This is a genomic window from Diaphorobacter limosus (assembly GCF_033100095.1).
Taxonomy (GTDB): Bacteria; Pseudomonadota; Gammaproteobacteria; order Burkholderiales; family Burkholderiaceae_C; genus Alicycliphilus; species Alicycliphilus limosus.
The window spans coordinates 3627747-3682567 of the sequence record NZ_CP136921.1 but is presented as its reverse complement, the minus strand read 5'-3'; the positions used below and the strand labels follow the sequence as shown (position 1 = coordinate 3682567).

58 protein-coding genes and 4 tRNA genes (2 of these 62 cut by a window edge) are annotated in these 54821 nt (G+C 64.4%); 28 read left to right on the top strand and 34 right to left on the bottom strand.

The window, feature by feature from the left end:
• On the top strand, positions 1 to 830 hold the 3' portion of the coding sequence (gdhA, locus tag P4826_RS17690) for an NADP-specific glutamate dehydrogenase (RefSeq protein WP_317701662.1). The gene continues 514 nt to the left of window position 1, outside the view; the window shows 830 of its 1344 coding nt (coding positions 515–1344); its start codon lies off the left edge, out of view; the stop codon is at positions 828 to 830.
• 1 nt (position 831) lies between these two features.
• Here the strand turns inward: gdhA and P4826_RS17685 are convergent, their stop codons facing one another.
• Entirely contained in the window at positions 832 to 1476 is a 645-nt protein-coding gene (locus P4826_RS17685) for an ABC transporter ATP-binding protein (protein WP_317701661.1), read from the bottom strand.
• Between the two features lie 50 nt (positions 1477 to 1526).
• Here P4826_RS17685 and P4826_RS17680 point away from each other — a divergent pair, with 50 nt between their 5' ends.
• A complete protein-coding gene (locus tag P4826_RS17680) occupies positions 1527 to 1895 on the top strand; it encodes a hypothetical protein (RefSeq protein ID WP_317701660.1) in 369 nt (122 codons plus the stop codon).
• Positions 1896 to 1919: 24 nt separating this feature from the next.
• Here P4826_RS17680 and P4826_RS17675 read toward each other — a convergent pair whose 3' ends face one another.
• The 22 genes from P4826_RS17675 to rpsO form a co-directional block, all read right to left on the bottom strand.
• On the bottom strand, positions 1920 to 2387 hold the full coding sequence (locus tag P4826_RS17675) for a DUF1178 family protein (RefSeq protein ID WP_317701659.1): 468 nt from the start codon (positions 2385 to 2387) through the stop codon (positions 1920 to 1922).
• Positions 2388 to 2398: 11 nt separating this feature from the next.
• Positions 2399 to 2716, bottom strand: a complete 318-nt coding sequence (locus tag P4826_RS17670) for a DUF2818 family protein (protein WP_317701658.1) — start codon at positions 2714 to 2716, stop codon at positions 2399 to 2401.
• Positions 2717 to 2735: 19 nt separating this feature from the next.
• Positions 2736 to 4229, bottom strand: coding sequence for an NADH-quinone oxidoreductase subunit NuoN (gene nuoN / locus P4826_RS17665; RefSeq protein WP_317701657.1), 1494 nt, complete (start codon positions 4227 to 4229; stop codon positions 2736 to 2738).
• Between the two features lie 27 nt (positions 4230 to 4256).
• Positions 4257 to 5732, bottom strand: coding sequence for an NADH-quinone oxidoreductase subunit M (locus P4826_RS17660; RefSeq protein ID WP_317701656.1), 1476 nt, complete (start codon positions 5730 to 5732; stop codon positions 4257 to 4259).
• 13 nt (positions 5733 to 5745) lie between these two features.
• On the bottom strand, positions 5746 to 7776 hold the full coding sequence (gene nuoL, locus P4826_RS17655) for an NADH-quinone oxidoreductase subunit L (RefSeq protein WP_317701655.1): 2031 nt from the start codon (positions 7774 to 7776) through the stop codon (positions 5746 to 5748).
• A 32-nt stretch (positions 7777 to 7808) separates the two neighbouring features.
• Entirely contained in the window at positions 7809 to 8117 is a 309-nt protein-coding gene (gene nuoK / locus P4826_RS17650; RefSeq protein WP_317701654.1) for an NADH-quinone oxidoreductase subunit NuoK, read from the bottom strand.
• Positions 8114 to 8782 carry an NADH-quinone oxidoreductase subunit J gene (locus P4826_RS17645; protein WP_317701653.1) on the bottom strand — a complete coding sequence of 223 codons (669 nt, stop codon included), beginning with the start codon at positions 8780 to 8782 and terminating at the stop codon, positions 8114 to 8116. The genes nuoK and P4826_RS17645 overlap by 4 nt, the downstream gene beginning before the upstream one ends.
• A gap of 43 nt (positions 8783 to 8825) precedes the next feature.
• Positions 8826 to 9338, bottom strand: coding sequence for an NADH-quinone oxidoreductase subunit NuoI (gene nuoI, locus P4826_RS17640; protein ID WP_317701652.1), 513 nt, complete (start codon positions 9336 to 9338; stop codon positions 8826 to 8828).
• A gap of 15 nt (positions 9339 to 9353) precedes the next feature.
• The gene (gene nuoH, locus P4826_RS17635; protein WP_317701651.1) at positions 9354 to 10430 is read right to left on the bottom strand and encodes an NADH-quinone oxidoreductase subunit NuoH; all 1077 of its coding nucleotides are present in this window, start codon (positions 10428 to 10430) and stop codon (positions 9354 to 9356) included.
• Entirely contained in the window at positions 10427 to 12547 is a 2121-nt protein-coding gene (nuoG, locus tag P4826_RS17630) for an NADH-quinone oxidoreductase subunit NuoG (RefSeq protein WP_317701650.1), read from the bottom strand. The genes nuoH and nuoG overlap by 4 nt, the downstream gene beginning before the upstream one ends.
• A gap of 9 nt (positions 12548 to 12556) precedes the next feature.
• Positions 12557 to 13918, bottom strand: a complete 1362-nt coding sequence (gene nuoF, locus P4826_RS17625) for an NADH-quinone oxidoreductase subunit NuoF (protein WP_317701649.1) — start codon at positions 13916 to 13918, stop codon at positions 12557 to 12559.
• Positions 13915 to 14406 (bottom strand): NADH-quinone oxidoreductase subunit NuoE, encoded by a 492-nt coding sequence (gene nuoE / locus P4826_RS17620; protein WP_317701648.1) that lies wholly within the window; start codon positions 14404 to 14406, stop codon positions 13915 to 13917. The genes nuoF and nuoE overlap by 4 nt, the downstream gene beginning before the upstream one ends.
• Entirely contained in the window at positions 14403 to 15656 is a 1254-nt protein-coding gene (locus P4826_RS17615) for an NADH-quinone oxidoreductase subunit D (protein WP_317701647.1), read from the bottom strand. Before P4826_RS17615 ends, nuoE begins: the two co-directional genes overlap by 4 nt.
• Positions 15657 to 15683: 27 nt before the next feature.
• Complete coding sequence (locus tag P4826_RS17610; protein WP_317701646.1) at positions 15684 to 16292, bottom strand: NADH-quinone oxidoreductase subunit C; 609 nt, start codon at positions 16290 to 16292, stop codon at positions 15684 to 15686.
• A gap of 9 nt (positions 16293 to 16301) precedes the next feature.
• A complete protein-coding gene (locus P4826_RS17605; protein ID WP_317701645.1) occupies positions 16302 to 16781 on the bottom strand; it encodes a NuoB/complex I 20 kDa subunit family protein in 480 nt (159 codons plus the stop codon).
• Positions 16782 to 16806: 25 nt separating this feature from the next.
• Positions 16807 to 17166, bottom strand: coding sequence for an NADH-quinone oxidoreductase subunit A (locus P4826_RS17600; RefSeq protein ID WP_317701644.1), 360 nt, complete (start codon positions 17164 to 17166; stop codon positions 16807 to 16809).
• A 71-nt stretch (positions 17167 to 17237) separates the two neighbouring features.
• Positions 17238 to 17322: transfer RNA gene (locus tag P4826_RS17595), tRNA-Leu, on the bottom strand.
• Positions 17323 to 17451: 129 nt separating this feature from the next.
• Positions 17452 to 17826: a preprotein translocase subunit SecG gene (secG, locus tag P4826_RS17590; RefSeq protein ID WP_317701643.1), complete on the bottom strand. Its 375-nt coding sequence runs from the start codon at positions 17824 to 17826 to the stop codon at positions 17452 to 17454.
• Between the two features lie 29 nt (positions 17827 to 17855).
• Positions 17856 to 18617 carry a triose-phosphate isomerase gene (gene tpiA, locus P4826_RS17585; RefSeq protein ID WP_317701642.1) on the bottom strand — a complete coding sequence of 254 codons (762 nt, stop codon included), beginning with the start codon at positions 18615 to 18617 and terminating at the stop codon, positions 17856 to 17858.
• The gene (locus tag P4826_RS17580) at positions 18614 to 19606 is read right to left on the bottom strand and encodes an NAD(P)H-quinone oxidoreductase (RefSeq protein ID WP_317701641.1); all 993 of its coding nucleotides are present in this window, start codon (positions 19604 to 19606) and stop codon (positions 18614 to 18616) included. The genes tpiA and P4826_RS17580 overlap by 4 nt, the downstream gene beginning before the upstream one ends.
• A 100-nt stretch (positions 19607 to 19706) precedes the next feature.
• A complete protein-coding gene (gene pnp / locus P4826_RS17575) occupies positions 19707 to 21935 on the bottom strand; it encodes a polyribonucleotide nucleotidyltransferase (protein ID WP_317701640.1) in 2229 nt (742 codons plus the stop codon).
• A gap of 217 nt (positions 21936 to 22152) precedes the next feature.
• A complete protein-coding gene (gene rpsO / locus P4826_RS17570) occupies positions 22153 to 22419 on the bottom strand; it encodes a 30S ribosomal protein S15 (protein WP_317701639.1) in 267 nt (88 codons plus the stop codon).
• Positions 22420 to 22645: 226 nt separating this feature from the next.
• Here rpsO and P4826_RS17565 point away from each other — a divergent pair, with 226 nt between their 5' ends.
• From P4826_RS17565 to greB, 3 genes are all read left to right on the top strand, one after another.
• On the top strand, positions 22646 to 22921 hold the full coding sequence (locus P4826_RS17565; protein WP_317701638.1) for a hypothetical protein: 276 nt from the start codon (positions 22646 to 22648) through the stop codon (positions 22919 to 22921).
• Between the two features lie 142 nt (positions 22922 to 23063).
• Positions 23064 to 23140 (top strand) — tRNA-Arg (locus P4826_RS17560).
• A 59-nt stretch (positions 23141 to 23199) separates the two neighbouring features.
• Positions 23200 to 23751 (top strand): transcription elongation factor GreB, encoded by a 552-nt coding sequence (greB, locus tag P4826_RS17555; protein WP_317701637.1) that lies wholly within the window; start codon positions 23200 to 23202, stop codon positions 23749 to 23751.
• A gap of 6 nt (positions 23752 to 23757) precedes the next feature.
• Here greB and P4826_RS17550 read toward each other — a convergent pair whose 3' ends face one another.
• From P4826_RS17550 to P4826_RS17535, 4 genes are all read right to left on the bottom strand, one after another.
• Positions 23758 to 26022 carry a RelA/SpoT family protein gene (locus P4826_RS17550; RefSeq protein WP_425605184.1) on the bottom strand — a complete coding sequence of 755 codons (2265 nt, stop codon included), beginning with the start codon at positions 26020 to 26022 and terminating at the stop codon, positions 23758 to 23760.
• Between the two features lie 101 nt (positions 26023 to 26123).
• Positions 26124 to 26327: a DNA-directed RNA polymerase subunit omega gene (rpoZ, locus tag P4826_RS17545; protein ID WP_011804389.1), complete on the bottom strand. Its 204-nt coding sequence runs from the start codon at positions 26325 to 26327 to the stop codon at positions 26124 to 26126.
• Between the two features lie 19 nt (positions 26328 to 26346).
• Positions 26347 to 26967, bottom strand: coding sequence for a guanylate kinase (gene gmk / locus P4826_RS17540; RefSeq protein ID WP_317701635.1), 621 nt, complete (start codon positions 26965 to 26967; stop codon positions 26347 to 26349).
• Positions 26968 to 26999: 32 nt separating this feature from the next.
• Positions 27000 to 27893: a YicC/YloC family endoribonuclease gene (locus P4826_RS17535; RefSeq protein WP_317703790.1), complete on the bottom strand. Its 894-nt coding sequence runs from the start codon at positions 27891 to 27893 to the stop codon at positions 27000 to 27002.
• An 83-nt stretch (positions 27894 to 27976) separates the two neighbouring features.
• Here P4826_RS17535 and P4826_RS17530 point away from each other — a divergent pair, with 83 nt between their 5' ends.
• The 10 genes from P4826_RS17530 (at position 27977) to P4826_RS17485 (ending at position 35788) form a co-directional block, all read left to right on the top strand.
• Complete coding sequence (locus tag P4826_RS17530) at positions 27977 to 28993, top strand: serine/threonine protein kinase (RefSeq protein ID WP_317701634.1); 1017 nt, start codon at positions 27977 to 27979, stop codon at positions 28991 to 28993.
• On the top strand, positions 28990 to 29904 hold the full coding sequence (locus tag P4826_RS17525; RefSeq protein ID WP_317701633.1) for a PP2C family protein-serine/threonine phosphatase: 915 nt from the start codon (positions 28990 to 28992) through the stop codon (positions 29902 to 29904). Before P4826_RS17530 ends, P4826_RS17525 begins: the two co-directional genes overlap by 4 nt.
• A gap of 72 nt (positions 29905 to 29976) precedes the next feature.
• On the top strand, positions 29977 to 30711 hold the full coding sequence (gene rph, locus P4826_RS17520; RefSeq protein ID WP_317701632.1) for a ribonuclease PH: 735 nt from the start codon (positions 29977 to 29979) through the stop codon (positions 30709 to 30711).
• A gap of 45 nt (positions 30712 to 30756) precedes the next feature.
• Entirely contained in the window at positions 30757 to 31374 is a 618-nt protein-coding gene (gene rdgB / locus P4826_RS17515) for an RdgB/HAM1 family non-canonical purine NTP pyrophosphatase (RefSeq protein ID WP_317701631.1), read from the top strand.
• Positions 31371 to 32597: a radical SAM family heme chaperone HemW gene (hemW, locus tag P4826_RS17510; protein WP_317701630.1), complete on the top strand. Its 1227-nt coding sequence runs from the start codon at positions 31371 to 31373 to the stop codon at positions 32595 to 32597. Before rdgB ends, hemW begins: the two co-directional genes overlap by 4 nt.
• A gap of 582 nt (positions 32598 to 33179) precedes the next feature.
• A complete protein-coding gene (locus P4826_RS17505; protein ID WP_317701629.1) occupies positions 33180 to 34001 on the top strand; it encodes a hypothetical protein in 822 nt (273 codons plus the stop codon).
• A 19-nt stretch (positions 34002 to 34020) separates the two neighbouring features.
• Entirely contained in the window at positions 34021 to 34557 is a 537-nt protein-coding gene (locus tag P4826_RS17500; RefSeq protein ID WP_317701628.1) for a GTP-binding protein, read from the top strand.
• A 19-nt stretch (positions 34558 to 34576) separates the two neighbouring features.
• The gene (locus tag P4826_RS17495; RefSeq protein WP_317701627.1) at positions 34577 to 34957 is read left to right on the top strand and encodes a roadblock/LC7 domain-containing protein; all 381 of its coding nucleotides are present in this window, start codon (positions 34577 to 34579) and stop codon (positions 34955 to 34957) included.
• Positions 34954 to 35319, top strand: coding sequence for a roadblock/LC7 domain-containing protein (locus P4826_RS17490; RefSeq protein WP_317701626.1), 366 nt, complete (start codon positions 34954 to 34956; stop codon positions 35317 to 35319). The genes P4826_RS17495 and P4826_RS17490 overlap by 4 nt, the downstream gene beginning before the upstream one ends.
• Before the next feature lie 109 nt (positions 35320 to 35428).
• On the top strand, positions 35429 to 35788 hold the full coding sequence (locus P4826_RS17485; RefSeq protein ID WP_317701625.1) for a hypothetical protein: 360 nt from the start codon (positions 35429 to 35431) through the stop codon (positions 35786 to 35788).
• Between the two features lie 213 nt (positions 35789 to 36001).
• On the opposite strand, the gene P4826_RS17480 is transcribed toward P4826_RS17485, so the two are convergent.
• The 4 genes from P4826_RS17480 to hrcA all read right to left on the bottom strand — a co-directional run bounded on the left by P4826_RS17480 (position 36002) and on the right by hrcA (position 38757).
• Positions 36002 to 36328, bottom strand: a complete 327-nt coding sequence (locus tag P4826_RS17480) for an I78 family peptidase inhibitor (protein ID WP_317701624.1) — start codon at positions 36326 to 36328, stop codon at positions 36002 to 36004.
• Positions 36329 to 36428: 100 nt separating this feature from the next.
• Positions 36429 to 37550, bottom strand: a complete 1122-nt coding sequence (locus tag P4826_RS17475; RefSeq protein ID WP_317701623.1) for an SPOR domain-containing protein — start codon at positions 37548 to 37550, stop codon at positions 36429 to 36431.
• Between the two features lie 91 nt (positions 37551 to 37641).
• Positions 37642 to 37718, bottom strand: a tRNA-Ile gene (locus P4826_RS17470).
• A gap of 34 nt (positions 37719 to 37752) precedes the next feature.
• Positions 37753 to 38757 (bottom strand): heat-inducible transcriptional repressor HrcA, encoded by a 1005-nt coding sequence (gene hrcA, locus P4826_RS17465; RefSeq protein WP_317701622.1) that lies wholly within the window; start codon positions 38755 to 38757, stop codon positions 37753 to 37755.
• Positions 38758 to 38785: 28 nt separating this feature from the next.
• On the opposite strand from hrcA, the gene P4826_RS17460 reads away from it, so the two are divergent.
• The 3 genes from P4826_RS17460 to rapZ are packed head-to-tail and all read left to right on the top strand — an operon-like array spanning position 38786 to position 42237.
• Positions 38786 to 39682 carry an NAD kinase gene (locus P4826_RS17460; protein WP_317701621.1) on the top strand — a complete coding sequence of 299 codons (897 nt, stop codon included), beginning with the start codon at positions 38786 to 38788 and terminating at the stop codon, positions 39680 to 39682.
• 2 nt (positions 39683 to 39684) lie between these two features.
• The gene (recN, locus tag P4826_RS17455) at positions 39685 to 41355 is read left to right on the top strand and encodes a DNA repair protein RecN (RefSeq protein ID WP_317701620.1); all 1671 of its coding nucleotides are present in this window, start codon (positions 39685 to 39687) and stop codon (positions 41353 to 41355) included.
• A gap of 3 nt (positions 41356 to 41358) precedes the next feature.
• Positions 41359 to 42237: an RNase adapter RapZ gene (gene rapZ, locus P4826_RS17450; RefSeq protein WP_317701619.1), complete on the top strand. Its 879-nt coding sequence runs from the start codon at positions 41359 to 41361 to the stop codon at positions 42235 to 42237.
• A gap of 103 nt (positions 42238 to 42340) precedes the next feature.
• On the opposite strand, the gene mutY is transcribed toward rapZ, so the two are convergent.
• From mutY to mutM, 3 genes are all read right to left on the bottom strand, one after another.
• A complete protein-coding gene (mutY, locus tag P4826_RS17445) occupies positions 42341 to 43399 on the bottom strand; it encodes an A/G-specific adenine glycosylase (protein WP_317701618.1) in 1059 nt (352 codons plus the stop codon).
• Positions 43396 to 45396: a dynamin family protein gene (locus P4826_RS17440; protein WP_317701617.1), complete on the bottom strand. Its 2001-nt coding sequence runs from the start codon at positions 45394 to 45396 to the stop codon at positions 43396 to 43398. Before P4826_RS17440 ends, mutY begins: the two co-directional genes overlap by 4 nt.
• A 100-nt stretch (positions 45397 to 45496) precedes the next feature.
• On the bottom strand, positions 45497 to 46312 hold the full coding sequence (gene mutM, locus P4826_RS17435; protein WP_317701616.1) for a bifunctional DNA-formamidopyrimidine glycosylase/DNA-(apurinic or apyrimidinic site) lyase: 816 nt from the start codon (positions 46310 to 46312) through the stop codon (positions 45497 to 45499).
• Positions 46313 to 46343: 31 nt separating this feature from the next.
• Between mutM and P4826_RS17430 the strand changes: the two genes are divergently transcribed.
• The 10 genes from P4826_RS17430 to P4826_RS17385 all read left to right on the top strand — a co-directional run.
• A complete protein-coding gene (locus tag P4826_RS17430; RefSeq protein WP_317701615.1) occupies positions 46344 to 48122 on the top strand; it encodes a tetratricopeptide repeat protein in 1779 nt (592 codons plus the stop codon).
• A gap of 2 nt (positions 48123 to 48124) precedes the next feature.
• Positions 48125 to 48631 (top strand): outer membrane lipoprotein LolB, encoded by a 507-nt coding sequence (locus P4826_RS17425; RefSeq protein ID WP_317703789.1) that lies wholly within the window; start codon positions 48125 to 48127, stop codon positions 48629 to 48631.
• Between the two features lie 15 nt (positions 48632 to 48646).
• Positions 48647 to 49513, top strand: a complete 867-nt coding sequence (ispE, locus tag P4826_RS17420) for a 4-(cytidine 5'-diphospho)-2-C-methyl-D-erythritol kinase (protein WP_317701614.1) — start codon at positions 48647 to 48649, stop codon at positions 49511 to 49513.
• Positions 49514 to 49538: 25 nt separating this feature from the next.
• Positions 49539 to 49615: transfer RNA gene (locus P4826_RS17415), tRNA-Gln, on the top strand.
• 47 nt (positions 49616 to 49662) lie between these two features.
• Positions 49663 to 50622, top strand: coding sequence for a ribose-phosphate pyrophosphokinase (locus tag P4826_RS17410; RefSeq protein WP_317701613.1), 960 nt, complete (start codon positions 49663 to 49665; stop codon positions 50620 to 50622).
• A 97-nt stretch (positions 50623 to 50719) separates the two neighbouring features.
• Positions 50720 to 51343 (top strand): 50S ribosomal protein L25/general stress protein Ctc, encoded by a 624-nt coding sequence (locus P4826_RS17405; RefSeq protein ID WP_317701612.1) that lies wholly within the window; start codon positions 50720 to 50722, stop codon positions 51341 to 51343.
• 99 nt (positions 51344 to 51442) lie between these two features.
• The gene (gene pth / locus P4826_RS17400; protein WP_317701611.1) at positions 51443 to 52066 is read left to right on the top strand and encodes an aminoacyl-tRNA hydrolase; all 624 of its coding nucleotides are present in this window, start codon (positions 51443 to 51445) and stop codon (positions 52064 to 52066) included.
• Positions 52067 to 52126: 60 nt separating this feature from the next.
• The gene (locus P4826_RS17395; RefSeq protein WP_317701610.1) at positions 52127 to 53089 is read left to right on the top strand and encodes an ABC transporter permease; all 963 of its coding nucleotides are present in this window, start codon (positions 52127 to 52129) and stop codon (positions 53087 to 53089) included.
• Positions 53086 to 53937, top strand: coding sequence for an ABC transporter permease (locus P4826_RS17390; RefSeq protein ID WP_317701609.1), 852 nt, complete (start codon positions 53086 to 53088; stop codon positions 53935 to 53937). The genes P4826_RS17395 and P4826_RS17390 overlap by 4 nt, the downstream gene beginning before the upstream one ends.
• Positions 53934 to 54821 carry the 5' portion of an ABC transporter ATP-binding protein gene (locus P4826_RS17385; protein ID WP_317701608.1) on the top strand. 99 nt of this gene lie beyond the right edge of the window, so only the first 888 of its 987 coding nucleotides appear in the window; the start codon lies at positions 53934 to 53936; its stop codon lies off the right edge, out of view. The genes P4826_RS17390 and P4826_RS17385 overlap by 4 nt, the downstream gene beginning before the upstream one ends.

The window sequence follows — 54821 nt, the reverse complement described above, 5'->3', positions numbered from 1 at the left end:
GCCGTGAGGTCGGCTTCATGGCCGGCATGTACAAGAAGCTGGCCAACAACGCCGCCAGCGTGTTCACCGGCAAGGGCCTGTCGTTTGGCGGCTCGCTGATACGCCCCGAGGCGACGGGCTATGGCTGCGTGTACTTTGCCCAGGAAATGCTGGCCACGCGTGGACAAAGCCTGGAAGGCAAGACGGTGTCCGTCTCCGGCTCCGGCAACGTGGCCCAGTACTCGGTCGAGAAGGCCATGCAACTGGGCGCCAAGGTGGTCACGGTGTCCGACTCTTCGGGCACGATTTACGACCCTGAAGGCTTCACCGCCGAGAAGCTGGCCATCCTCATGGATGTGAAGAACCACCACTACGGCCGCGTGAATGACTACGCCAAGCGCACCGGCGTGGAATTCCTGCCCGGCAAGACGCCCTGGCATATCCCAGCTGACGTGGCCCTGCCCAGCGCCACGCAGAACGAACTCGACGAGCAGGACGCCCGCACGCTGATCAAAAACGGCGTGCTGTGCGTGGCGGAGGGCGCCAACATGCCTTCGACCAACGAGGCTGCCAAGGTGTTCGAAACGGCCGGTGTGCTCTACGCGCCCGGCAAGGCCAGCAATGCCGGCGGCGTGGCCACCTCGGGCCTGGAGATGAGCCAGAACGCGCAGCGTCTGTCCTGGACACGCGACGAAGTCGATGCCCGCCTGCTGCAGATCATGAAGAGCATCCATGGCGCCTGCCTGCAGCATGGCAAGCGTGCCGACGGCAGCGTCAGCTATATCGACGGCGCCAACATCGCCGGCTTCGTGAAGGTGGCCGACGCCATGCTGGCCCAGGGCGTGGTCTGATCTACAGCGCTATCCTGGCGCACCAGGGCAGGTCTCCCAGTGCGTCGTAGTGCGCGACGAGTACCGCACGCCCTGGCCAGCGCGACGCGCGGGCCTCAGCCTCCAGTGCCTGCAGCAGATAGCTGATCGATGGTTTATCCAACGCTGCCAACGGCTCGTCCAGCAAGGTCAGCACGGCGCCGCTGGCCAGGGCTGCAGCCAGCAGCACCTTGCGCTGGCTGCCGCTGGAGAGCTGATACATGGGCTTGTGCAGGTGCATTGCCAGGCCAAAACCGGCGACATGTGCGCGCCAGGCTTCGCCTGACCAGCGCGGATGGTGCGCAGGCAGCTGCTCCACCCATGTCAGCGGTGTCAATGTGTCCGGCCAGGGCGCACGCGGATCGCGCCAGAACACCTGGGCGCGATATTCCGCCGGTTGCCGCACGGCATCCATCCCGAGCAATGTCACACTCCCCGCCTGCGGCGCAGTTTCGCCGGCAAACAGGCGCAACAGGCTGGTTTTGCCCGTTCCATCGCCCCCTTGTATCAGGGATAGCCCGGCTGGAAAATCTGCACTCCAATCCTGGAACAGGCTGTGTCCAGGGAACCCGAACCCCAGGCCCTGCACATGCAGCACGGGTGCGTTGCTGGTGGGTTGCGACGACATGGTCAGCACCTTTCGTTTTATCGTCTACGGGACGGCATCTGCCGCACGTCATGAAGCTGCATTTTCTCGATTTTGACTACAGCGAAGACGCAGAAGGCACGGCCACCTGGGACGCCATCGCTGCCATACCCGCAGCGCGCATGAGTGAGCTGGAGCACGAGATCATCAGCGTGCTGGCCTGGGCGCATGCGGAATATGGTGAGCTGCGCGGCCCCCTGGAATCCGGTGGTCTTTGGGATTACGACCTGCAGTGCGAGCGTGATGGCCACCCTCTGCTGGCGATGAGCTATAACACCGAAACCCGGCGACTGGAGCCATTGCCGCAGTTGCCGCCTGATGCACGCGTGGCCCTGACTCTGTCACTATGCGGCGGCCAGGCGTTTGACGAGGCCTTTGCGGCGCGTTTCGGCGCCGCATAGTCCAAACCAGCGCCCCTTGCCTGCTTATTGCAGAGATTCTGTAGCCGCGTCTGGCAGCAGCAATGGCAGCACGGCAATCCCCTCATCCAGCAACTCTGCCGTTTCTCCTGGAGAGGCCTGGCCCCGAATGGGGCGCTCCTCGATCTCACCGTAATGCATGCGCCGGGCCTCGACAGCAAAGCGTTGCCCGACATCCTCGGTGCGCGCCACAATCTGCCGGGCCATATGCAGCCAGGCCGCGTGCATCGCCTGGGGTGTCACGGCCCCGTTGGTGGCTTGCACTGGCTGAGTTGGCTGGGACGCCTGAGATCCGGCATCAGAAGACGAGCGCAGATTCAGGCGTGGCGCGCTTAACCCCTTGCGAATATGGGCATTGCCACACAGGGGGCATTGCACCAGACCACGCGCCAACTGACTCTGAAAGTCGTCCTCGCTACCAAACCAGCCCTCGAAGGCATGGTCATCGGCGCAAAACAAATCCAGAACCTTCATGACACACCCGTTCAGTGTGCAGGGCGCCTGCCACGATGCATCAGATAGCGGTAGACGAATCCGGGAAATGCCAAGGTGATGAACAAGGCACCGGTCACGGCATAGAACTCCCAGCCTTGAGGCGCAATCTGTCCGGCGCGCTTTTCGATCAGCAGCGCCAGCGCACCCACCAGAAAGTACAGCAGCAGCAGTTCGAGCGCACGCGCAAAGAATGGTTTGCCCTGGTGTGCCCGCGCTCCGACCACCAACCAACGGTCATTGATAAAAGGTAGATTGGCCGCCACAAGGGCGGCCAAGATCACCAGCCAAATGGCTGCAGTCTGGGTCATGGGTTGAACAATACGCCCATCAGGTCGCCAATGCGCGCACGATGGCGTCAGCACACAAGGCCATCAAGCCACCTGGAAGAACGCCCAGAATCAGCACCAAGGCGCCATTGATGGAAAGAACCACGCGCGCATCGAAGGGCGCCGACACCTTGCCAGCCGTGAGCGGCGCATCGAAATACATGACCTTGACTACGCGCAGGTAGTAGAAGGCGCCAATCAACGACATGACGACGGCAAACACCGCCAGGGCCACATGCAGGCCATGGCCAGACGCTACCAGCGCCTGCAGCACCGACAGCTTGGCGTAAAAACCCACCAGTGGTGGAATGCCTGCCAGCGAGAACATGCAGACCGCCATCACGGCTGCGTACAGCGGGCTGCGCTGGTTCAGGCCAGCCAGGTCGGCGATTTCCTCACTCTCGAAACCTTCGCGTGCGAGCATGGCAATCAGGCCAAAGGCAGGCAGCACGGTCAGCACATAGGTGACGATGTAGAACATGGCCGAGCTGTAGGCGGTTTCGGCAGCATTGGCATCCACCATGCCGTTGACCACTCCCGACAACAGGCCCAGAAACAGGAAACCCATGTGCGAAATGGTCGAATAGGCCAGCATGCGCTTCAGATTAGTCTGCAACACACCGGCCACGTTGCCCACGAGCAATGAGGCGATGGCCAGCACTGCCAGCATCTGTTGCCAGTCAATCGCCAGCGGCAGCAGGCCATCGACCAGGAGGCGAATCGCCATGGCAAAGGCCGCAAACTTGGGTGCGCTACCGATGATCAGCGTGACCACCGTGGGTGCACCCTGATAGACGTCAGGAATCCACATGTGGAACGGCACAGCACCGAATTTGAAGGCCAGGCCGGCGACGATGAAGACCACGCCAAACACCAGTACCTGGTGACGAATCTGGCCCGCATTGATGGCCTTGAACACCTGGCCGATGTCCAGGGAACCGGTGGCGCCATAGACCATGGACAGGCCATAGAGCAGAAAGCCACTGGCCATGGCACCGAGCACGAAGTACTTCATCGCGGCCTCGGTGGCCGTGGTGTGATCACGGCGCAGCGCAACCAGCGCATAGCTGGACAGCGTGAGCAATTCCAGGCCCAGATAGATCACGATGAAGTTATTGGCCGAAATCAGCACGCAAATGCCCAGCAGCGCAAGCATGGTCAGCGTGAAAAGCTCGCCTCCACGCAACATGCCGCGGTCAAGCGCATAGGAACGGCCATAAACCAGCGTCACCATCAGTGACACTGTGGCAAAGCACTTGAGCCAGTTACCCATGGCATCGCTGACCACCATGTTGCCCCAGCCATAGAAGGTGTTGCCACTGCTGGCATACATGGCCTGCATAACGGCAACCACGGCCAGAGAAAGCATGGTCAGCACATAGGTCGCCGTGCGTCGCGTACTTCCCACGCCCAGATCTACCAGCGCAATCACGCAGGCCATGACCAGCAGCACGATCTCAGGGTAAATCGCCAACCAGCTGATGTTGTCAATCATCTTGTATCTCTCGCTTCGCTAGTCCGGTCAGTTCAGCTTGGTTTGCGCCACATGCTTGAGCAGCTCCGCCACCGACACATCCATCACATCGGTAAAGGGCTTGGGATAAATGCCCATGTAGAGCACGGCGATCGCCAGCACGCCCAACACCAGGAATTCACGCCCATTCAGGTCGGTCATGGCACGGACGTTGTCATTGGTCACGGGGCCCAGATAGACCCGTTTGTACATCCACAGCGAGTAGCTGGCACCCAGGATCACGGCAATCGCAGCACCCAGGCCAATCCAGAAATTGAAACGCACCGAGGCAATGATCACCATCCACTCGCCAACGAAACCAGCCGTTGCAGGCAGACCGCAATTGGCCATGGAGAACAGCAGCGCAAACGCCGCAAACTTGGGCATGGTGTTGACCACGCCGCCGTAGTCTGCAATCTGGCGGGAATGCACGCGGTCATACAACACGCCAATGCACAGGAACATGGCGCCCGACACGAAGCCGTGGGCAATCATCTGCGCCAGCCCTCCAGACACGCCAAGGTCGTTGAAAATGAAGAAGCCCAGCGTGACAAAGCCCATGTGTGCCACGGACGAATAGGCCACGAGTTTTTTCATGTCCTTTTGCACGATGGCCACGAGGCCGACGTAGATCACCGCTATCAGCGACAGGGTGATCATCAGCCAGGCCCATTCATGCGCGGCGTCGGGAGCGATCGGCAGTGAGAAGCGCAGGAAGCCATAAGCACCCAGCTTCAGCATGATGGCCGCCAGCACTGCGGAACCACCGGTGGGCGCTTCGACGTGCACGTCGGGCAACCAGGTATGCACCGGCCACATCGGCACCTTGACGGCAAAGGCCGCGAACAACGCAAAGAACAACAATGTCTGCGCGGTGCCGCCCAGCGGCAGCTTGTGCCAGGCAGCGATATCAAAGCTGCCACCTGCCTGGTTGTACAGGTAGATGAAGGCAACCAGCGTCAGCAGCGAGCCCAGCAAGGTATACAGGAAGAACTTGAACGCCGCGTAGATCTTGTTCGGCCCACCCCACATGCCGATGATCAGGTACATCGGTATCAGCGTGGCTTCAAAGAACACATAGAACAGCATGCCGTCGAGTGCGGAGAACACACCGATCATCAGTCCCGACAGAATCAGGAAGGCCGCCATGTACTGGTAGACACGCTCGGTGATGGACTCCCACGAAGCGATGACCACGATCACGGTAATGAAGGCCGTCAATGGTACGAACCACATCGAGATGCCATCCACGCCCAGGTGGTAGTGCATGTTGAAGCGCGCGACCCAGGGGGCCTTTTCAACGAACTGCATGGCTGCAGTACCGGCATCAAACCCGCTGATCAGCGGAATCGTTACCGCCAGGCCCAACAGGGAGCCGATCAGCGCCAGCCAGCGCACGGTACGCGCATGCTTGTCGCAACCGAACGCCAGAAGCAGGACGCCAAAAACGATGGGCGTCCAAATGGCAAGACTCAACAAACCCATTTGTTATTTGCTCCTATTTGTTGAGCCAGACGAAATACGTCATGAGGGCGAAGACACCCAGGATCATGAACAGTGCGTAGTGGTACAGGAAACCGGACTGCACACGCCGGACTGCGGCAGAAATACGCGCCACCAGCTTCCACGAACCGTTCACGATGGCGCCGTCGATCAACCCCTGGTCACCACCCTTCCACAGAACCACACCCAGCAGGCGCGTGCCGGCTGCAATGATGTTCTCGTTGATCCAGTCCATGTAGTACTTGTTCTCGAGCAAGGTGTAGATGGGCTGAAACACACGCTTGATCGCCGCCGGCAGCGCCGGATTGACGATGTACATGTAGTAAGACAGCGCAACACCCGCCAGAGCCAGCCAGAACGGCGCCGTCTGCAATGCATGCACGGCCATGGCCACAGGGCCGTGGAACATCTGCGCCAGTTGCGCCATCGCCGCATGCTTGGAGCCGTCGACAAAGATCACGTCCTTGAAGAAGTCGCCAAACAGCATGGGCTGGATGTACATGAAACCGATCACCACCGAAGGGATGGCCAGCAACACCAGCGGCACCGTCACCACCCATGGCGACTCATGTGGCTTGGAATGGTCGTCATGGTGATGGTGCGGATCGGGTTCTTCCTGCGCCTCATGGGCATCAGGGTTCTGGTCGTAGCGCTCCTTGCCATGGAAGACCAGGAAGTACATCCGGAACGAATAGAACGCGGTGACAAACACCCCCGCCATGACCGCAAAATGTGCAAAGCCGGCAGCCGGCAGCTGGCTGAAGTGCACGGCCTCGATGATGTTTTCCTTGGAATAAAAGCCGGAGAACAGAGGTGTGCCAATCAGTGCCAACGAGCCGAGCAGCGAGGTGATCCAGGTGATAGGCATGTACTTGCGTACGCCGCCCATCCAGCGGATATCCTGGTTGTGGTGCATGCCCATGATGACCGAGCCGGCACCCAGAAACAGCAAGGCCTTGAAGAAAGCGTGCGTCATCAGGTGGAACACCGCGACCGAATAGGCGGATGCCCCCAGCGCCACGGTCATGTAACCGAGTTGCGACAGCGTGGAGTAGGCCACCACGCGCTTGATGTCGTTCTGAATGATGCCCAGGAAGCCCATGAACAGGGCCGTGATGGAGCCGATGACCAGGATGAAGTTCAGGGCAGCATCGGACAGCTCGAACAGTGGCGACATGCGCGAGACCATGAAGATGCCCGCCGTCACCATGGTGGCGGCGTGGATCAGCGCAGAAATCGGCGTCGGACCTTCCATGGAGTCAGGCAGCCAGACATGCAGCGGGAACTGGGCCGACTTGCCCATGGCGCCAATGAACAGACAAATGCAGATGACGGTGATCAGCATCCAGTCGGTGCCAGGAAACACCAAGGCACCCAACTCCTGCTTCTTGGCAAACACCTCGGCGTAGTCAAAGCTGCCGGCATAGGCCGCAATCAGGCCGATGCCCAGGATGAACCCGAAGTCACCGACACGGTTGACCAGGAAGGCCTTCATGTTCGCGAAGATGGCCGTTGGCTTGTTGAACCAGAAACCGATCAGCAGGTAGGACACGAGGCCCACGGCTTCCCAACCAAAGAACAGCTGCAGCATGTTGTTGCTCATCACGAGCATCAGCATGGAGAAGGTAAACAGCGAGATGTAGGAGAAGAAACGGTTGTAGCCCTCGTCTTCCTCCATGTAGCCAATGGTGTAGATGTGCACCATCAGCGACACAAAGGTCACCACGCACATCATCATCGCCGTCAGGCCGTCGATCAGAAAGCCGACCTCCATCTTCAGGCCGCCAACCACCATCCACGTATAGAGGGTTTCGTTAAGGCGTGCGCCATCCACGGCCACGCTGTACAGCGTGGACGCGGAGATCAGGAAGGACACCAGCACGCCCAGAATGGTCAGCGTGTGCGAGATGCGGCGGCCGAACCAGTTGCCACCAAAGGCCGTGCCAAAAAGGCCTGCCAGCAGGGAGCCGGCCAACGGTGCCAAGGGCACAGCCAGCAGCGTCGAAGCAGAAAGGGTTTGACTCATTCTTGAGAACCTTGCAAGTACCGGTTAGCCCATCAACCCTTGAGGGTGTTGAGATCTTCCGCATTGATGCTGTTCTTGTTACGGAACAACAGCACCAAAATGGCCAAGCCAATGGCCGCTTCGGCGGCCGCCACGGTAAGGATGAAGAACACGAATACCTGACCGTGCATGTCGCCCAGGTAGTGCGAAAACGCGACAAAGTTCATGTTCACCGCCAGCAGCATCAACTCGATCGCCATCAGCAGCACGATCAGGTTCTTGCGGTTCAGGAAAATACCGACCACCGCCAGGGCAAACAGCATTGCCCCCAGCGTCAGAAAATGGCCCAGGGTCAATGTCATGCCTTGTTCTCCTCTGCACTGATATCGCCGTCTGCCAAGGGTTGTGCTGCCTGCGTGACCGGCATCTTCACCACGACCAGACGATCACTAGCGCGGGCACGCACCTGGGCCGTGACATCGCTGGCCTTGACGTCCTTGCGTTGGCGCAGCGTAAGGGCAATAGCGGAAATCATGGCCACCAGCAGAATCACGGCAGCGATCTCCACCGGATACAGATATTCGGTGTACATCAGTTTGCCCAATGCCTGGGTATTGGAATACGGCACCACCTGTCCGGCCGCATTGACCAGAGTCGCGACGGCCTTGGGTTCTTCCACTCCACGGAAGCCGGTCATCAGCACCGCACCCATTTCAAACGCCACCAGGGCACCTATCAGGGCAGCCAAGGGGAAATGCTTCCAAAATCCACGACGCACTGCGTCGATACGAATGTCCAGCATCATCACCACGAACAGGAACAGCACCATCACTGCCCCCAGGTACACCAGCACCAAGGCAATGGCAAGGAACTCGGCCTTCAATAGCAGCCACAAACCGGCAGCTTGGGAAAAGGCCAGAATCAAATGCAACACGGCATGCACGGGATTGCGCGCCGTGATCACCCGGAAGGCCGCGTACAGCAGCACTACCGAGAACAGGTAGAAGAATCCGGTTTTAACGTCCATGGATCGGGTCTTTTCAAAAGTTCAGGTGTGATGCGTCACCCGATCAACGGTATTTCGCGTCCGCCGCCTTGGCCGCCGCGATCTCGGGTTCATAGCGATCGCCCACAGCCAGCAGCATTTCCTTGGTGAAATACAGGTCACCCCGTTTTTCGCCGTGGTATTCGAGGATCTGCGTCTCCACGATCGAATCCACCGGGCAGCTTTCTTCGCAAAAACCACAAAAAATGCACTTGGTCAGGTCGATGTCATAGCGCGTGGTACGGCGCGTGCCATCGGCACGCACATCGGACTCGATAGTGATGGCCATCGCCGGGCACACGGCCTCGCACAGCTTGCAGGCGATGCAACGCTCTTCGCCGTTGTCGTAACGGCGCAGCGCGTGCAAGCCACGAAAGCGCGGCGACAAAGGCGTCTTTTCTTCGGGAAACTGAACCGTGACCTTGCCACGGAAGGCATAGCGCCCGGTCAGCACCATGCCCTTGGCCAATTCCCAGAGCATGAAGCTCTTGAAGAAATCCTTGAGAGAAAAAGATGCAGGAGCAACAACAGCAGACATGAATGGTGTCCCCGCTTATTTCCAAATATTCCAGGGCGACAGCAACCAGGCGCCCACGACCAGCACCCACACCAGGGTCACCGGGATGAAGATCTTCCAGCCCAGACGCATGATCTGGTCATAGCGATAGCGCGGGAAGGTGGCGCGGATCCAGATGAACATGGATACCACCACAAAGGTCTTGATGCCAAGCCAGATCCAGCCCGGAATGAAGCCGAGGGCGTCGACTGGCGGCAACCAGCCCCCCAGGAACATGATCACTGCCAGGATGGACACCAGCCACATGGCTGCATATTCAGCCAGGAAGAAGATGGCAAAGCCCATACCCGAATATTCGACCATGTGACCAGCCACGATCTCCGCCTCGCCTTCCACCACGTCAAACGGATGGCGGTTGGTTTCGGCAACCCCCGAAATCAGATACACGAGGAAGATGGGCAGCAAAGGCAGCCAATTCCAGGACAGGAAGCCCAACCCGATGCCAGCCATGGTGCCGCGAGCCTGCCCCAACACAATCTCGGTCAGGTTCATGCTGCCCGTCACCATGATCACCACCACAAAGCAAAAGCCCATGGCGATTTCATAGCTGACCATCTGTGCGGAAGCGCGCAATGCGCCAAGCAAGGCGTACTTGGAGTTGGATGCCCAGCCTGCAATGATCACGCCATAAACCTCTATCGAGGCAATGGCCATGACCAGCAGCAATCCGGCGTTGATATTGGCCAAGGCCGTATCCGGCGCGAAAGGCACCACCACCCAGGCTGCCAGGGCCGGCATGATGGCCATGACCGGGCCCAGGAAGAACAGACCCTTGCTCGCAGCCGTGGGTTGGATCACTTCCTTGGTAAGCAGCTTCAGACCGTCGGCCAGGGGCTGCAGCAGGCCCAGGGGACCAACCCGATTGGGCCCAAGGCGCGCCTGCATGAAACCCAGCAGCTTGCGTTCCCACAAGGTGAGGTAAGCGACTGCCCCCATCAGCGGCGCCAGCACGCAAACGATCTTGATCAGATTCCAGATCACCGGCCAGCCCATGCTGGTCCACCAGCTTGCGGCGACCAGGTTCAAGCCCCCGTTGTAAATCGCGTCAATCATGCAACGACTCCTTCACGTGCCGCACGTGCGTCGGCGGTCAGTTGCAGCGCTGGCGCACGACGCACCAGGCCATCGAGCTGGTAAATGCTGGCCACCACAGGCGCAGCCGCCGGCCCGTGTGCCACGTCGATGGCCGCCTTGGTGGCATTGCTCAGTTGCTGAGAAGTCAACTGCTCCAAGCCGGCCGTGGCCTGGTTCAGTACATCCTGCGAGGACTCAAACTCCACACCCGGCAGAGCCATGATGTTGGCGAGCACGCGCAACACCTTCCAGGCGGGACGCGTCTCACCCAGCGGGCGCACGACGGCATGGAAACTCTGCACCCGGCCTTCGGCGTTGACAAAACTGCCGGAGGTTTCAGTGAACGGAGCTATGGGCAGCAGTACGTCGCTGATGTCCATATTCGTTTTGAACGGACTCAATGTCACCACCATGTCCACGTCCGCCAGCCCCCGGGCCGCATTGGCACCCGCTGCGGAGTCGAACTCGGGCTCGGTATTCAGCAGGAACAAGGCCTTCACCTGCCCCGCCAGCATTTGTGCGGCATTGAGGCCGCCCTGGCGTGGTTGTGCGCCGACGAACTGGGCACCAACGGTGTTCGCCGCCTCGCTCAGATAGCCGAAGGTGGCACCGGTTGCCTGTGCAATCCACTGCGCGAGTGCCAGCAGACTGGATGCCTGAGCGTGGTGGGCGGCGGCATTGCCAAGCAAGATGGCCTTGCGTTCACCGCTGAGCAGTGCGCGGGCAATGGCCAGCGCCTCATCGTTTGCCTTGCCGGACACGACCGGCGCCACAGTACCCTTTTCTTGCGCCACGGCGGCCGCAACATCGGCCAAAGCTTGCGTCCAATCAGCGGATGCCACTACGGATTGTGTCGCAGGCAAAGCCCAGTCATATGCCATGGCATTGATGGCAAATACCTTGCAACCCTTGCGCGCTGCCTGGCGGATGCGCTGGGCGAACAGCGGGTGATCCTTGCGCAGGTTGGAGCCCAGTACCAGTACCGACTGCAGGTCGGTCAGTGCCGCGATGGGCATGCCGAGCCAGCGAACCCCCTCGGGTGTGGCGAACTCGGCGTGGCGCAGGCGGTGGTCGATGTTGTCGCTGCCCAGCCCACGCACCAGTGTCGCTGCCAGGTGCAACTCTTCCAGCGTGCTGTGCGGGCTGACCAACGCGCCAATGGCCGAAGCGCCATGTTTGTCGCGTACGCATTTCAAACCATTCGCCACATACTCCAGCGCCGTCTGCCAATCGACCTCCTGCCACTGACCACCCTGCTTGAGCATGGGGCGCTGCAGACGATCGTCACCATTCAGTGCTTCATAGGAGAAGCGGTCGCGGTCGGCAATCCAGCACTCGTTGACGGCCTCGTTCTCCAGGGGCACGACGCGCATCACCTTGTGGTTCTTGATCTGCACCACGAGGTTGGCACCCGTGGAGTCATGCGGTGAAATCGACTTGCGGCGAGACAACTCCCAGGTGCGGGCGCTGTAGCGGAAGGGCTTGCTGGTGAGCGCACCCACCGGGCAGATGTCGATCATGTTGCCCGAGAGTTCCGAATCGACCGTGTCACCCTTGACAGTCGTGATCTCCGAATGCTCCCCGCGGTTGATCATTCCCAGCTCCATGTCGCCGCCAATCTCCTGGCCAAAGCGCACGCAACGGGTGCAGTGGATGCAACGGGTCATCTCCTCGGTGGAGATGAGCGGCCCTATGTCCTTCTTGAGAACCACGCGTTTTTCTTCACCGTAACGCGAGGCCGAAGCGCCATAGCCCACGGCCAAGTCTTGCAGCTGGCATTCGCCGCCCTGGTCGCAGATCGGGCAATCAAGCGGGTGATTGATGAGCAGGAACTCCATCACCGATTGCTGCGCCTTGATGGCCTTGTCACTCTTGGTGCGCACGATCATGCCCTGGGTCACCGGCGTGGCGCAGGCCGGCATGGGCTTGGGCGCCTTCTCGATGTCCACCAGACACATGCGACAGTTGGCCGCGATGGAGAGCTTCTTGTGGTAGCAGAAATGGGGAATATAAGTGCCCGACTTTTCAGCAGCATGCATGACCATGCTGCCCTCGGCAACCTCCACCTTCTGACCGTCCAGTTCAATTTCAACCATATGCTTTTCTCACACGCGGGCGGCGGAGGTGCCCTGCTTGACCGCGGCCTCGATCTTGGCCACGAACTCGTGGCGGAAATGCTTGATCATGGCGCGCACAGGCATGGCAGCCGCGTCGCCCAGCGCACAGATGGTGCGCCCCATGATGTTGAACGCCACGTTGTCGAGCAGCTCGATGTCTTCCTCGCGGCCCTGGCCGTGCTGGATGCGGTGCACCACGCGCCACAGCCAGCCCGTGCCCTCGCGGCAGGGTGTGCACTGACCGCATGATTCGTGCATGTAGAAATAGGATAGACGCACCAGCGACTCGACCATGTCACGCGAATCGTCCATGACGATCACTGCGCCCGAACCCAGCATGGAGCCGGCCTTGGCGATGGAGTCGTAGTCCATGGTGCAGTCCATCATGATGGAAGCAGGCAACACGGGCGAGGAAGAGCCGCCGGGAATCACCGCCTTGAGCTGGCGCCCCTTGCGCACGCCGCCTGCGAGTTCGAGCAGCTTGGCAAACGGCGTGCCCAGCGGAATCTCGTAGTTGCCGGGGCGCTCGACGTCACCCGAGACCGAGAAGATCTTGGTGCCTCCGTTGTTCGGCTTGCCGCATTCCAGATAGGCCTGACCACCATTCCTGATGATCCAGGGCACGGCCGCAAAGGTCTCGGTGTTGTTGATGGTGGTCGGCTTGCCGTATAGACCAAAGCTGGCCGGGAACGGCGGCTTGAAGCGCGGCTGTCCCTTCTTGCCTTCGAGCGACTCGAGCAGCGCGGTTTCCTCGCCGCAGATGTAGGCGCCAAAGCCGTGGTGCGCGTGCAGCTGGAAGCTGAAGGCGCTGCCCATGATGTTGTTACCCAGGTAGCCGGCGGCGCGCGCCTCTTCCAGGGCGGCCTCGAAGCGTTCGTAGACCTGAAAAATTTCGCCGTGGATGTAGTTGTAACCCAGCGAGATACCCATCGCGTACGCGGCAATGATCATGCCCTCGATGACGATGTGCGGGTTGAACATCAGGATGTCGCGGTCCTTGCAGGTGCCCGGCTCGCCCTCATCGGAGTTGCACACCAGATGCTTCTGCCCAGGAAACTGACGCGGCATGAAGCTCCACTTCAGCCCCGTGGGAAAACCCGCGCCGCCACGACCGCGCAGGCCGGATTCCTTGACCGTGGCAATCACCTGATCCTGCGTCAGGCCTTCCCCGCCATCCTTGCCGAGGATCTTGCGCAGTGCCGCATAACCACCGCGCGCTTCGTAATCCTTGATGCTCCAGTTGCCGCCATTCAAGTCCGCGTAGATCTGCGGGTTGATGTGACGGTCATGGAAGCAGGTCTGAACGCCCGTGGCCTGAAACTGCGACAGGACTTGTGCGACCGTGGTCATTGCTGGCCCTCCGCAGCGCGCAAGCCGTCGACCAATTGGTCGAGCTTGTCGTTGTCCATGAAACTGCACATGTGACGGTCACTCACCAGCATGGCCGGCGCGTCCGCACAGGCACCCAGGCATTCGCATTGCTGCAGGGTGAACATGCCGTCCGGCGTGGTCTCTCCCATCTCGATTCCGAGCTTGGCTTCAAGGTGATGCAGGGCCTGGTTGCCGCCACGCAGCTGGCACGGCAAATTGGTGCACACCGCCAGCTTGTACTTGCCCACGGGTTGCTGGTTGTACATGTTGTAGAAGGTCGTGACTTCATGCACAGCAATCTCGGGCATGCCCAGGTAGTCGGCAATCACGGCTTCGTTTTCCTGGCTGACCCAGCCCTGCTCCTGCTGCACGATGGACAGGCAGGCCATGACGGCGGACTGCTTCTGTTCAGGCGGGTACTTGGCTACTTCGCGCGCAAAGCGCGCCTTGGTCGCTTCGGTAATCATCGGTCAATCTCTCCGAACACGATATCCATGGTGCCGATGACGGCCACGGCATCGGCAATCATGTGGCCGCGCGTCAACTCGTCATATGCCGACAGGTGGGCAAACCCAGGGGCGCGGATCTTCAGGCGATATGGCTTGTTGGCACCATCACTCACGATGTAGATGCCAAATTCACCCTTGGGGTGCTCGACCGCGGCATAGGCCTCGCCCTCGGGCACCTTGAAGCCCTCGGAGAACAACTTGAAGTGGTGGATCAGATCCTCCATGCCGGTCTTCATGCGCTCGCGCGGCGGGGGTGCCACCTTGTAGTTGTCCACAATGACCGGGCCCGGGTTGGCACGCAGCCACTTCGCGCATTGCTGAATGATGCGGTTGGACTGGCGCATTTCTTCCACGCGCACCAGGTAGCGATCGTAACAGTCGCCGTTCTTGCCCAGCGGGACATCGAAATCGACGCGGTCGTAAGCGTCGTAGGGTTGCTTCTTGCGCAAATCCCAGGCTACGCCGGAGCCGCGCAGCATCACACCGGTCATGCCCAGATTCAGGGCGCGCTCGGCCGAGACCACGCCAATGCCCACGGTGCGCTGCTTCCAGATGCGGTTCTCGGTCAGCAGGGTTTCGTATTCATCCACCAGGTTGGGGAACTTGGCGCAGAAGTCCTCGATGTAGTCCAGCAGCGAGCCCTGGCGGTTGCTGTTGAATTGCTCCGTGGCCTTGGCACTGCGCACCTTGCTGGGCTTGAGTTGCGCCATGCTGTCAGGCAGGTCGCGGTACACCCCACCCGGGCGATAGTAGGCGGCATGCATGCGCGCGCCAGACACAGCCTCGTACATATCGAACAAGACCTCGCGCTCGCGGAAGGTGTACATGAGCACGGTGGATGCGCCCAAATCCATACCATTCGAGCCCAGCCACATCAGGTGGTTGAGCAGGCGCGTGATCTCGCCAAACATGGTGCGAATGTACTTGGCGCGCAGCGGTACCTCGATACCCAGCAGCTTCTCTATGGCCAGGCAGTAGGCCTGTTCGTTGCACATCATGGACACGTAGTCCAGCCTGTCCATATAGGGCAACGACTGGATATAGGTCTTGTGCTCGGCGAGCTTCTCGGTCGCACGATGGAGCAGGCCCACATGGGGGTCGGCACGCTGCACCACCTCGCCGTCGAGTTCCAGCACCAGGCGCAACACACCGTGCGCGGCAGGATGCTGCGGCCCGAAGTTCAGGGAGTAGTTCTTGATATCAGCCATGTTCAAACACCTGGGCAGCGCGCCGCCTCAGTGCAGGCCTCCGTATTTTTCTTCGCGGATGATGCGCGGAGTGATCTCGCGCGGCTCTATGGTCACGGGCTCGTATATCACGCGACACTGCTCGGGGTCGTAGCGCATCTCCACATGACCCGACAGGGGGAAATCCTTGCGGAATGGATGGCCGATGAAACCGTAGTCGGTCAGGATGCGGCGCAGGTCGTTGTGGCCATCGAAAACGATGCCGAAGAGGTCGAAAGCCTCGCGCTCGAACCAGTTGGCGCCGCTCCAGATGTCGGTCACGGAGGGAATCACCGGGAAGTCGTCATCCGGGCAGAACACCTTCACGCGCACACGCTGATTCAGCGACACCGACAGCAGATGCGACACCACCGCATAGCGCAAGCCGTCTGTGCCTACTTCACGGTATGTCGAATAGTCCACGCCACACAGATCGATGAGCTGTTCGAAACGGCATTGCGGTGCATCACGCAAAGTCTGCATGACATCCAGATAGTCACCAGCGGCAACCACGACGGTGAGCTCATCGAGCGCCAGCGCGATATCGCGCACCTTGTCGCCCAGCGCGGCCGCCACGGCCTCGCGCAGCTTCTCAGGGTGAATGGCAAAGTCGGTCATCAAGTCCCCTCAAACACGCGCAATGGTCTGGGTTCGGCGGATCTTCTGCTGCAGCTGGATGATGCCGTAGATCAGCGCCTCGGCCGTAGGCGGGCAGCCCGGCACGTACACGTCCACCGGCACCACGCGGTCGCAGCCACGCACCACGGAATAGCTGTAGTGATAGTAGCCACCGCCATTGGCGCAAGAGCCCATGGAGATCACCCAGCGCGGCTCGGCCATCTGGTCATAGACCTTGCGCAAGGCGGGCGCCATCTTGTTGCACAGCGTGCCAGCAACAATCATCAGGTCGGACTGGCGCGGGCTGGCGCGGAACACCTCGGCACCAAACCGCGCCAGGTCATAGCGCGCCGCCGCCGCATGCATCATCTCCACCGCACAGCAGGCGAGGCCGAACGTGACGGGCCAAATGGATCCGGTCTTGGCCCAGTTCACCACAGCGTCGTAGCTCGTGGTGACAAAGCCTTCCTTCATCACACCTTCAATCATTGCGTCATTCCTTGTGTAGCGCCGCTCATTCCCAATCCAGGGCGCCCTTTTTCCACTCGTAGGCAAAACCTATGACCAGGATGGCCAGGAAAATCACGACCGCCACGAAACCCGTCATCCCCACATCCTGCAAGGCCACGGCCCAGGGGAACAGAAAGGCGATTTCGAGGTCAAACAGAATGAACAAAATGGCCACGAGGTAGTAGCGCACATCGAACTTCATGCGCGCATCGTCAAAGGCCTCGAAGCCACATTCGTAAGGGGAGTTTTTTGCCGGGTCGGGGCGATTGGGGCCCAGCACATAGCCCAACACAAGGGGCACGACGCCGACACCGACGCCAACCAAGATGAACAAGAGAACTGGGAGGTATTGATCGAGGTTCATCTATGCCGCTCTCGCCGGTGAAACCGCCTCACACAGCTCGCACTGCGGGCCCGTGAGGCGGCCTTTTTATTTGGTGCCGTCGGCGAGACTCGAACTCGCACAGCTTTCGCCACTACCCCCTCAAGATAGCGTGTCTACCAATTTCACCACGACGGCTGCTGTATGCATCTGGATGGCTTGAGGACCGATGGGACGGTTTTTGCTTTCCAGTCAGCCGGGGATTCTACCCCGGAAAAACCCTGTCACAAAGCATGGAGGCGCTTTTTTGCTACGCCTCTTGCATGCTCATTTGGTTGGGATTTGCGCCGCACCAGATGCCGGTTCCGCCGCTGATGCGGGCACCGCTGCATCGGCTGGCGCCGTGCTGCTGGCGGGCACTGCTGCGGCCGGTGTCTCCAGCACGCTGCCCGTGCTTGGCGCACGCTGATTGCCGAAATAGGCCAGGGCCAGCGTGGCCACGAAGAACACGGTAGCCAGGGCCGCCGTGCTACGCGACAAGAAGTTGGCGCTGCCGCTGGCGCCAAACAGGCTGCCGGCGCTGCCACTGCCAAACGCGGCGCCCATGTCGGCACCCTTGCCATGCTGGATCAGGATCAGGCCGATCATGCCCAGGGCCGTCAGCATCTGCACGGCCAGAATGATGTTCACGATTGCATTCATGCTTGGTTAGCTCCTCAACTGATAGCTGCTTACGCTTTATTGGTCTGCGCTGCAGCAATAGTTTGCAAAAAGTCTTCGGCCTTGAGCGAGGCACCGCCGACCAGGCCACCATCGATGTCCGGCTGCGCCAGCAACTGCGCCGCATTCGCCGCATTCATGCTGCCGCCATACAGCAGCGGTATGCGCGCTGCCTGCTCGGTGGCGGCCGCCAGTTGGGCACGCAGCACGGCATGCACGGCCTGGGCCTGCTCCGGCGTCGCCGTGCGACCGGTGCCAATGGCCCAGACAGGCTCGTAGGCGACCACAATCTCGCTGATGCAATGGCCGTTGGCCTGGATCACCGCCGCCAGCTGGCGCTTGACCACCGCCTCGGTCTGACCCGCCTCGCGCTGCTCCAGCGTTTCACCCACGCAGACGATGGGCGTGATGCCCGCGGCCAGCGCACGCTGAGCCTTGGCGGCCACCACGGCATCGGTTTCGCCATGGTATTGGCGGCGCTCAGAATGGCCCACCAGCACATAGCGCGCGCCGAAGTCGCGCAGCATGGCCGCCGATGTCTCGCCCGTGTAGGCACCCGATTCATGCTGCGAGACATCCTGCGCCGCCAGCGCAATGCTTGATCCCGCGACCAGCGCCTGCACCTGCGCCAGGTAGGGCGCCGGCACGGCCACGGCGACGTTGCAGGCCGGCTGGCCCAGGCCGCCACGCAAGCCCTGCAGCAGTGCGGCGTTGGCCTGCAGGCTGCCGTTCATCTTCCAGTTGCCGGCGATGAGTTTCTTTATCTGAGTCATGTCGTCCACCTCAAAACAATCTTGCCTATATGTTGGTTCGACTCCATCAGCGCATGTGCCTGGGCCGCATCGGCCGCGGCAAAGGTGCTGTGAATGACGGGCTTGATGGCTCCAGACGCCAGCAGCGGCCAGACCTGCTCGCGCAGGGCCTGGGCGATCGCAGCCTTGAAAGCCACAGGGCGCGGGCGCAGCGTGGAGCCGGTGATCACCAGGCGCCTGCGCAGCACCAGCGCCGCGTTGAATTCGGCCTTCACTCCGCCCTGCACGGCGATGATGACGATGCGCCCGTCCTCGGCCAGGCATTCCACCTCGCGCGCGATGTAGGGACCGGCGACCATGTCCAGCACCACATCCACGCCACGCCCCTCGGTGATGTGCTGCACCTCGGCGACAAAGTCCTGCGCCTGGTAGTTGATGGCATGGTGCGCGCCCAGCGCCAGACAGGCGGCGCATTTTTCGTCGCTGCCCGCGGTGACGATGACCGTGGCGCCGCGCGCGCGCGCCAGCTGAATCGCCGTGACGCCTATGCCGCTGCTGCCGCCCTGCACCAGCAGGGTCTCGCCTGCCTGCAGGCGTGCGCGGTCGAAGACATTGCTCCACACGGTGAAGAAGGTCTCGGGCAGCGAGGCCGCCTCGACGTCGGACAGGCCAGCGGGAACCGGCAGGCATTGCGCCACCGGGGCCACGCAATATTCGGCATAGCCGCCACCAGCCACCAGCGCGCAGACGCGATCGCCCACAGCGAAGCCGGCCGCGGCCAGGGCCGCCGCGTCACCCGACTCGATGACGCCCGCGACCTCCAGCCCCGGCAGGTCCGAGGCACCGGCAGGCGGTGCGTAATGCCCCTTGCGCTGCAGCACATCGGGGCGATTGACACCGCTGGCCGCCACGCGGATGAGCAGCTCGCCCACCCCCGCCATAGGCACTGGGCGCTCGCCCAAACGCAGCACCTCAGGCGCACCAAAGGCCGTGATTTCTACCGCTTGCATTGTCAATTCACCGCATAAATTTCAAGCCAAAATGGCTGCTTGCGCCCACTAAGCAAGCGCAAGCAGCTCATTTTTCAATAGCAACTGCCACGCGACCTGCTTACTCCTGCGTCGGCTGATCCTGCTCGGCACGCTCGGCGCGAGGCTCACGCGGCTCGCGGTTTTCACGCGGCGCGCGCGGGGCACGCTCGCGGTACTCGCGCGGCTCACGCGGTTCGCGCTCGGGCATGCCGGCGGGGCGCTCAATCAGTGCCTTCATCGACAGCTTGATGCGGCCCTTGTCGTCGGCCTCCAGCGCCTTGACGCGCACGATCTGGCCTTCCTGCAGGTAGTCGGTGACCTTTTCCACGCGCTCGTGCGCGATCTGGCTGATGTGCAGCAGGCCATCCTTGCCCGGCAGCACGTTGACCAGGGCGCCGAAGTCCAGGATCTTGGTGATCGGGCCTTCGTAGACCTTGCCGATTTCAACTTCGGCGGTGATCTCCTCGATGCGGCGCTTGGCCTCGTCGGCCTTGGCGGCCTCGGTGGCAGCGATGGTGATGGTGCCGTCTTCCTCGATGTTGATCTGGCAGCCCGTTTCGTCGCACAGCGCGCGGATGGTGGCGCCGCCCTTGCCGATCACGTCGCGGATCTTCTCGGGGTTGATCTTCATGGTGAACAGCTTGGGCGCAAAGCTGCTGATCTCGGCCTTGGCCTCGCCCATGGCTTCCTGCATCTTGGCCAGGATGTGCATGCGCGCTTCCTTGGCCTGGGCCAGGGCGACTTGCATGATTTCCTTGGTGATGCCCTGGATCTTGATGTCCATCTGCAGCGCCGTGATACCGGCGGTGGTACCGGCCACCTTGAAGTCCATGTCGCCCAGGTGATCCTCATCGCCCAGGATGTCGGTCAGCACGGCGAACTTGTTTTCCTCTTTGATGAGGCCCATGGCGATGCCGGCCACATGCGCCTTCATGGGCACGCCGGCGTCCATCATCGACAGGCAGCCGCCGCAGACCGAGGCCATGGAAGACGAGCCGTTGGACTCGGTGATCTCGGACACCACGCGGATGGTGTAGGGGAACTCTTCCTTGCTCGGCAGACAGGCCACCAGGGCGCGCTTGGCCAGGCGGCCGTGGCCGACTTCGCGGCGCTTGGTCGAGCCCATGCGACCCACTTCGCCGGTGGCAAAGGGAGGCATGTTGTAGTGGAACAGGAAGCGGTCTTCGAACTCGCCAGCCAGTGCGTCAATGCGCTGCGCGTCGCGCTCGGTGCCGAGCGTCGAGACCACCAGCGCCTGCGTTTCGCCGCGCGTGAACAGGGCCGAGCCGTGGGTGCGCGGCAGCACGCTGCTGCGGATTTCGATAGCACGCACGGTGCGCGTGTCGCGGCCGTCGATGCGCGGCTCGCCAGCCAGAATCTGGCCACGCACGATGCGCGCTTCGATGTCGAACAGCATGTTGTCGACCTTGACGCCGTCAAACGCCACGCCCTGCTCGGTCAGCGCCGCCTTGGTGGCGGCGTAGGCCTCGCGGCAGGCCTGGGTGCGCAGCTGCTTGTTGCGGTTTTGGTAGGCGGCGCGCAGTTTTTCTTCGGCCAGCTCGCCCACCTTGGCGATCAGGGCCTCGTCCTTGGCCTCGGCCTTCCAGTCCCACACCGGCTTGCCGGCGTCACGCACCAGCTCGTGGATGGCGTTGATGGCGGTCTGGCTTTGCTCGTGGCCATAGACCACGGCGCCCAGCATCACGTCTTCGGGCAGCTGCTGCGCTTCGGACTCGACCATCAGCACGGCGGCCTCGGTGCCGGCGACGACCAGGTCCATCTGGCTGCTCTTGCGCGCCGTCTGGCCGGGGTTGAGCACATATTCACCGTTGACATAGCCCACGCGCGCGGCGCCAATCGGGCCGTTGAACGGGATGCCCGACACAGCCAGCGCGGCGCTGGTGGCGATCATGGCGGCGATGTCGGCGTCCACCTCGGGGTTGAGCGAGATGGTGTGGATGACCACGTGGACTTCGTTGTAGAAGCCTTCGGGGAACAGCGGGCGGATCGGGCGGTCGATCAGGCGGGAAGTCAGCGTCTCCAGCTCGGACGGCTTGGCTTCGCGCTTGAAGAAGCTGCCGGGGATCTTGCCAGCGGCGTAGGTCTTCTCGATGTAATCGACAGTCAGCGGGAAGAAGTCCTGGCCGGGCTTGGCGTTCTTGGATGCGACCACGGTGGCCAGCACCACGGTGTCGTCGATGTTGACCAGCACGGCGCCGGAAGCCTGGCGCGCGATTTCGCCGGTTTCCATGGTCACGGTGTGCTCGCCCCACTGGAAGGTCTTGGTGACTTTGTTGAACATCGTCATAGTTTTGCTCCTGAATAAATAGCTGTTGGCGCGCCAACAGCATGGGTTTGGAGGCCAAACAGACCGCGATGCCATTCCAGACCAGCACTGCTAGCTACTAAAAACATAGTCAGCACGGGTTTGGAATGACACAGCTTCGCTCTGCTCATCCCTCCGGGAAAAGTAAAAAACGCCTGAGCTAGCAAGCTAACTCAGGCGCTTCGGGCTATCGCAAGGCTTACTTGCGCAGGCCCAGCTTGGCGATCAGGGCCGTGTAGCGGTCAGCGTCCTTGGCCTTGAGGTAGTCCAGCAGCTTGCGGCGACGGCTCACCATGCGCAACAGGCCACGGCGACCGTGGTGGTCCTTGGCGTGCTGCTTGAAGTGGGGAGTCAGCTCGTTGATGCGGGCGGTCAGCAGGGCCACCTGAACTTCAGGGCTGCCGGTATCGTTTTCGGCGCGCTGGTTGGCCTTGACGACTTCGGCCTTGACGGAAGATGCGATCATGATTTTTCCTTGAGCGGAGCGCCATGGCAGGCAACCCCTGGTTTTACTTGCGCCAGCGGCTGGAATGACCCCTGGCGTGCGTCCTGCACCATGCAAAACCGGCTGATTATATCGCTTGTCACTGTTTGCGCCCATCCGGAGGGCTCCCAGTGCCGGTTGCGCCATGCTCCACCGCATGATGCAAGCGTTTACAAATAGGCGCGACTCGCGCCAAGGGAGGCCCGAAATGAGCACGCATGTACCGCGAAACGTTGCCGCGCATATCCTGGGCGCCTGCGTCATGGCCCTGTGCCTGCAGGCGACACACAACGCGCACGCGGCCCCGGCAAAACAGGAGGCGAGCAGCAACCCGGCCCGCCCGGCCAAGAAATCCCGCTCCGTCAAGATCAAGCACCAACAGAACCATTCTGGCGAAAGCAGCGCCGAACGCGACCGCAGGCTGTACCGCGAATGCCAGGGCCTGCCCAACGCCGGCGCATGCCTGGGTTACACGCGGCGCTGAAGAATCGACACGAACTTGCCAAAACCGCAAGAAAACTTCGCTACAATCGCGGTTTCGTCGCAAGGCCAACCGGAATCCGGAATCAACCAAACGACGATTTTTTGAAAAGTGCCGATTTTTTCGTGCTACAATTCAAAGCTTGGCGGCTGTAGCTCAGCTGGATAGAGTACTTGGCTACGAACCAAGGGGTCGTGGGTTCGATTCCTGCCAGCCGCACCAAACGCAAAGCCCTGAAGTTGAGAGACTTCAGGGCTTTTTCGTTTGTGCATCATGCGCCCATGAGCAAAGCCTTCACCAAAGAGTCAGATAACGAAGACGACGAGCCCACCCTGCCCGCCATACCGGTCGGTGGCAAAAACTACATCACGCCCCAGGGCTACGCGCGCCTGCGCGCTGAGCTCCTGACACTCATCGACGACGAACGCCCTAAGGTGGTGGACATCGTGCATTGGGCCGCGAGCAACGGTGACCGCTCCGAAAACGGCGACTACCTCTACGGCAAGAAGCGGCTGCGCGAGATCGATCGGCGCATCCGCTTCCTGACCAAGCGACTGGAGATTGCCGAGGTGGTTGATCCGTCCGCGCATGCGGGCAGCGTCCAGGTCTTTTTTGGCGCCACCGTGACCTATGTCGACGACGAGGGTGTCGAACGCACGGTGACCATACTCGGCGTGGACGAGGCGGACAACGCCCGCCAGCAGGTCAGCTGGATTTCTCCGGTGGCGCGCGCGCTGCTCAAGGCCCGCGAAGGCGACGAGGTGGCGCTGCAAACACCCGCGGGCATGCGCAGCCTGGAAATCCTGTCAGTGGCCTACCCCACACCGCGCTGAAAACAGTCAGGCCAGCTGCGGCAGCACTCGGAAGGCCCGCAGAACGGGCTGAGTGCGGCGCAAGGTGCGCAGCACGGCCTCGACATGGGCCAGATCGCGCACGGTGACAACAAACCGCAGGTCCGTGGTATCCATGGCATCGTCCATGTCCACGCGCACGATGTCCGCCTCGCAGCTGGCAAACTCTGCGGCGATGCGCGCCAGCACGCCCTTGCCATTGGCCACCGTGACGGTGATACCAGCCTCAAAGCTGCGCGTAGGCTCGTCCGCCCAGTCGACGGCGATGAAGCGCTCGCCATCCTTGTTCTGCAGCTTCCTGGCCACTGCGCATTGCGCGTGGTGCACCACCAACCCCTCGCCGCGCCCCAGGTAACCGACGATAGGGTCGCCGGGCACGGGGCGACAGCAGCTGGCATATTGCACCGACGCATTCTCGCTGCCGTCCAGCGTGATGCTGCCCTGCGACACCTGCTCGTGCGCGCCGTAGCGCTCGCGCGTGAGCAGCAATGCATCGGGACGCTGGCCATCTTCCGACAGCAGCAACACCAGCCGCTTCGCGACGATGCTGGCAATGCGTTTGCCCAGACCAATGTCGGTCATCAGTTCGGCCCGGGTCTTGCTGCCGGTAAAGCGCAGCAGCTTGTCCCAGATGGCGGCATGCTCCTCGAAGCCAGGAAGCTGCCCCATGCCTTCGGAGCGCAACGCCTGGGTCAACAGCCTTTCGCCCAGATCAGCAGACTCATTCTGCGCCAAGGTTTTCACATAGTGGCGGATCTTCGAGCGGGCGCGTCCGGTGCGCACAAAGGCCAGCCAGGCGGGGTTGGGTTTGGCGTCGTCGGCGGTGATGACCTCCACCACGTCGCCGTTCTTGAGTTCCGTGCGTAGCGGCACCTGCTCGTCGTTGATCCGCACGGCCGTGGTTCTGTCGCCCACGTCGCTGTGGATGGCGTAGGCGAAATCGACCGCGGTAGCGCCACGCGGCAGGGCCATGATCTGGCTTCTGGGCGTGAAAACATAGACCGCATCGGGGAACAGATCGACCTTGACATGGTCCCAGAACTCGGCAGCATCACGCGTCTCGTTCTGGATGTCGAGCAGGGACTGCAGCCATTTCGTGCCCATGCGCTCGGCCGCGGCCCCGCTGGCATCCTGCGCCTTGTAGAGCCAGTGCGCAGCCACGCCAGCCTCGGCCACCACATGCATCTCTTCGGTGCGTACCTGGAACTCGATGTTCAACCCTGCCGGCCCCACCAGCGTGGTGTGCAGCGACTGGTAGCCGTTGAGCTTGGGGATGGCGATATGGTCCTTGAACTTGCCCGGCGCCGGCTTGTACATCTGGTGCAGCACGCCCAGGGCCGTGTAGCAGTCGGTCACCGAGGGCACGACCACGCGAAAGCCGTAGAGGTCGCTCACCTGGGCAAAGCTCAGGTTCTTCAGGCTCATCTTCTGGTGGATGGCATACAGGGTTTTTTCACGCCCGGCCAGGCGCACCGGCATGCCCACGCGGGCAAAGGCTGCATCGACATCGGACTGGACTTTTTGCACGATGTCACGGCGTCGGCTGCGCGATTTGTTCACGGCCTTGGCAAGCGTGGCATAGCGCCAGGGGTGCAGGTGACGAAACGCCAGATCCTGCAGCTCGCGGTAGGTCTGGTTCAGGCCCAGGCGGTGCGCAATGGGTGCGTAGATCTCCAGCGTTTCGGACGAAATGCGTCCCCACTTGCTGCGCGGCATGTCCGACAGCGTGCGCATGTTGTGCGTGCGATCCGCCAGCTTGATGAGGATGACGCGCACATCGCGCGCCATGGCCAGCAACATCTTGCGAAACGACTCGGCCTGGTTCTCCTCGCGCGTGTTGAACTGCAGCTTGTCAAGTTTCGTCAGGCCGTCGACCAGCTCTGCCACCGGGGCGCCAAAACGGTCTATCAGATCCGCCTTGGTAATGCCGCAGTCCTCCATGGCATCGTGCAGCAGCGCCGCCATGAGCGCCTGCACATCCAGCTTCCAGCTGGCGCACAGGGCCGCCACGGCGATCGGATGCGTGATATAGGGCTCGCCGCTGTTGCGCAGCTGACCCAGGTGCGCGGTGTCGGCATAGCGGTAGGCCTGGCGCACCTGCTCAATGCCGGTACTGTCGAGATAGTCGAGCTTTTCCAGCAGCGCGGCAAAGCTGGCCGCGGCCGCATTGGCCACCGCCGCTGACGCGTCGCCAGACGCTGCCACTCCGGCCGGCAAACCGGTTGCAACTGCCTTGTTGAACCCACCATTCATGGCGCAACTGTAACTTGCCCGGCCGATCGCCAGCAGTCAGACAAAAAAAAGCACCGCCGGTGCGGTGCTTTTTTGCTGTTTGGACAACAGGCCGGGGGCCATCAGCCCGGGACTTTCTTCAGCATCTCCAGGCCCACCTTGCCAGCGGCGATCTCGCGCAGCGCGGTGACGGCCGGCTTGTTGCGACTTTCGATCTTGGGTGCGTGGCCCTGGCTGAGCATGCGCGCGCGGTAGGTGGCGGCGAGCACCAGCTGGAAACGGTTGGGAATCTGCTCAAGGCAGTCTTCCACGGTAATGCGGGCCATGGTTTTTCTCCGGGGACAATCAGGGGATGTTGAGCGATTCGAAGGTCTCGGCCCGGGCGCGACGCTGTGCGGCGTACTTCAGGCGCTGGGCGTGAACAATGGTTTTCAGGTCGAAAAGCGCTCGTTCAAAGACTTCGTTGATTATAACGAAGTCGAACTTGCAGGCCTCGCCCATCTCCTGCGCGGCGTTCTTCAGGCGCAGGTCGATGACATCGGCGGCATCTTCACCGCGCCGCTCCAGGCGCGAGCGCAACTCGTCCCAGCTCGGTGGCAGGATGAAGATCAACACCGCATTCTTAAAAACCTGCTTGACCTGCAGCGCGCCCTGGTAATCGATCTCCAACACCACGTCGGCGCCCTGTGCCACACGCTCCTCGATGGCCTTGCGCGAGGTGCCATAGCGCCGACCATGCACATTGGCCCATTCGACGAAACCGTTGGCCTCGACCATGGCGTCGAATTCCTGCTCGGAGGCAAAGAAATATTCGCGCCCATGCTTTTCCTGCCCGCGCGGCGCGCGCGTGGTGTGCGACACCGAGGGCTGCACCCGTGCATCCAGCTCCATCAAGGCCTTCACCAGGCTGGACTTGCCCGCCCCGCTGGGGGCTGAGACTACAAACAAATTTCCGGGGTAATCCATAAGGGATAAGCGCAAGGCGCTATCAAAGTTGCTTATTCGATGTTCTGCACCTGCTCACGCATCTGCTCGATCAGGACCTTCATATCCACGCTGATGCGCGTCAGCTCCATGGCCGCGGACTTGGAGCCCAGGGTGTTGGCCTCGCGGTGCAGCTCCTGGATCAGGAAGTCCAGGCGCTTGCCCACCTCGCCACCCTTCTTCAGCAGTCGCTGTATTTCATCCAGATGCGACTGCAGCCGGGTGACCTCCTCGGCCACGTCGATGCGGATGGCGAAGGCCGTGGCCTCGGTCAGTGCCCGGTCTTGCGCGGCCTCGGGCACGGCCGCACCCTCGGCCAGCTGCATGGCCTCCTTCCAGCGCTCCATGAAGCGCTGGCGCTGTTGCTCCACGAGCCGGGGCACCAACGGGCCGGCCTGCTCGGCCAGCGCGCGCAGCTGCTTGAGTCGATCCAGCAACATGGCCACCAGGCGCTCGCCCTCGCGCTCGCGTGCGGCCACCATGTCGGCCAGGGCGCGTTGCGCCAAATCCATGGTCGGCCCGCTCCAGTCCTGCTCGGGGGCGCCAGCATTGGCACACAGGCGCAGGGCCTCGGCAACGCTCAAGGGCGCGGCATCAGGCAGCCAGGAGCGCACGGTGTCCTGCACCGTGCCCACGCGCTGCAGCAACCGGGGCGTGGGTTCGGCGAGGGCAGCGAATTCGGCGCTGTCCACAAAGGCGCGCAGCTCGACCTTGCCGCGCTTGAGCTGCTGCGTGAGCAGCGCGCGCAGCGCGGGCTCCTGGGCACGCAGCTCGTCGGACAGGCGCAGGGACAAGTCCAGGAAGCGGCTGTTGACCGAGCGTATTTCCAGGCCCAGGCGGCGCGCGTTGCCCGGCCCGCCCTCCCCTGCGGCGGCGCCCGTGAACTGCACGCTGGCGTATCCGGTCATGCTGTAGACTGCCATGGGATTCTTCAGTGGTTGGTTGCTTGCAAACCGGCGATTATCCGGCCTCCCGCCCCACACGCGTGTCTATGTCAAAAATCAAACCCGCCCCGCTGCCCCCCGATACCGTCATTGGCGGTTACCGCGTGGTGCACAAGCTCGCCGCAGGTGGCTTTGGCGTGGTGTACCTGGCCAAGGATGCCGAGGGCCAGCAGGTGGCCATCAAGGAGTACCTGCCCGCGTCGCTGGCCACGCGCACGGCCGGCGAACTGCTGCCCCAGGTGCAGCCAGAGAAACTGTCGCTGTACCGCCTGGGCCTGAAGAGCTTTTTTGAAGAGGGCCGCTCGCTGGCGCAGATCTCGCACGCATCGGTGGTGAGCGTGCTGAATTTCTTTCGCGAGAACGAAACCGTTTACATGGTGATGAACCACCTGGAGGGCGCGTCCCTACAGGACTTCATCATCACCGCGCGCGAACTGAAGACGGAGAAGGTCTTCCGCGAATCCACCATACGCTCGCTGTTCGACGAGGTGCTGCGCGGCCTGCGCATCGTGCACCAGCACAAGATGCTGCACCTCGATATCAAGCCCGCCAACATCTTCATCACCGACGACAACCGCGCAGTGATGATCGACTTTGGCGCCGCGCGCGAGGTACTGTCCAAGGAGAGCAATTTCATACGCCCCATGTACACGCCGGGCTTTGCCGCACCCGAGATGTACCGGCGCGACGCGCAAATGGGGCCGTGGACTGACATCTACGCCATCGGCGCCTGCATCTATGCCTGCATGCAGGGCTTTCCGCCGGCCGAGGCGCCGCAGCGCCAGGAGAAGGATCGCCTGACGCTGGCGCTGAACAAGCTGCGCGGGATTTACTCCGACAACCTCATCGAGGTCGTGGAATGGTGCATGGCGCTCGATCCGCTGTCGCGCCCGCAGTCGGTGTTTGCGCTGCAAAAGGAGCTCTCGCGCGAGGGTGAGCGCCGCTACACCAAGCTGTCGGTGAGCGAGAAGATGCGCATGCAGCTCGACTCGCTGATCACCGACAACAAGAAGGGCGCGCCAAAAATAGCCGACACCACGCGCGCCGGGAGCCGGGCCAAATGAAGTTCTCCGTCTTCCAGCTCAGCCGCCGCGGCGGACGCCAGAAGAACGAAGACCGCATGGGCTACAGCTACACGCGCGAGTCCGCCCTGTTCGTGCTGGCCGACGGCATGGGCGGCCATCCCAAGGGCGAGGTGGCTGCGCAGATTGCCATACAGACGGTTTCCTCGATGTTCCAGCGCCAGGCCAGGCCGGCGCTGAAGAACGTGCCCGAATTCCTCTCGGCGGCGCTGCTGGGCGCGCATCACCAGCTGCTGCGCTACAGCAACGAAAGGGCCATGCTGGACACACCCCGTACCACGCTGGTGGTGGCCGTGGTGCAGGACGGTTGCGCACACTGGATCCACTGCGGCGACTCGCGCCTGTACCTGGTGCGCGACGCCGAGCTGCTGATGCGCACGCGCGACCACTCCTACCAGGAGCTGCGCAACGGCGTCGCCCCAGGCCTGGAGCGCGTGAACCGCAACGTGCTGTTCACCTGCCTGGGCTCGCCCACCAAGCCACTGTTCGACGTGGCCGGCCCGGTGCTGCTGGAGCAGGGTGACCGCCTGCTGCTGTGCTCCGACGGCCTGTGGGGCACGCTGGACGATGACACCATCGCCGACGAGCTGGGCAACAAGACCGTCTCGCAGGCCGTGCCACAGCTGGTCGAGAGCGCCCTGCGCAAGGCCGGCGACAGCAGCGACAACGTCACCGTGGTGGCCATGGAGTGGGAGACGCCAAACGGGTTTGCCCCATCCAACCTGCGCGTGACCACTGACAGCATCAACGAAGAGGTGTTCGCCTCCACCATCCAGGCCGGCTCGCTCGAGGGCTTTGTGGAAGAGCCGGACGACATGGACGACGAGGCCATAGAGCGCTCCATCGCCGAGATCAACGACGCCATCAAACGCACGGCGGCGCGCAAACCGTAGACGCGCACCACTTCCGCCAGTCCGCATGCGGCGCAGCCAGTGCCGCGGTTTTTTCTCATGACACCCGACACCATGCCCACCACCGCCCTTACCCGCAGCGGCAGCCGCGCCGCCGACCAGCTGCGCCCGATACGCATCACGCGCCACTACACCATGCATGCCGAGGGCGCGGTGCTGATCGAGTTCGGCAACACCCGCGTGCTGTGCACCGCCTCGGTCGAGGAAAAGGTACCGCCGCACAAGCGTGGCAGCGGCGAAGGCTGGGTGACGGCCGAATACGGCATGCTGCCGCGCGCCACCCACACGCGCAGCGACCGCGAGGCCGCGCGCGGCAAGCAAAGTGGGCGCACGCAGGAGATCCAGCGCCTGATAGGCCGCAGCCTGCGCGCGGTGTTCGACCTGAAGCTGCTGGGCGAGCGCACGATTCAGATCGACTGCGACGTGATCCAGGCCGACGGCGGCACGCGCACCGCCGCCATCACCGGCGCCTGGGTGGCGGCGCAAGACGCGATCGCCACGCTGCTGGCGGCCGGCAAGATCGCCGCCTCGCCCATCACCGGCGCCGTGGCCGCCGTGTCCGTCGGCATAGTCCGGGGCACACCGCTGCTGGATCTGGAGTATGTCGAGGACGTGGCCTGCGACACCGACATGAACGTCGTCATGACCGGCGCCGGCCACTACGTGGAGGTGCAGGGCACGGCCGAGGGCGCGGCCTTTTCGCGCAGCGAGATGGATCAGCTGCTGTCCCTGGCCGAAAAGGGCATTGCCGAACTGGTGCTGCTGCAGCAGGAATCACTACGTAATTAATAGCTGTTTTCGCTTGATAGGTAAGCGCTAAAAGGCATTTTGACCATGAAACTCGTACTCGCCTCCAACAACCGCGGCAAGCTCGCCGAGCTGCAGGCCATGCTGGCGCCGCTGGGCGTTGAGCTGATACCCCAGGCCGAGCTGGGCGTGGGCGAGGCCGAGGAGCCCTTCCACACCTTCGTCGAGAACGCACTGGCCAAGGCCCGCTTTGCCAGCGCCCACACCGGCCTGCCGGCGCTGGCCGACGATGCCGGCCTGTGCGTGGAGGCCTTCGGCGGCCTACCCGGCGTGCAGACCGCCCACTACGCCACGCAGTTCGGCTACGAGAAAAGCGACGCCAACAACGTGCACGCCCTGCTGGAGCAGCTGGCCGGCATCGAGAACCGCCGCGCCGCCATGGTCAGCACCCTGGTGGCCGTGCGCAGCCCGCAAGACCCCGAGCCGCTGATCGCCGTGGGCCGCGTGAGTGGCGAAATCACGCGCGAACCGCGCGGCGCGGGCGGCTTCGGCTTCGACCCGGTGATGCTGCTGCCCGCCTTCGGCAAGACCTTTGCCGAACTGCCCGCCGAGGTGAAGAACGCCCACAGCCACCGCGGCCGCGCAACGGCCCAGATGCTGGAGCTGATGCGCGAGCACTGGCTGCCGGACAGGTCAGAGACATGAACATCCCCATCGCCCCCGCCGCACAGACCGGCAGCGCCCCGCGCGACGTGCAGCACTACATGCGCGCCGGCCTGCTGCAACTGGCCAGCCTGCCGCCGCTGTCGCTCTACGTGCACCTGCCCTGGTGCCTGCGCAAATGCCCGTACTGCGACTTCAACTCGCACGAATCGCGCGACGAGCTGCCCGAGGCGCGCTACCTCGACGCCGTGGTGGCCGACCTGGAGGCCGCCCTGCCCCTGATCTGGGGCCGCACGGTGCACAGCATCTTCATCGGCGGCGGCACGCCCAGCCTGTTTGCGCCCGACGCCATAGACCGGCTGCTGGGCGACATACGCGCGCGCCTGCGCCTGGATGCCGGCTGCGAGGTCACGCTGGAGGCCAACCCCGGCACCTTTGAGAAGGAGCGCTTTCGCGCCTACCGCGGCGCCGGCGTCACGCGCCTGTCGGTCGGCGTGCAAAGCTTCAACGACCGGCACCTCAAGGCCCTGGGCCGCGTGCATGACCGCGCCCAGGCCCTGGCCGCCGTCGAAGAAGCCGCCAGCGCGTTCGAGACCTTCAACCTCGACATCATGTACGCCCTGCCCGGCCAGACCATGGCCGAGCTGGAGCAGGACATGCGCCAGGCGCTGGCATTTGCGCCTCCGCACGTCTCCATCTACCACCTGACGATAGAGCCCAACACCTGGTTCGCCAAACACCCCCCGCTCCTGCCCGAGGACGATGCGGCCTACGCCATGCTCGACCGCATCACCGAGCTGACGACCGAAGCCGGCCTGGCGCGCTACGAGGTCTCAGCCTACGCGCGGGGCAGCCACCAATGCCTGCACAACCGCAACTACTGGCAGTTTGGCGACTACCTGGGGCTTGGTGCAGGCGCGCACAGCAAGCTCAGTTTTGCCCATCGCATCGTGCGCCAGGTGCGTCTGCGCGACCCGCAGCGCTACATGGCCGGCGCCCTGGCCGGCCACGCCATCGCGCAAGACGAGGACGTGCGCCGCGCCGACCTGCCGTTCGAGTACATGCTCAATGCCCTGCGCCTGCGGGACGGTTTTGCGCTGCAGGAGTTCAGCGAGCGCACGGGCCTGGCCATCACCGCCATCGCCAAGGGCCTGCAAGAGGCCGAGGCCAAAGGACTGATTCAGCGCGACATGGAGCGCGTGCGCCCCACCGAGCGCGGTTTTGATTTTCTAAGCGACCTGCAGTCCCTGTTCCTGGTGGATTGATGGCTGGTACAGCGGTCCGAAAATATCGAAACATGAAAGCGCGCCTTCGCCCCCATGGCGGGGTTGCACATCCTCGCGATAGCTACGGCTATCGCTCCGGTTTGCGCCTAGGAGGCTGTCGGACTTGGGAATCGTCGGCTGCAAATTGTCCGCAGCGGCCCATTTTTCACCGTCTTTTTGCCCAATAGCTCGACTATTGGGCTGCAAATCCGGCAAAAACTGTGCTCGCTGGGGCCAATTTTCGCTTTCGACGCCCCAAGTCCGACAGCCTCCTAGCCCAGACCCAAAATCCATCGGTTTTATTTGTTCCATCAAGCGTCCAACACTGCACTAGACACCACCTCGTCCATGCTGACTATGTTCATTGCGCGACTATTCGATACCCATCGTCCATGTTGCACAAAACCAACATATTCTTCTGTGTGCAGCAGTTTGACCATTGAAGCCAGCAATACCTTTTTTCCGTTCTAAAAAGCGTGTATCGTTGCCAAATGCGTCTTGCTTCCGATCAAGCCGGCTGTAGCCGCGACATCGACTGGGATGTCTGAATCACGTCCATTCATCGCAGCACCTTGCCCGTCCATGCCTCCACTCAAACTTGGCATACATCAACTGGCCGCATCCGAGGCCATCGTGGTGCGCACCCTGATGTGGCTGTACGGAGGGCGCGATGGCTGCAACTGGGTGTTTGCCGACGCGCCGCCCTACGACGCGGTGCTGGTGGACGCCCCACCCGACGCACCGCCGACCATCGAAAACACCCGCCACCTGGTACATCTGACTCGCGCCGCCCATGCCAGCAAGGGGCCAGGTTCGCTGTCCCGCCCTCTGGGTGCGGACAAGTTACGCCAGTGCTTGCACCAAGTAGAGGCTTTGCTGACCGCATCGCCCGCCGCCCGCACCAACGAACCCGCCGAGACCGGCACTCCGCCAGCAAGCTCACCCGCAGCTTCTGCGGCAAACGCGCCCGCACCGCAAGACCCGCCCACTCTGCCAGCACCGTTGCTGCCCGTGCTGACCCCGCTCGATTTTCCAACGGCGTGCGCCGACCTCTTGCCCGCCGATGCGCCGCGCCATCGACTCAAGCGCTGGCCGCGGGCTGCCGTACTGCGCGCCGACCCCAAGCGCATCCGCATGGCCACCTTGCTGTCGCGCCGCGCGCTGAACATCCACGACCTGACGGTGCTGACCGGGTATGACGCGCCCGAATGCCAGGTGTTCATGCAGGTGCTGCGTTCATCCGATCTGCTGGCCAACGACGTCCTGCCCCGGGGGCCGGAGCCAGTGTCTGCGCTGCACGCCCCCCCGACTGCACCCGCCGTCATCGCCGCCACGATCCCATCAGCCGCTCCAAGCCTGGCTCGCGGCCTGATCGCGAGCTTTCGCCGCCGCCTTGGCCTGTAATTACCCACGCTATTACCGCATGACTGAATACAAGATCGTCTTCACCGGCAGCATGGGCGCCGGCAAGACCACGGCCATTGGCGCCGTCAGCGAAATCCCGCCCATCGTCACCGACGTCACCAACAACGACGCCTCGCACGGCAAGGAGCGCACCACGGTGGGCCTGGACTTTGGCCAGTTCACGCTGGACAACGGCGACCGCGTGCGCATGTTCGGCACGCCCGGACAGTCGCGCTTTGATTTTTTGTGGAAGATCCTGTCGAAGAACGCCATCGGCATGGTCATCCTGGCCGACAACTCGCGGCCCGACCCGCTGGCCGAGTTGCGCGTGTACCTGGAGGGCTTTGCCGACGAGCTGGCCACTCTGCCTTGCGCCATCGGCGTGGGCCGCCTGCAAACGCACGCATCGCCCAGCCTGGACGACTACATCGACGAGCTGGCGCGCCACCAACTGGTGCTGCCCGTGCTGGACGTGGACGTGCGCCAGCGCAGCGACGTGATCCTGCTGATCGACACCTTGCTGGCCCAGCTCGAGGCCAATCTCTTTGGGGAGTAGTCCGAATATGTCCGCAACCATGCCACTCGCGCCCGGCGCCACGAGCATTGCCCAACGCGAAGCCCAGGATCTGCTCGATCAAGTGGAGGGCGTGAACACTGTGGTGGTAGCCACCGTGGACGGCTTCGATGTCGCCTCGGCGCTGCGCACGGGCGAAGCGGCGCGCGTAGCCGCCATGGCCAGCTCCATATCGGCCATCAGCGCCGTGGTCTCGCAGGAGGCCCGCCTAGGGCGCAACAAAAGCGTCACCATCGACACCGAGGCCGGCTTTGCCGTGGTGCACAGCGTGTACCGCGAGGACGCCGAGCTCGTGATCATCGCTATCGCCCATGGCGGCGCCCTGCTGGGTCAGGTCAACTACCGGGTGGCGCAGTTCGCGCGCACCCTGGCCAGCGCATGACGCAGCAGGCCCTGCGCTCCACGCTCGAGGCCATGGCCGCGCTGCCTGGCGTAGATAGCTGCGCGCTGGTCGAAATCGATGCCGGCATGGTCTGGCACCACGCCGGTCAGACCGATGGCGTGCTGACCTTCGCCGAAGCGGCCAGCGACTACTGGCGTTTATCCGGCCGGTTGGCCGAACATTTCGAGGTTCTTGGCGATCTCCGCGCCTCGGTGATGATGCACGCCCGCGGGCGCATCACGCTGCTGCCTTGCGGCAACGGCATGCTGCTGGTGGCGCTGACGCGCGCCAAGTCCGAGCTGGACTGGATCCTGTGGCAAGACAAGGCCCGGCAACTGGCCGAGTTGGTGAATCGCTTGTGATGCAAGCCCATCCCATTTTCTTGTCTGGCGACGCGATGAGGTGCGTGGCGCGCCGCCGGCTCAATGCATCTCACGCCCATCCTCACAACCCTTCGAATTGGAAATGCCCATGGCAAACATCAAGCAAACCCTGGACGAACTCATGACCCTCGACGGCGCGATGTGCGCCTCGGTGGTCGACTCAAGCTCCGGCATGATGTTGGGCTCGATCGGCAGCGGCCTTGATCTGGAGGTGGCCGCCGCCGGCAACACCGAAGTCATCCGCGCCAAGGCCAAGACCATGCGCGCGCTGGGCCTGAACGACGTGATCGAGGACGTTCTGATCACGCTGGGTAAGCAATACCACATCATTCGCCCCTCGGCGCGCAAGGATGGCGTGTTCATCTACCTGGTGATGGACAAGCAGCGCGGCAACCTGGCCATGGCCCGCCGCAAGGTGCAGGACGTGGACAAAGAGTTGAACTTCTGATTGACCCAAAAGAGGTCTCGCCCAAACAGAAGCCCCGGCCACGCCCTAGTGCAGTGTTGGACGCTTGATGGAACCAATAAAACCGATGGATTTTGGGTCTGGGCTAGGCGCAAACCGGAGCGATAGCCGTAGCTATCGCGAGGATGTGCAACGCCGCCCAGGCCGAAAAGGCGCGGTTTTATGTTCCAGATAGCGTCGAACACTGCACTAGTATCAACCGCAGCGCACGGCCGTAATCGTGCCGTTGCCATCCACCTCCAGGTTCAACCTCTGGGCATCAAACGCCTGAGCCGCTGTCCCCGGATGCACCACGCGCGCCATGCGCGCGCCAGACCGCACGCGCGCCTCTTCCACCACCCTGGCCGTGCCGCTTTTGCCCACGGCCCACTGCGCTGCCTGGACATTGCAGGTGCCCCCCACGGGCGCGGTGCTGGCGCCAATGGGCACCGGTGCACTGGCCGGCCCGAGTTGCGAACACCCGCCCAGCAGCCACACAGCCACCAGGCCCGTCAGCCAGGCAATGCGCAATGAATTCCACATGTTCAGTCCTTCCAGAAAAAAGAAACCCCCATACCCCAGGTGACGCGCCCGGCGCAGCACTGCCGCTGTTGTTCCAATCCCTGTTCAAGCCCGAGCGCAGTCACTGCGCGGCCGCCACGGCATCGAGCCCCAGCGCACGCACACGCGCCGCAGCCTGATTGGCCTGCGCGGCCGAGGTAAACGGCCCCACGCGCACACGCTGCAAGCGGCTGCCGTCGGCCCGCACCAGCGGGTCGATGGTGGCCGACAAGCCCGCCTGCCGCAAGCGCAGGTAGGCGCGGCGCGCGTTTTCAGCGTCGGCAAACAGCCCCACGTTGACATACAGCCGCCGCTGCGCCCTGCTGGCAGGCGCGCGCTCTTCGACTGGTGCGACGGCTTGGGCACGCGGCTCGGACGTGGCTTGCGGCGCAGCGGCAACAGGTGCGGATTCCGGCACCGCTTGCGCCGATGGCGGCCGTGCGGCCGGCGTCCGAACAACGGCCGCGGGCCATGGATCAGGCTCCGCCATGCCGGGTTCTCCGGCCGGATCGGGCAAGGACTCCATCACCGCAGCCGATGGCAGCGCCGGCTGCGAGGGTTGCGGCACCGACTCGGGCCTGGCCGTCGCCACGACCGTCACGGCCACCGCGTCTTGCACCGGTTGGGCCGTCACACGGCCCGCAAACGTCCACCACGCGGCAACAACGACCAGCACCAGCCCTGCCGCCGCTGACGCCACCAACCACCAAAGCCTGCGCCAGCTGGCAGCCTGGCGCTGCAGCAAGGCCACGGCCTCGCGCATGTTGGGCGCGGCAGACACGGCGGCGGTCATGCGCCTGTGCACGTCGGCATGCACCAGTGCGTCGCCATACAAGCCCAGCCCGGCGCCCAGCATCAGCAAGCCCGCCAGGGCCACGCCGCCCAGCATGGGCAGGGGCACGGCCAGCCATCGATGCCCGGCCCACAGCAGCAACGCGCCCGCCACCAGACCCAGCGCCAGCACCAACGCATGGCGCCACAGCCGCCTGAAAACCAGCCATCCCAGCGGGCACAGGGCCGCCGCCAGATTCCACCCGGGCAGCACCCGCCCCACCCCATCGAAGCGTTCAAACGCTGCCAGGTAGTGATCAGGATTCACTGCGCCCAGCGCTGCACGATACAGCGCCGGTGCGACGCTGGTGTACTGCGCGGCCGCGCCAGCCTGTTCGGCGGCATGTGCGGCATAGGCGGTGTGGCTTGGCATGCGCGCGATTCTGGCATGCAGGCCATGCGCCCGCCCAGGAGCAAAAAAGCAAAAACCCGCCACAAACGAAGTCGTGGCGGGTTTTCTGGACTGGTAGGGCGTGTAGGACTTGAACCTACGACCAAAGGATTATGAGTCCTCTGCTCTAACCAACTGAGCTAACGCCCCAGGGTGCGCAAGACGCAATCGCGCATTGTAGTGGCTACTTGTGGTGGCTCAGAGCGTTGGAGACCAGTTTGGAGGTGATGTCCACGATCTGGATCATGCGGTCGTAGGGCATGCGCGTGGGGCCTATCACGCCCAGGGTGCCGACCACCTGGCCATCGACCTCATAGGGTGCGCTAACCACGGACAGCTCTTCAAATGGCACGACCTGACTTTCGCCGCCGATGAAGATGCGCACACCCTCGGCGCGGCTGGAGATATCGAGCAGGCGCAGGATCTGGGTTTTTTGCTCGAACAGGTCGAAGGCGCGCCGCAGATGGCCCATGTCGCCAGAAAAATCACTCACCGCCAGCAGGTTGCGCTCGCCCGAGAACACCACCTCGTCCTGCGATTCCGACATGGCCTGCGAGCCCACGTTCACGGCCGCCTGCATCAGTGTGGCGATCTCGCCGCGCAGCTTGTCCACCTCAAGCTTCAGGCGCTCGCGCACCTGCTCCATGGTCAGGCCGGCGTAGTGGGCGTTCAGGAAGTTGGCCGCCTCCACCAGTTGCGACGGGGTGTAGTCGGCCTCGGTGAAGATCACCCGGTTTTGCACGTCGCCATCGGGCGAGACGATGATCACCAACAGGCGGCGCTCGGACAGGCGCAGAAACTCGATATGCCGAAACACCGAGGCGCGGCGCGGCGCCATGACCACACCGACGAACTGCGACAGGTTGGACAGCAGCTGCGCCGCGTTGGCGATCACCTTTTGCGGCTGTTCGGGCATGAGCTGCAGGGCCGGCAGCTGCTCCTGCTGCACGGTGAGCATGGTGTCGACGAACAGGCGGTAGCCGCGCGCCGTGGGAATGCGCCCGGCGGAGGTGTGGGGGCTGGCGATCAGGCCCAACTCCTCCAGGTCGGCCATCACGTTGCGTATGGTGGCGGGTGACAATTCCAGGCCCGATGCCCGCGACAGGGTTCTGGAACCCACCGGCTGCCCATCGGCGATGTAGCGTTCCACCAGCGCCTTGAGTAACAACTTGGAGCGGTCGTCGAGCATCGGCTCATTTTAATGATGTAATTTCCGCATGAAGCCCATCTTCCGCCGTGTCGCAGTCATAGGCAAATACCGAGAGCCCGTTGCCGGCGCGCCGCCGGCAAGCTCGCGGCAGATCATCGAGGGCATTGCCCGCCTGATCATCCAGGAGGGCGGCGAGGCCACGCTGGAGGCCGAAACCGCAGCCACCCTGGGCATCACCGGCTACCCGCAGCTGGATGTGGACGCCATTGGCGGGCATTGCGACCTGTGCGTGGTGGTGGGTGGTGATGGCACCATGCTGGGCGTGGGCCGGCGGCTGGCCGCCTATGGCACGCCGCTGGTGGGCATCAACAAGGGGCGCCTGGGCTTCATCACCGACATTCCGCTGCAAAGCTACGAGACCTCGCTGACCGCCATACTGCACGGCGAGTACGAGGAGGACGTGCGCCCGCTGATGCAGGCCCGCGTGGTGCGCGGCGGCGAATGCGTTTTCGAGGCGCTGGCGCTCAACGACGTGGTCGTCAACCGCGGCTCCACCGCCGGCATGGTGGAGCTGCGCATCGAGGTGGACGGGGTGTTCGTCTCCAACCAGCGCGCCGATGGCCTGATCGTCGCCTCGCCCACGGGCTCCACGGCCTACTCGCTGTCGGCGGGCGGGCCGATGCTGCACCCCTCCATCCCCGGCTGGGTGCTGGTGCCGATTGCGCCGCACACGCTGTCCAACCGCCCCATCGTGCTGTCCGACTCCTCCGAGATCGCCATCGAGGTGGCCGGCGGGCGCGGCATCAGCGCCAACTTCGACATGCAGTCGCTGGCCTCGCTGCAGCGCGGCGATCGGGTGCTGGTGCGCCGCTCGGCGCATCGCGTGTGCTTTTTGCACCCGCGCGGCTGGAGCTACTTTTCCACCCTGCGCAAGAAGCTGCGCTGGAACGAGGGAGGCTCCTGAACATGGCCTTGAGGCGCATCGCGCTGCGCGACTTCGTCATCGTGCAGGCGCTGGATCTGGATCTGCAAGCGGGCTTCACCGTGCTCACCGGCGAGACCGGCGCGGGCAAGTCCATCCTGATTGACGCACTGCAGCTGCTGCTGGGCGCACGCGCCGACAGCGGCGTGATCCGCGAAGGGGCAGAGCGCACCGACATCAGCGCCGAGTTCGACATCGGCCCCGCAGCACTGACCGACTGGCTCGATGAGGCCGGCTTCCCGCACGACGAGCTGCTGCTGCGCCGCACCATAGACCTGCAGGGCAAGAGCCGCGCCTGGATCAACGGCCTGCCGGCCACGGCCACGCAGATGCGCGCCCTGGGCGAGCATCTGCTGGACATACACGGCCAGCATGCCTGGCAAAGCCTGACGCGGCCGGACGCCGTGCGCGGCCTGCTCGACGCCTATGCCGGCGTGCAGGCGCAGCCCCTGGCCGCTCTGTGGCAGACCTGGCGCGAGGCGCAGAAGGCCCTGCTCCATGCCCGCGCCGCACAGGACACGCTGCAGCAGGAGCGCGAACGCCTGCAGTGGCAGATCACCGAGGTGGACAAGCTGGCGCCGAGCGACGATGAATGGGACGAGCTCAACGCCCGGCACGCACGCCTGTCCAACGCCCAGGCCCTGCTGGACAACGCCCAGGGCGCCCTGGGCGCGCTGCAGGGCGACGACGCCGGCGGCGCGCTGAGCGCGCTGGCCCAGGCGCAGCATCTGCTGCAGGACTACGAACATGTGGACGCATCATTTCGCGCCTTCAACGAGGTGCTGAGCGCCTGCATCGCCCAGGCCGGCGACGTGGCGCATTCGCTGCAGGCCTACCTGCGCCACGCCGAGCCCGACCCCGAGCTGCTGGAGCAGCTCGATGCACGCCTGGCGCAATGGATGCAGCTGGCACGCCGCTACAAGCGCCAGCCGCCCGAGCTGCCGGCGCTGCTGGCGGGCTGGAAGGAGGCGCTGCGCCAACTCGACAGCGCCACCGACCTGGCGGCGCTGGAGGCGGCCGAGCAAACCCACGCCGCCGCTTACCAGAAGGCGGCCCGCGCCCTGTCACAAAAGCGCGCCAAGGCCGCGCCGCAGCTGGCCCAGGCCATCACCCAGGCCATGCAGGGCCTGGGCATGACCGGCGGGCGCTTCGAGGTGCAGGTGGACAAGGCGGCCGAGCCCGGCCCGCAGGGCATGGATCAGGTCGCCTTTCTGGTCGCCGGCCACCCCGGCATGACGCCGCGCCCCGTGGGCAAGGTGGCCTCGGGCGGCGAGCTTTCGCGCATCGCGCTGGCCATCTCGGTCACCACCAGCGAGCTGGGCGAGGCGCCCACGCTGATCTTTGACGAGGTCGATTCGGGCGTGGGCGGCGCCGTGGCCGAGACCGTGGGCCGGCTGATGCAGCAGCTCGGGCGCGCGCGCCAGGTGCTGGCCGTGACCCACCTGCCCCAGGTGGCGGCCTGTGCCGATCGGCATCTGGTGGTCTCCAAGCAGCGCAGTGCCGCCGGCACGACCAGCGCCGTGGCCGTCGCCGACGCCGATGAGCGCGTGGCCGAAATCGCCCGCATGCTGGGCGGCCAGCAGCAGTCCCCCACCACCATGGCGCATGCCCGCGAAATGCTGGCCGGCGCACGCCCAGCCACCACCACGGGTTGAACCATGTCACTGGAAATCGTCGTCATCACCGGCATGTCCGGATCGGGCAAGTCCCTGGCGCTGCGCGCGCTGGAGGACTCCGGCTACTACTGCGTGGACAACCTGCCGCCGGAGCTGCTGGCGTCCTTCGTCGCGCTGGAGCATTCGCACCGCAGCCAGCGCGTGGCCGTGGCCATGGACGTGCGCAGCGCCACCGCCCTGCCGCTGGTGCCGCAGCAGCTCAACCGGCTGCGCGAGACCGGCGTGCAGGTGCGCTCGCTGTTCCTGGACGCGAGCACCGGCACCCTGGTGCGGCGCTTTTCCGAGACGCGCCGGCGCCACCCGTTGTCACAGCACGAGCTGCCGGAAACCCGGCTTGCGCTGGTGCAGACCATAGAGCTGGAGCGCCAGCTGCTGGCCGAGCTGCGCGAGCAGTCCTACGTCATAGACACCAGCGTGCTGCGCCCGGCGCAGCTACTGACCTACGTCAAGGAACTGCTGGCTGTCAAGCCGGGCCAGCTGACGCTGGTGTTCGAGTCCTTTGCCTTCAAGCACGGCGTACCGTTCGACTCGGACTATGTGTTTGACGTGCGCATGCTGCCCAACCCGCATTACGAACCGACGCTGCGCGCCCTCACCGGCAGGGACGCGCCGGTAGCCGAATACCTGCGCCAGCAACCCGAGGTGGAGCGGATGCAGTCCGACATCAGCCAGTTTCTGGAGCACTGGCTGGATGCGCTGGCGCAAAACCACCGCAGCTACGTCACCGTGGCCATAGGCTGCACGGGCGGACAGCACCGCTCCGTGTACCTGGCGGAGCAGCTGAGCGCACAGTTTGCCAGTCACTGGAGCACGCTGTGCCGGCACCGCGAGCTCGATGGGATTCGGCATAGCGCTACGTAATTTATAGCTGCTAGCGCCTTGCATTAAACGATTTGATGCACTTGGCATCTCCAATTCCCCATGGAACAGGCGCAAACAGCTATAATTTTAATAGCAACTCCATCTACAGCGCAGCCAGCAGCTTGCGCACCGGCGCCGGCAGGCCCAGGGCCTGCCACTGGCCAGGGGCAAACCAGTCGGCCGCCGATGTGTCGCGGCAATGCCCTGCCAGGCCGGCCGCGCCGCCCCGCACCAGCACCGGGTGCAGATGCAGATCACGGTGCGTGAGCACATGGGTGAAGGCGGGCAGATCCTGCACTTCGGGCAGAACCTCTGGCATCAGCGCCTCCTCCAGATCACGCCGGCTGGCATAGACCGGCGGGCAGTACAACCCGGCCCAGATGCCGGCGGACGCGCGCCGCTCCAGCCACAGGCGGCCGGCCCCATCCTGGCGCAGCAGCAGCCACCAGGCCTCGGCCCGGCGCTTGAGCTTGCGCGTGCGCACCGGGTAGCGCTCGGCATCGCCAGCGCGCCCGGCCACGCAGACCGGCTGCAGCGGGCACAGCATGCAGCAAGGGCTTCTGGGCAGGCAGATGCCGGCGCCCAGATCCATCAACCCCTGGGTGTAGCGCGGCATGGTGCTGGCCAGATCGGTATTGGGCAACAGCGCCTCGGCCAGGCTCCACAGGGCGCGCTCGTTCCTGGCCTCGGCCAGATCGGCACCGAAGCCGAGCACACGGGTAAGCACGCGGCGCACATTGGCGTCGAGTATCGGGGCACGCACGCCATAGCAGAACGCGGCAATGGCGCCGGCGGTGGAGCGGCCAATGCCCGGCAGCGCGGCCAGCTCATGGACCGTGCGCGGAAACTCGCCGCCATGCTCGGCGACCACGATCTGCGCGCAGCGGTGCAGGTTGCGCGCGCGGCTGTAGTAGCCCAGGCCACTCCACAGCGCCAGCACCTCGTCCTGCGGCGCGGCCGCCAGCTGCCGCACATCGGGAAAGCGCGCCAGAAAGCGCGCGTAGTACTCCAGCACCGTCACCACCTGGGTCTGCTGCAGCATGATTTCGGACAGCCACACGCGGTAGGCGTCGCGCGTGTTCTGCCAGGGCAGCTGGTTGCGCCCATGCTCTGCCTGCCAGCGCACGACCTGCGCTGCGATCTCCACCGGTGCGCCGCTCATGCCGTCGCCACGCGCGTCAAAGGCAGGGGCTCGGTCTGTGGCTGGGCCATGTCCGGGGCCGCAGCAGCTTCATCGACAAGCGCTTGCGGCGCCAGCTGCGCGGTGAGCTCGAGCAGGCGCTGCTCCAGCACCGCCAGGTTGCGCTCGGCGTCCTCGATCTCCGCAATACGCTCCATCAGGCCGCTGGCTGCATCCTGGATGCGGTTCACGGCCTCGATGCGCCGCGCAAAGCTGTGCCTGCGCTCACGCATCTGGGCCTCCAGCTGGGAGCTGGCCGAGTTGCTCCACAGCTCCAGCTCATTGGCCACGGCCTCGAACACCGTGCGCAGGCGTTGAGTCAGGGCGTGCAGCAGGCGCGGCCCATGCTCTGGCTGTGCCAGGCGCAGCGTGCTGGCCAGGCCTATGTACTGCAGGTGGCGCCGCTCTATGGCCGTGATCTCCCGTATATGGGCCGCCAGGGTGGGCGCCTGCGGCACCTGCAGCGAGAAACCGAAATCGGTGTTCAGCTGGCGGAAAGTGCCGCCAAGCATGGCCTGGATTTCGCCGCCCGCGGCCTGGGCCGCATCGATGGCGCCGCGCACCTGGTCAAAGGCCTCGCCATACACCTTGCGCACGCCCAGCTTCAGGCCCGGGTGCTGCAATGCCTCGGCCAGCGCCGCCAGGTGCACCCTGAGCCCGCGCGGCCCCAGCCGCTGGAACAAATCGCGCAGCATCTTCATGTGCACGGCGCGCACGGCCTGGATCTTGGTCGTGCTGGCCTCGAACTCCTGCTGCTCGACCTCGATGCGGCCACGCATGGCATCGATCACCGAAGCATTCTTGCCGCGCAGGCTGCGCAGCTCCAGCATCTGCTCGTCAAGGTCGCGCCGGCGGAAATGGAGCAGGCGCCGTATCTCGGCCTCCAGGCTGGCCACGCCGCTGCCCACCGTGGCGCGCAGGATGGCCTGGCGCCGGCCCATGATGCCCGTGCCCAGGATCACCTCCAGCTGCGGCAGGCCACTGGCCTGCAACAGATCGTCATCGCAGCGGATCTTGGCCAGCAAGCCCTTTTGCGCCGACACCGCCACGACCTGATCCGGCTGCACGCCCAGCAACTGCGCGGCGCCGGCGCATTGGCGCTCGATCTGTGCCTGCACCTGTTCCTGCGGGGTCAACTCATCCCACAAGGTGTCGATCTTGTTGAGCACCATCAGCCGCGCGTCCACCGCATCCTCGGCGGCGCCCAGGTGTTCGCGCCAGATGGCCAGGTCAGAGCGCGTGACGCCCGTGTCCGCGGCCAGGATGAAGACCACCGCATGCGCTTGCGGAATCAGGTTGATGGTCAGCTCGGGCTCGGCTCCGACGGCGTTCAGGCCCGGCGTATCCAGAATCACCAGTCCCTGCTTGAGCAGCGGATGCGGCAGGTTGACGATGGCGTGGCGCCACGCCGGCACCTGCACCATGCCGTCGGCATCAGGCGTCAGGCCGGCTCCGTCCGCCTCGTCGCTCCAGAAACCCAGCGCGCGGGCCTCCTGCAGCGGCACGCTGCGCATCTCGGACAGTTTCTCCAGTGTCCTGGCCATCTGCTCTGGATCATCCATGTTCAACGCCAGCCTGACCCAGCTGCCGGGCCTGAGGCGCCACTCGGCCACCCCGGACGCCTGCAGGCGTGTCTCTATGGGCAGCAGGCGCAGGCAGGGCTCGATGGCGCCGTCATAGCCCAGCTCGGTGGGACACATGGTGGTGCGCCCGGCGCTCGCCGGCATGATGCGCCGCCCGTAGCCGGCAAAAAAGATGGCATTGATGAGCTCGGACTTGCCGCGCGAGAACTCGCCCACGAAGGCCACGGTGACCTTGTCGCTGCGCACCTGCTGCTCCAGGCGCTCAAGGCGCTCCTGCACCCCGGCATCCAACAGATCGTTCGCGCCCATCCACTGCCCCAGCTGCGCCAGCTGGTGCGCAAACATGCGCCGCCAGGTGCCATGCTGATCAAAGCGTTGGTTGAATGAGGGCCCCACGTTGCTCCCGGGTATCCATGCGTCAATGCGAGCGCCCACTCGGGGGCGGGAAGGTGCAATATAGCACCGCGCCCCATGGCCGCAGGCTGTTGGCGACGCCTTAAGGACGCTGGCAACGCGGGCAAAAATAGCTGCTGCGCTGACCCTGGCGCAACATGCGCACAGGGGTTGCGCACAGCCTGCACGGCTGGCCTTCGCGCCCGTAGACATGGGCCTGCAGCTGGAAATGCCCGGCGCTGCCGTCGGCGCTGGAAAAATCCCGCAGCGTGCTGCCGCCCAGCTGCACGGCCTGCGCCAGCACCTCGCGAATGGCGCCATGCAGGCGCCGCGCGCGCTGCGGCCCTATGCTGCTGGCGCGCGTCGTCGGCCGGATGCCGGCCAGGAACAGCACCTCCGACGTATAGATATTGCCCACCCCCACGACCAGCCTGCCCGCCAGCAGCAGCTGCTTGATGGGCATGCGGCTGGCACGCAGCCCGGCATGAAAGGCGGCGAAGTCAAAGTCTTCGCCCAGGGGCTCCACTCCCAGGCCCGCGAGCAGCTTGCGCGCATGCGGATGCTCTTCGCTCGCGGCCCAGACCACCGCGCCAAAGCGGCGCGGGTCATGCAGCCGCAGGGTGCCGCGATCGGTCTCCATGTCGAAATGGTCGTGCGGCCCCCGCTGCGGCAGGCCGCTTGCAAAGCGCAGGCTGCCCGACATGCCCAGGTGGATCAGCAACAGCCCGTCCTGCAGATCCAGCAGCAGATACTTGCCGCGCCGGCGCACCGCCACAACGCGCTGCCCCACCAGGGCCTGCGGCTCCACCCCCAGGGGCCAGCGCAGCGGCTTGCCCAACACCAGCGCAGCTATCGTTGCCCCCGCAATCGCGTCGGCAAAACTGCGCCTTGTGACCTCGACCTCGGGTAGCTCAGGCATGCTTGTTGGCGTTCAAAAAAGTCCCAGACCCATGGATTATTATGGGCCGATGGAGCTACTACAGCGTTTCAGGTTTGCCGCCTTCGTTCTTGCGACCGCGGCAGCCACATGGCCGGCACTGGCCCAGACCCAGGCCCACGCCACGCCAGAATCCGAAGAAGAGGACAGCGACGACGCCAACGCCGCCCTCACGGCAGAGCTGTTTTACGAGCTGCTGCTCGGTGAGATGACGGCCAGCTCGGGCGACCCCGGCACGGGCTACAACCTGATACTGGACGCTGCCCGGCGCAGCCGCGATGGCCGGCTGTACCGCCGCGCCACCGAGATCGCGCTGCAGGCACGCTCGGGCGAATCTGCCCTGGCCGCGGCCCGTGCCTGGCAACAGGCGCTGCCGCAGTCGCGCGAGGCCAATCGCTACCTGCTGCGCATCCTGGTGGCACTCAACCGCATAGGCGAAAGTGCCGCGCCATTGCGCCAGGAGCTGGCCAACGCCCCGACGCGCGACCGGATCGCCAACATCCGCGCCCTGCCCCTGCTGTATGCGCGCGCCAGCGACAAGGCGCTGGCCGCACGCGTGGTGCGCCAGGCCCTGGAGGACGAGCTGAGTCATCCAGCCGCCGGGCCGGCCGCCTGGGTCGCCATCGGGCGCATGTATTTCGCCGCGGATGACAAGGCCCGCACACTGGAGGCCACCGGCAATGCGCTGGCACTGGACGCCAACGACGAAGGCGCGGCCATGCTGGCGCTGCAGCTGATGGAGGCCGGCGTCGCAGAGGCCGAGCCCCTGCTGTCGCGCTACCTGACAGGCAAACCCCTGCCCGAGGTGCGCCTGGCCTATGCGCGCATGCTGCTCGAGTCGCAGCGCCTGAGCGACGCCCAGGCCCAGGTCCAGGCCGTCACGCGCGAGCATCCCGACATGGCCGAGGCCTGGCTCATCCAGGCCACGCTGGATCTGCAGACCGGCCGCCTGGCCGAGGCCGAGTCTGCCGTGCAGCAGTTCACCAGGCTGCAGGACGGGCTGCCAGCCAGCGAGCAACGCAAACACGCCCTGACCCAGTCCTACCTGCTGCAGGCCCAGATCGCCGAAAAGCGCGGCAACTTTGCGCTTGCCGAAAGCTGGCTGAACCGCATCGAGGATGCGGCCGAGCGCCTGCCCGTGCAGGGCCGGCGCGCCACGCTGCTGGCGCGCCAGGGCCGCCTGGCCGAGGCGCGCGCCCTGATCCGCGCCACGCCCGCCAAGGGCGCCGACGACGAGCGCCTGAAGCTGCAGGCCGAGGTGCAGCTGCTGCGCGAAGTGGGCGAGTACCAGCAGGCCTATGAACTGCAGGCCAAGGTTGTGGCCATGGCGCCGCAGGACAACGACCTGGTTTATGACCAGGCCATGCTGGCCGACAAGGCCGGCAAGCCCCAGGAGATGGAGCGGCTGCTGCGCAGCATCATCGCGCGCAAGCCGGACTACCACCATGCACTCAACGCCCTTGGGTTTTCGCTTGCCGATCGCGGCGTGCGACTGCAGGAAGCCAGGACGCTGATCATGAAGGCCCTGGAATACGCACCCGAAGATCCCTTCATCACCGACAGCCTGGGCTGGGTGGAGTTTCGCCTGGGCAACCGCAAGGAGGCGCTGGCCATTCTGGAGCGCGCCTTCAAGAGACAGCAGGACGTGGAGATCGCCGCCCACCTGGGCGAGGTGCTGTGGAGCCTGGGCCAGCGCGAGCGCGCCCTGGCCATCTGGCGCGAGGGTCTGCGCATCAACCAGGACAACAGCACGCTCAAGGACACGCTCAAGCGCCTGGGAGCGCAGCCTTGACCTTGCCAGGAGCCGTCAGCGAACGCCCGCAACGCGGCCGGCTGCTGCTCGCCGCACTGGGCGCCGCACTGCTCGGCGCCTGCGCCCAGCCGCCCCGCCCTGCCAGCGGCGCGGCCGACCACTGGAGCGGGCGCCTGGCCCTGCAGATCGAGGACGCCAGCGCACAGTCATTCAGCGCCGGCTTTGAACTCCAGGGCAGTCCCGATGCGGGAGCGCTGACCCTGTTCAACCCGCTGGGCAACATCATCGCCGAGCTGCAATGGACGCCTGGTCGCGCCATTCTCAACAATGGCGGCGAGCAACGGCAATCCGCCTCGCTGCAGACCCTGGTGCAGGCGCTGACGGGCAGCGAACTGCCCATCGCCGCGCTGTTTGGCTGGCTCAAGGGCGAACCAGTGCAGGCTGCCGGCTGGCAGGCGGACTTGAGCGCACTGGACAAGGGCCGCCTGACCGCCACGCGCCACCAGCCCGCGCCGCAGGCCGTGCTGCGCGTGATCCTGAGTCTTTGAACACCTGCCCTCCGCATGCAAGCCCTGTACGACGTGCCGGCACCGGCCAAGCTGAATCTGTTTCTGCACATCACCGGCAGGCGGCCCGATGGCTATCACCTGCTGCAATCGGTGTTCATGCTCATCGACTGGTGCGACACCCTGCATTTCGATTTGCGCCAGGACGGCGGCGTCACGCGCGAGGACCTCACACAACCCCTGCCGCCTGACGACTTGGTGCTGCGCGCGGCACGCGCGCTACAGGCTGCCACCGGCTGCCGCCTGGGCGCGCATATCGGCGTGCACAAACGCGTGCCGGCCCAGGCCGGGCTGGGCGGCGGCTCGTCGGACGCGGCCAGCACGCTGCTGGCACTCAACCGCCTGTGGAAGCTGCAACTGCCGCGCAGCCAGTTGCAGGCCATAGGCCTGACGCTGGGCGCGGACGTGCCCTTCTTTCTGTGCGGCGGCAACGCCTGGGTGGAGGGTATAGGCGACATCATTGCCCCCCTTGAACTGGAGCACGCCTTGCCAGGCGCGCGCTTCGCAGTCGTCAAGCCCGCGGCCGGGCTGGAGACCAAGGCCATTTTTTCGCATCCACTGCTAAAACGCGATTGCGCTTCTGCTACAATTCAAGGCTTTGCTGCAGCACACTACCAGTTTGGTAGCAACGCCTTGCAGCCGGTAGCGCAAACTCTGTGCCCCGAGATTGGCCAGGCCATTGACTGGCTGGCATCCAAGGGCTTACAAGGGCGCATGACCGGTTCTGGAAGCGCGGTGTTTGCACCAATTGCACAGTCGGTTGATTTGCAGGACGCGCCGCCAACATGGCAAGTCAAAATGTGCAATAATATGCGGCTTCATCCGTTGACGGAATGGGCTTCAGATGGAGAGATCAAGGGTTGATTGCCCCACGGCAATCGACCTGTGTAGGGGAGTAGCCAAGTCGGTTAAGGCACCGGATTTTGATTCCGGCATGCGAGGGTTCGAATCCTTCCTCCCCTGCCAAAACCCATTGCCCGCGCTGGATATTCATTCAGACTGCTGAGTCACTCATGCAAACCAACTCCCAAGATTTCGTGGTGTTCACGGGCAACGCCAATTCCGCTTTGGCCGCCGAAATCGCCAAGCACCTCGGCACCACATTGGGTGCTGTCGATGTCGGGCGTTTTTCCGACGGTGAGGTCACGGTCGAGATCAAGCAAAGCGTGCGCGCACGCGATGTTTTCGTGGTCCAGCCGACCTGCGCGCCGACCAACGAAAACCTGATGGAGCTGCTGATCATGGTCGATGCGCTCAAGCGCGCCTCGGCCGAACGCATCACCGCCGTGATTCCCTATTTTGGCTATGCCCGCCAGGACCGCCGTCCGCGCTCCACGCGCGTGCCCATCTCGGCCAAGGTGGTGGCCAACATGCTGCAGGCCGTGGGCGTGGCCCGGGTGCTGACCATGGACTTGCACGCCGACCAGATCCAGGGTTTCTTCGACATTCCCGTGGACAACATCTACGCCTCGCCGGTGCTGCTGGGCGACCTGAACCAGAAGAAGTACGAGAACCTGATGGTCGTCAGCCCCGACGTCGGTGGCGTGGTGCGCGCGCGCGCGCTGGCCAAGCAGCTTGGCTGCGACCTGGCCATCATCGACAAGCGCCGCCCCAAGGCGAATGTGTCCGAGGTCATGCATGTCATCGGCGACATCGAAGGCCGCAACTGCGTGATCATGGACGACATGATCGACACCGCCGGCACGCTGGTGAAAGCGGCCGAGGTGCTCAAGGAACGCGGCGCCAACAACGTGTACGCCTATTGCACGCACCCCATCTTCTCCGGCCCGGCCATCGATCGCATCACCAACGGCGCGGCGCTGGACGAGGTGGTCGTCACCAACACCATCCCCTTGAGCGACAACGCCAAGGGGTGCAGCAAGATTCGCCAGCTCTCCGTGGCGCCGCTGATCGCCGAGACGATTCAGCGCATTTCCACGGGCGAGTCGGTATCGAGCCTGTTCTCGGACTGATCCGGGAACACCAAGCAGGCCTCATGTCCGTCGGGCATGGGGTCTTTTTCAACAGTGGGCCCGCTGGTCGCGGCTGGCCCCATCAGGAGTTAGCAACATGCAATTCGTCGCTTTTGAGCGCGCCAAGCAAGGTACGGGTGCGAGCCGCCGTCTGCGCATTTCCGGCAAGGCCCCCGGCATCGTCTACGGTGGCGCCGCCGAACCCCAGATGATCGAGATCGATCACAACGCCCTGTGGCACGCCCTGAAGAAGGAAGCCTTCCACTCCAGCATCCTGGACATGGAACTCAACGGCCAGACCAGCAAGGTGCTGCTGCGTGACGTGCAGTACCACCCCTTCAAGCAGCAGGTGCTGCATGTGGACTTCCAGCGCGTGGACGAGAAGACCCGCGTGCACCTGAAGGTGCCGCTGCACTACGAAGGCCTGGAAGGCTCGCAGGCCGTGAAGGTTGAAGGCTGCACCGTCACCCAGTTGATCCACGAAGTGGACGTGATGTGCATGCCCTCGCAGCTGCCCGAGTTCCTGACCGTGGACCTGAGCGCTCTGACCTCCAAGTCGGTTCTGGGCCTGCAATCGCTGAAGGTGCCCCATGGCGTGCAGCTGGTGGTGCGTGGCTCGAACAAGAACCCCGCCCTGGTGTCCATCAAGCTGCCCGAAGTGGTGGTCGAAGCGGCCGCCGCCGCACCGGCAGCGGCTCCCGCCAAGAAGGGCAAGAAGTAATCACTTCTTGCGCACCGCCTGCAGTGCAGGCGGCTGGCTTGCACAACGGCCCACCTCGCGTGGGCCGTTGGCATTTGTGGGCACCAGATAATCGCAGCCATGATCAAACTGTTTGTGGGCCTGGGCAACCCTGGCCCGGAATACGAGGCCACGCGCCACAACGCCGGCTTTTGGTGGATAGATGCACTGGCGCGCGAGCTGAAGCTGACGCTGGTGCCCGAGCGCGCCTACCACGGCCTGATGGCGCGCACCAGCATCGCCGGCCACAGCGTCTGGCTGCTGCAGCCGCAGACCTTCATGAACCTGTCGGGCAAGTCGGTGGCGGCGCTGGCGCGCTTCTTCAAGATCCAGCCCGAGGAGATCCTCGTCGTCCATGACGAGCTGGACTTGTCACCCGGCCAGGCCAAGCTCAAGCGCGGCGGCAGCCACGCCGGCCACAACGGCCTGCGCGACATCCACGCCCAGCTGGGCAGCAGCGACTACTGGCGCCTGCGCATCGGCATAGGCCACCCGGGCGTCAAGGGCGAGGTGATCCACTGGGTGCTGAAAAAGCCCGCGCCCGATCAACGCCAGCTGATCGAGGACAGCATCGCCCATTCGCTCAAGGCCTACCCCACCATGCTGGCCGGCGACATGGACAAGGCCACGCTGCTGGTGCACACCACCAAGCCGCCGCGCCCCAAGCCACCCCGGCCCTCCGCCGCACCCGACGGCGCCGTTTAACTATGTTTTTCATAGCTACAAGCGCATGATAGACGGGCCCTGCAGCCACATTTCCATCATATGACCTGGTTCGTCCTGCAACGCCTGCTGACCCTGATCGCCACGCTGTTGGGCGCCTCGGCCGTGGTCTTCTGGGTGCTGGAGGTGCTGCCCGGCAACGCCGCCCAGGTGCTGCTGGGCCCCGACGCCGCGCCCGAGGCCGTGGCCGCCCTGGCCGCGCAACTGGGGCTGGATCAGCCGGCCCTCACGCGTTACGGCCAGTGGATCGCCGGCCTGCTGACCGGCAGCCTGGGCGAGAGCCACGCCTACGGCGCGCCGGTGTTCGATCTCATCGTCGAGCGCCTGCAGCTGACCATTCCGCTGGCCCTGCTGGCCATGGCCATCACCTGCGCCCTGGCCCTGGCCGCCGGCCTGTACGCGGCCGCGCGCCACGGCCGCCTGGGCGACTGGGGCGTGATGGGCCTGGCGCAGATCGGCATTGCCATTCCCAACTTCTGGTTCGCCATCCTGCTGATCCTGCTGTTCTCGGTGCAGCTGCAGTGGTTCTCGGCCGGCGGCTTTCCGGGCTGGACCGAAGAGGCCGGCGGCGGCGTGCTGCCGGCGCTGCAGGCCCTGCTGCTGCCGGCCGTGGCGCTGGCGGTGGTGCAGGCGGCGATCCTGGCGCGCATCACGCGCTCGGCCGTGCTCGACGTGCTGCGCGAGGACTTCGTGCGCACCGCGCGCGCCAAGGGCCTGTCCCGGCGCGCGGCCCTGTGGCGCCATGTGCTGCGCAACGCCATGATCCCCGTGGTCACGGTGATGGGCCTGCAGTTCGCCAACCTGCTGGCCGGCACCATCGTGGTCGAGAACGTGTTCTACCTGCCCGGCCTGGGGCGGCTGATCTTCCAGTCGATTGCCAACCGCGACCTGGTGGTGGTGCGCAACTGCGTGATGCTGCTGGCGGCCATGGTGGTGCTGGTCAACTTCGTCGTCGATCTGCTCTACGCGGCCATAGACCCGCGCGTGAAGGTTCACGGACTGTGAGCACCGCCCTCCTGCCCGGCTTCTGGCACCGCGCGCTGCGTCAGCGCAGCTTCGTGATCGGCGCGCTGCTGACGGCGCTGCTGCTGGCCGCCGCCGCCCTGTCCCTGGTCTGGACGCCCTGGCCGCCCTACGACATGGCCATGGACGCAACCCTGCAGCCGCCCGGCGCCGCGCACTGGCTGGGCACCGACGCCTACGGCCGCGACATCACCTCGCTGCTGCTGGTGGGCGCGCGCAGCTCCATCCTGGTCGGCGTGATCGCCGTGGGCATAGGCCTGTCACTGGGCGCGGCGCTGGGCCTGCTGTCGGCCGCGCGCGGCGGCTGGGTGGAGGAGGCCATCATGCGCCTGGCAGACTTCACCTTTGCCTTTCCAGCCCTGCTGCTGGCCATCATGCTCACGGCCGTGTTCGGCCCGGGCATCGTCAACGCCATCATCGCCATCGGCATCTTCTACATACCGACGTTCGCGCGCGTCACGCGCGCCTCGGCCCGGGCCGTCTGGGCGCGCGACTACATATTGGCGGCGCGCGCCTGCGGCAAGGGGCCGTGGCGCATCACGCTCGAGCATGTGCTGCCCAACATCGCCTCGGTGCTGATCGTGCAGGCCACGATCCAGTTCGCGCTGGCCATCCTCGCCGAGGCGGCACTTTCGTACCTGGGCCTGGGCACGCAGCCGCCCCAGCCGTCCTGGGGGCGCATGCTGGCCGAGGCCCAGACGCTGATGTTTCAGGCGCCGCTGCTGGCCTTGTGGCCGGGTGTGGCGATTGCGCTGGCCGTGCTCGGCCTGAACCTGCTGGGCGACGGCCTGCGCGACCTGCTGGACCCGCGCCTGGCGCGACAAAGATGATGGCCAGCGCAACACCACTGCTAGAGGTGCAAAACCTCGCCATCACCCTGCAAACACAGCGCGGCGCGGTGCGCGCCGTGCATGACCTGGGTTTCACGCTGGCGCGCGGCGAGACCGTGGGGCTGATAGGCGAATCGGGCTGCGGCAAATCCCTCACCGCACTGGCCCTGATGGGCCTGCTGCCCGATGGCGCCAGCGTGCGGGGCAGCATCCGCTTTGACGGCCAGGAGCTGCTGGCCATGCCCGACAAGACGCTGTGCCAGCTGCGCGGCAACCGCATGGCCATGGTGTTTCAGGAGCCGATGAGCGCGCTCAACCCCGTGCACAGCATTGGCCGCCAGGTGGCGGAGCCGCTGCGCCTGCACCAGGGCCTGTCGGCCAGGCAGGCGCGCACCCAGGCCATGGAGCTGCTGGAGCGCGTGGGCATTGCCCGGGCGGCCGAGCGCCTGGACGCCTACCCGCACCAGTTCTCGGGCGGGCAGCGCCAGCGCATCACCATCGCCATGGCGCTGGCCTGCGGGCCCGACCTACTCATCGCCGACGAGCCCACGACAGCGCTGGACGTGACCGTGCAGCGCCAGATCCTGGAGCTGCTCGCCGGCCTGGTGGCCGAGCGCGGCATGGCACTGATATTGATCTCGCACGACCTGGGCGTGATCGCGCAGAGCGTGGCGCGCACGCTGGTGATGTACGGCGGCACCGTCGTCGAGTCCGGCCCCACGCGCGCCGTTTTTGGCGCAATGGCCCACCCCTACACCCAGGGCCTGTTCGCCGCCCGTCCCCGGCTGGGCACGGCGCGCGTGGCCGGCGAGCGCCTGCCGACCATCGCCGGCAGCGTGCCCGATCTGGCCGACCTGCCCGCGGGCTGCCCGTTTGCCGGGCGC

What these genes read in the sequence shown, in the direction of transcription:
- rpoZ (WP_011804389.1), bottom strand. Translation starts at nt 26,327, where the DNA reads ATGGCCCGCATTACCGTGGAAGACTGCCTTGAGCAGATTCCCAACCGT.
- P4826_RS17550 (WP_425605184.1), bottom strand. Translation starts at nt 26,022, where the DNA reads ATGAATGGTGGGTTCAACAAGGCAGTTGCAACCGGTTTGCCGGCCGGA.
- P4826_RS17405 (WP_317701612.1), top strand. Translation starts at nt 50,720, where the DNA reads ATGCAATTCGTCGCTTTTGAGCGCGCCAAGCAAGGTACGGGTGCGAGC.
- mutM (WP_317701616.1), bottom strand. Translation starts at nt 46,312, where the DNA reads ATGCCTGAGCTACCCGAGGTCGAGGTCACAAGGCGCAGTTTTGCCGAC.
- P4826_RS17615 (WP_317701647.1), bottom strand. Translation starts at nt 15,656, where the DNA reads ATGGCTGATATCAAGAACTACTCCCTGAACTTCGGGCCGCAGCATCCT.
- rapZ (WP_317701619.1), top strand. Translation starts at nt 41,359, where the DNA reads ATGTCACTGGAAATCGTCGTCATCACCGGCATGTCCGGATCGGGCAAG.
- P4826_RS17530 (WP_317701634.1), top strand. Translation starts at nt 27,977, where the DNA reads ATGTCAAAAATCAAACCCGCCCCGCTGCCCCCCGATACCGTCATTGGC.
- gmk (WP_317701635.1), bottom strand. Translation starts at nt 26,967, where the DNA reads ATGGATTACCCCGGAAATTTGTTTGTAGTCTCAGCCCCCAGCGGGGCG.
- recN (WP_317701620.1), top strand. Translation starts at nt 39,685, where the DNA reads ATGGCCTTGAGGCGCATCGCGCTGCGCGACTTCGTCATCGTGCAGGCG.
- P4826_RS17535 (WP_317703790.1), bottom strand. Translation starts at nt 27,893, where the DNA reads ATGACCGGATACGCCAGCGTGCAGTTCACGGGCGCCGCCGCAGGGGAG.
- P4826_RS17680 (WP_317701660.1), top strand. Translation starts at nt 1,527, where the DNA reads ATGAAGCTGCATTTTCTCGATTTTGACTACAGCGAAGACGCAGAAGGC.
- P4826_RS17495 (WP_317701627.1), top strand. Translation starts at nt 34,577, where the DNA reads ATGCCACTCGCGCCCGGCGCCACGAGCATTGCCCAACGCGAAGCCCAG.
- nuoE (WP_317701648.1), bottom strand. Translation starts at nt 14,406, where the DNA reads ATGATTACCGAAGCGACCAAGGCGCGCTTTGCGCGCGAAGTAGCCAAG.
- mutY (WP_317701618.1), bottom strand. Translation starts at nt 43,399, where the DNA reads ATGAGCGGCGCACCGGTGGAGATCGCAGCGCAGGTCGTGCGCTGGCAG.
- hrcA (WP_317701622.1), bottom strand. Translation starts at nt 38,757, where the DNA reads ATGCTCGACGACCGCTCCAAGTTGTTACTCAAGGCGCTGGTGGAACGC.
- P4826_RS17395 (WP_317701610.1), top strand. Translation starts at nt 52,127, where the DNA reads ATGACCTGGTTCGTCCTGCAACGCCTGCTGACCCTGATCGCCACGCTG.
- P4826_RS17485 (WP_317701625.1), top strand. Translation starts at nt 35,429, where the DNA reads ATGGCAAACATCAAGCAAACCCTGGACGAACTCATGACCCTCGACGGC.
- P4826_RS17670 (WP_317701658.1), bottom strand. Translation starts at nt 2,716, where the DNA reads ATGACCCAGACTGCAGCCATTTGGCTGGTGATCTTGGCCGCCCTTGTG.
- P4826_RS17600 (WP_317701644.1), bottom strand. Translation starts at nt 17,166, where the DNA reads ATGAACCTCGATCAATACCTCCCAGTTCTCTTGTTCATCTTGGTTGGC.
- P4826_RS17475 (WP_317701623.1), bottom strand. Translation starts at nt 37,550, where the DNA reads ATGCCAAGCCACACCGCCTATGCCGCACATGCCGCCGAACAGGCTGGC.
- nuoN (WP_317701657.1), bottom strand. Translation starts at nt 4,229, where the DNA reads ATGATTGACAACATCAGCTGGTTGGCGATTTACCCTGAGATCGTGCTG.
- P4826_RS17675 (WP_317701659.1), bottom strand. Translation starts at nt 2,387, where the DNA reads ATGAAGGTTCTGGATTTGTTTTGCGCCGATGACCATGCCTTCGAGGGC.
- P4826_RS17460 (WP_317701621.1), top strand. Translation starts at nt 38,786, where the DNA reads ATGAAGCCCATCTTCCGCCGTGTCGCAGTCATAGGCAAATACCGAGAG.
- P4826_RS17500 (WP_317701628.1), top strand. Translation starts at nt 34,021, where the DNA reads ATGACTGAATACAAGATCGTCTTCACCGGCAGCATGGGCGCCGGCAAG.
- secG (WP_317701643.1), bottom strand. Translation starts at nt 17,826, where the DNA reads ATGAATGCAATCGTGAACATCATTCTGGCCGTGCAGATGCTGACGGCC.
- nuoI (WP_317701652.1), bottom strand. Translation starts at nt 9,338, where the DNA reads ATGTCTGCTGTTGTTGCTCCTGCATCTTTTTCTCTCAAGGATTTCTTC.
- pnp (WP_317701640.1), bottom strand. Translation starts at nt 21,935, where the DNA reads ATGACGATGTTCAACAAAGTCACCAAGACCTTCCAGTGGGGCGAGCAC.
- P4826_RS17685 (WP_317701661.1), bottom strand. Translation starts at nt 1,476, where the DNA reads ATGTCGTCGCAACCCACCAGCAACGCACCCGTGCTGCATGTGCAGGGC.
- nuoF (WP_317701649.1), bottom strand. Translation starts at nt 13,918, where the DNA reads ATGACCACGGTCGCACAAGTCCTGTCGCAGTTTCAGGCCACGGGCGTT.
- P4826_RS17480 (WP_317701624.1), bottom strand. Translation starts at nt 36,328, where the DNA reads ATGTGGAATTCATTGCGCATTGCCTGGCTGACGGGCCTGGTGGCTGTG.
- P4826_RS17605 (WP_317701645.1), bottom strand. Translation starts at nt 16,781, where the DNA reads ATGATTGAAGGTGTGATGAAGGAAGGCTTTGTCACCACGAGCTACGAC.
- P4826_RS17430 (WP_317701615.1), top strand. Translation starts at nt 46,344, where the DNA reads ATGGATTATTATGGGCCGATGGAGCTACTACAGCGTTTCAGGTTTGCC.
- P4826_RS17580 (WP_317701641.1), bottom strand. Translation starts at nt 19,606, where the DNA reads ATGCAAGCGGTAGAAATCACGGCCTTTGGTGCGCCTGAGGTGCTGCGT.
- nuoH (WP_317701651.1), bottom strand. Translation starts at nt 10,430, where the DNA reads ATGATTGACGCGATTTACAACGGGGGCTTGAACCTGGTCGCCGCAAGC.
- nuoK (WP_317701654.1), bottom strand. Translation starts at nt 8,117, where the DNA reads ATGACATTGACCCTGGGCCATTTTCTGACGCTGGGGGCAATGCTGTTT.
- greB (WP_317701637.1), top strand. Translation starts at nt 23,200, where the DNA reads ATGAGCAAAGCCTTCACCAAAGAGTCAGATAACGAAGACGACGAGCCC.
- rpsO (WP_317701639.1), bottom strand. Translation starts at nt 22,419, where the DNA reads ATGATCGCATCTTCCGTCAAGGCCGAAGTCGTCAAGGCCAACCAGCGC.
- nuoG (WP_317701650.1), bottom strand. Translation starts at nt 12,547, where the DNA reads ATGGTTGAAATTGAACTGGACGGTCAGAAGGTGGAGGTTGCCGAGGGC.
- P4826_RS17660 (WP_317701656.1), bottom strand. Translation starts at nt 5,732, where the DNA reads ATGGGTTTGTTGAGTCTTGCCATTTGGACGCCCATCGTTTTTGGCGTC.
- P4826_RS17410 (WP_317701613.1), top strand. Translation starts at nt 49,663, where the DNA reads ATGCAAACCAACTCCCAAGATTTCGTGGTGTTCACGGGCAACGCCAAT.
- P4826_RS17610 (WP_317701646.1), bottom strand. Translation starts at nt 16,292, where the DNA reads ATGACCGACTTTGCCATTCACCCTGAGAAGCTGCGCGAGGCCGTGGCG.
- rph (WP_317701632.1), top strand. Translation starts at nt 29,977, where the DNA reads ATGCCCACCACCGCCCTTACCCGCAGCGGCAGCCGCGCCGCCGACCAG.
- P4826_RS17565 (WP_317701638.1), top strand. Translation starts at nt 22,646, where the DNA reads ATGAGCACGCATGTACCGCGAAACGTTGCCGCGCATATCCTGGGCGCC.
- nuoL (WP_317701655.1), bottom strand. Translation starts at nt 7,776, where the DNA reads ATGAGTCAAACCCTTTCTGCTTCGACGCTGCTGGCTGTGCCCTTGGCA.
- ispE (WP_317701614.1), top strand. Translation starts at nt 48,647, where the DNA reads ATGCAAGCCCTGTACGACGTGCCGGCACCGGCCAAGCTGAATCTGTTT.
- P4826_RS17645 (WP_317701653.1), bottom strand. Translation starts at nt 8,782, where the DNA reads ATGGACGTTAAAACCGGATTCTTCTACCTGTTCTCGGTAGTGCTGCTG.
- rdgB (WP_317701631.1), top strand. Translation starts at nt 30,757, where the DNA reads ATGAAACTCGTACTCGCCTCCAACAACCGCGGCAAGCTCGCCGAGCTG.
- hemW (WP_317701630.1), top strand. Translation starts at nt 31,371, where the DNA reads ATGAACATCCCCATCGCCCCCGCCGCACAGACCGGCAGCGCCCCGCGC.
- pth (WP_317701611.1), top strand. Translation starts at nt 51,443, where the DNA reads ATGATCAAACTGTTTGTGGGCCTGGGCAACCCTGGCCCGGAATACGAG.
- P4826_RS17505 (WP_317701629.1), top strand. Translation starts at nt 33,180, where the DNA reads ATGCCTCCACTCAAACTTGGCATACATCAACTGGCCGCATCCGAGGCC.
- tpiA (WP_317701642.1), bottom strand. Translation starts at nt 18,617, where the DNA reads ATGACTCAGATAAAGAAACTCATCGCCGGCAACTGGAAGATGAACGGC.
- P4826_RS17525 (WP_317701633.1), top strand. Translation starts at nt 28,990, where the DNA reads ATGAAGTTCTCCGTCTTCCAGCTCAGCCGCCGCGGCGGACGCCAGAAG.
- P4826_RS17490 (WP_317701626.1), top strand. Translation starts at nt 34,954, where the DNA reads ATGACGCAGCAGGCCCTGCGCTCCACGCTCGAGGCCATGGCCGCGCTG.